Origin of the sequence: Gottfriedia sp. NPDC057948 (assembly GCF_042887255.1) — a bacterium.
GTDB lineage: Bacteria > Bacillota > Bacilli > Bacillales > Bacillaceae_G > Gottfriedia.
The window spans coordinates 596,741-654,411 of record NZ_JBHVPN010000001.1 but is presented as its reverse complement, the minus strand read 5'-3'; the positions used below and the strand labels follow the sequence as shown (position 1 = coordinate 654,411).

Genomic DNA, 57,671 nt, shown 5'->3' with positions numbered 1-57,671 from the left:
ATAGGTTTTGTGTATATTCTTCAGGGAATTGGCGATCGCTGAACATTTTTTGCATACGCTCATTTTCGATTTTTTGGTGAAGACCGTAACCTAATAATTTCCCTTTACGACTTAAAATAAAAACATTTGATTCAATAACTTCTTCTAATGTATCTGCCATTTCTTTAAAGTTTACTGGCTTCCCTGCAGATTGTTGTAATAACTTATTAATCTTTCTTGTTTTTTCTAATAATTGCATCTTTCTAAATGCCTCCTATTTAATTGTACGTTTCCTTTGAACTTCTAGCAATCTCATGGCTGAATTCAAAAATGTTCTTTAGCTAAATCATAAAATGAATTGACTTATATCTTTATCTTTTGCAATATTTGCGAGCTTTTCATTTACATATTGTGGTGTAATCATAATTGTTCCCATTTGAATTTCAGAAGCTTCAAAGGATAGATCTTCAAGAAGCTTTTCCATAATAGTATGCAATCTTCTTGCGCCTATGTTGTCTGTTGTCTGATTAACTTCAAATGCTATTTCTGCTATTCTACGTATAGCATCGTCAGAAAATTCGATTTGTATACCTTCTGTAGACAATAAAGCTTTATATTGTTTAATAATTGAAAAATCAGGCTCAACTAAAATACCCACAAAATCTTCAACAGATAATTTCCCTAATTCTACACGAATTGGGAAGCGACCTTGTAATTCAGGTATTAAATCTGATGGTTTGGAAATATGAAATGCACCAGCTGCAATAAATAGAATATGATCCGTTTTAACCGGTCCATATTTTGTCACAACCGTACTTCCTTCAACGATTGGTAAGATATCTCTTTGTACGCCCTCTCTCGAAACATCTTGAGTAGAGTTTTGCTTACTTGCAATCTTATCAATCTCATCAATGAAAATAATCCCTAGTTGCTCAGCTCTATAGACTGCTTCTTGAGTTACTTCATCCATATCGATTAATTTCTGAGCTTCTTCATTCGTTAAAATCTTTCGAGCTTCTTTAACAGGAAGCTTTCTTTTTTTAGTTTTCTTTGGAAATAGACTACCTATTGACTCTTGGAAGTTCATTCCCATTTGTTCCATTCCAGTTCCTTGCATAAAATCTAGCATCGGAGCTTGTTGTTGCTCTACTTCAATAGACACAAGATCTTCTTCTAGTTTTCCAGATAAAAGTTGAAATTCTATATTTCTTCTTTTAGATGTTAATTCTGTATCATTCTCTTCTTGCTCAGCATTCGAGTTTTGTGAATCTTGATTAAAAAGCATCTCAAGTGGATTTTTGAATGAAGCTTGTTTTTTCATACTTGGTGCTAGAAGTTTTACTAATCTTTGATTCGCATTTTTTTCAGCTTGATCTTTCACCTTATTCATACGCTCTTCTTTTACAATTCGAATAGAAGTTTGGACTAAATCGCGAACCATTGATTCTACATCTCTTCCAACGTAACCAACTTCTGTAAATTTAGTAGCTTCAACTTTAATGAATGGCGCACCAACTAGTTTTGCCATCCTTCTAGCAATTTCAGTTTTACCAACACCTGTTGGTCCAATCATTAAAATATTTTTTGGTGAAATTTCATCACGGAATGACTCTTCAAGTAAACTTCTACGATATCGATTTCTGAGTGCAATTGCTACTGCTTTTTTCGCTTGTTGCTGTCCAACAATATATTGATCAAGTTTTTCAACAATTTGACGAGGCGTGAAAGAAGTACTCATAATACACTCTCCTATTCTAATTCTTCTAAAATTATATTTCCGTTCGTATACACACAAATATCACTTGCAGTTTTTAAACTAGCATATGCAATTTGTTTTGCTGAAAGATTTTCCCCTGCGTTTTCCTTTAATGCACGGCCTGCTGCAAGAGCGTAATTCCCTCCAGAACCGATTGCAAGAATTCCATCGTCAGGCTCAATTACTTCACCAGTACCAGAAATTAATAATAATGAATTATGATCCATTACGATTAGCAATGCTTCAAGTTTATGTAATACTCGATCTGTTCTCCATTTTTTTGCTAATTCAACAGCTGCTCGTTGAATATTACCATTATATTCAACTAACTTGCCCTCAAAAAGTTCGAATAAAGTAAATGCATCTGCAACAGATCCTGCAAAACCAGCTAAAACTTTTCCATTAAAAAGCTTTCTAACTTTTCTGGCAGTATGCTTCATTACTACTGCATTTCCAAAAGTTACTTGGCCATCACCAGCCATGGCACTTTTACCATCGTGTCTGATTGCGAAAATCGTTGTAGCATGAAAATTGGACATGTGAATCCTCCTTAGAAACGTCGATTAATTTCTAAAATTGAGCGAATTTATGCTCTAGGATGATGTAAATTGTATACTTTTTGTAATCTTTCCTTCGTTACATGTGTATAGATTTGAGTAGATGATAAATTCTCATGTCCAAGTAATTCTTGAACACTACGAATATCAGCACCGTTATCAAGCATATGCGTAGCAAAGGTGTGCCTTAACATATGTGGATAGATTTTATTAGTCAACGAAGTATCTTTGATCATTTTTTCTAATATACCACGGACACCTCTTGCCGTTAGTTTTGTACCACGGTGATTCAAAAAAAGATCGTCATTCATTTGCTTGTTAGCTACTATCAGTCTATTTCGGCCATCTTCTATATATGTATGAAGAGCTTTTTCTGCATAACTGCCAAAGGGAATATACCGCTGTTTATTCCCTTTGCCAGTTACTAAAATAGTCCCAATTTGAAAATCTATGTCTTTTAATTTCAAATTACAGCATTCGCTTACTCGGATTCCGGTAGCATATAGCAATTCTAAAAGAGCTTGATTTCTTTGTCCAAGTTCCGTATCTAGATCGCTAATCTTAAATAGTTTTTCAAGTTCTTCCTTGTATAAAAATCTTGGTATCATAGTTTCTTTTTTAGGAAGTGACGCTAATACAAAAGGATTCTCTTTTGCTTCATTTTCTCTCATAAGAAAACGATAGAAACTTCTTAAACAAGAAATATGCTTCGAGACTGTACGTCTTGATAGCTGTTTGTCATGCAAAGTTGTTAAATAGAGACGAACATCAGAATAAGTAACTGAAGAAAATGAAATAATGGATTGTTGCTCCATAAAAACTAGAAATTGTTCAACAATTTTTTTATAACTATTTAATGTGTATTGTGAAGAGTTTTTCTCTAATTGTAAATACTGAATGAATAATTGACACAATATTTTAATATTCAAGGTAATTTCTCCTCACAAGCCACTACATACTAACATATTAAGTAGCTATTTGCAATTTATTTTCTTAACATTCTACAAAATTCATAATTGATTCTAATGCACGGTTTGCATATGCTTCATATCGTTCTTGTTTTCTTTTAATTTTGACATCAAGCTTAGGGAATAGACCGAAATTAGCATTCATAGGTTGGAAGTGTTTTGCACTTGTTGTCGTTATATAATTAGCCATACTTCCAATTGCAGTTTCTGCTGGGAATACGACTAAATCTTTCTCCATTACGTATCTAGCTGCATTTATTCCTGCTACTAAACCAGATGCTGCAGATTCTACATAACCTTCCACTCCAGTCATTTGACCTGCAAAGAATAAATCTTCACGACCTTTAAAACGATATGTTGCCTCTAATAGATTCGGTGAATTTATAAACGTATTACGATGCATTACTCCATATCGTACAATTTCAGCATTCTCTAGGCCAGGTATTAATTGTAAAACTTCTTTTTGAGGCCCCCATTTTAAATGCGTTTGGAATCCTACTATATTATATAAAGTTCCAGCACTGTCATCCTGACGTAGTTGGACAACCGCATACGGCGTCTTACCAGTCTTTGGATCCTCTAATCCAACTGGTTTCATAGGTCCAAATAATAATGTTTGTTTTCCACGTTTAGCCATTACTTCAACTGGCATACAGCCTTCAAAGAAAATCTCTTTTTCAAACTCTTTTAAAGGAACCGTTTCTGCTGTAGTTAATGCTTCATAAAAACGATCAAATTCCTCTTCTGTCATTGGGCAGTTTAAGTAAGCTGCTTCACCTTTATCATATCTTGATTTTAAATATACTTTATTTAAGTCAATACTTTCTTTTTCTACTATCGGAGCCGCTGCATCATAAAAATAGAAATAATCTTCACCCGTTAATTCTTTTAATTGCTGTGATAATTCAGGTGATGTTAAAGGTCCTGTTGCGATAACTGTTGGTCCTTCAGGTATTTTAGTCATTTCTTCGTTATGCACAGTTACATTTGGATGATTTTTTACATACTCAGTTACACGGCTAGCAAATTCATGTCGGTCTACAGCTAACGCTCCACCTGCTGGTACAGCACACTCATCAGCAGATCGAATAATAACTGAATCTAATCTTCTCATTTCCTCTTTTAATACACCTACAGCGTTCGTTAGTGTATTCGCTCTTAGTGAATTACTACAAACTAATTCAGCAAACTTATCAGTATGATGAGCAGGTGTTTGTCTAACCGGTCTCATCTCATATAAATGTACTTTAATTCCTCTTTTTGCAATTTGATAAGCAGCCTCGCTTCCTGCTAAACCTGCTCCAATTACATTAATAAATTGTTCTTTCATTGTTAACTCCTTCTACGCTGATTCAATCAAAATTACGTAATAATATTTTATAATTTTTTTCTTAAAGATTTCTTAATTAAAAGTTGATATGAAAAGTAAAAGTGAGCAAATTAATTGCTCACACTTTTATTTGGACAAAGTCTCAAGAAATATGAATTTCAGACTGATTTTTGCTGGCACTTTACAGGTGAGTATATTAATTGCTCACACTTGTTGATCCTCTTTGTAGTCACATGATACACATTGAACTTGAATACCTTTTTTCATTTTCTTTTCAACTAATAAGTTTTCACATTTCGGACAAGGTCTAGCAATTGGCTTATCCCATGATAAGAATTCACATTCTGGATAATTCGTGCATCCATAAAATATTCGATTCTTTTTCGATTTACGTTCAATTATATTCCCATCTTTACATGTAGGACATTTGACACCAATATCCTTTACAATTGCTTTTGTATTTCTGCAATCTGGAAAGTTCGAGCACGCCATGAACTTACCGTATCTGCCCATTTTAAATACCATCGGGCTTCCACATAAATCACAGTCTTCACCAGCAGGTTCATCTCTAATTTCAACTTTTTGCATTTCTTTCTCAGCTATTTCTAAGTGTTTCTCAAAACCTCTATAAAATTGATCGATGATTTGAATCCAGTTCACATTGCCGTCTTCAATTTTATCAAGGTCACCTTCCATTTGAACCGTAAACTCAATATTAATTACTTCTGGGAAAAACTCAACGACTAAATCAAATACTATTTGACCTAGTTCAGTAGGTACAAATCGTTTATTATCTAATGAAACATATCCACGTTTCTGAATCGTTTCTAAAGTTGGTACATATGTTGATGGTCGACCTATTCCTAACTCTTCAAGCGTTTTTACTAATCTAGCTTCCGTGTAACGTGGAGGTGGTTGCGTAAAATGTTGTTCAGGTAATATATCTTCTAATTTTACTTTTTCACCTTCAGCTAACGGAGGAAGGATACGGTCTTTTTCTTCTGTGCCATCATCATTACTTTCTATATACACCTTCATAAAACCAGGGAATTTAACTACTGATCCATTAGCTCTAAATATTACGTCATTATTAATTAAGTCAACTTTAACCGTATCGAGTACTGCTGATGCCATCTGACTAGCAACAAATCGTTCCCATATTAATTTATAAAGACGATATTGATCACGGCTAACATGTGCTTTAATTGTATCAGGTGAAAGTAAAGTTGACGTTGGTCTAATTGCTTCGTGTGCATCTTGTACTTTATCTGATTTTTTTTCACTTTTTTTATTTGTAGCAATAAAATCTGCACCATAAGTTTCAATTATATAAGATTTTGCTTCCTCAGCCGCAACATCGGATATTCTAGTCGAATCAGTTCTCATATATGTGATTAATCCGACCTGTCCTCCACTACCTAGGGAAATACCTTCATATAATTGCTGTGCAATCATCATCGTTTTCTTTGCACGCATATTTAATTTTCTAGCTGCTTCCTGCTGTAGTAAGGAAGTAGTAAAAGCAGTTGCTGGATTACGTTTACGTTCTTTTCTTGTAACACTTTGAACTTCAAAGTGATCACCTTTAATTTGTGATAAAACATTTTTTACGTCAGTTTCAGAATTCAATTCTAATTTTTTACCATTAACTCCGTAAAAAGAAGTATCAAATGTTTCTTTCTTTGTTAAAGCTTTACTTTTAATTGTCCAATATTCTTCAGGTTGGAAGATTTCAATCTCTTTATCTCGTTCGATGATCAGTCTAAGAGCGACAGATTGAACTCGACCAGCACTTAAGCCCTTTTTCACTTTCTTCCATAGTAATGGGCTTATGTTATACCCTACTAAACGATCTAGTACACGTCTTGCTTGCTGAGCGTCTACTAAATTCATATTAATTGGTCTAGGTTTTTTAAAAGACTCTTTAATAGCATCTTTTGTAATTTCATTAAACACTACACGACAATCCGATGATGTATCGATATTGAGTGTATTCGCAATATGCCATGCTATTGCTTCACCTTCACGATCTGGATCGGCTGCTAGATAGATTTTTTTTGCTTTTTTCGCAGCAGATCTTAAATCCTTTAAAACTGGACCTTTTCCACGGATTGTTATGTACTTCGGGTTGTAATCGTTTTCTATTTCAATCCCCATCTGACTTTTAGGTAGATCTCGAACATGTCCCATTGATGCGATTACTTTGAATTTTTTACCTAAGTACTTTTCTATTGTTTTAGCCTTTGAAGGGGACTCCACTATAACTAAATTTTCTGCCATCTTTTAAGCCTCCCGAGAGTTTCCTATTCATTACTCTCTGTATTCCTTATTTCATTCTTTTATTCTTATGTATTCTCAAATAGATTCATAATAAGAAGAGTTCAATTTATATTTTTGATTTTCCTTCATACAATTTCAAATTGTATAGTTTATTCTATACATTAGTCAAATTTTATTTAGATATAAAATAACACAAGTCGCATTAGTATTGTCAATATTTTGTAATATAAACATATTTTTTTATTTTTTAGTATATTCCTAAAATTCCTCTAAAATATCATTTGTACATGTAATTAATTTCGCTCCATCCTGAATTAATCGATGATTTCCTTTATATTCTTCCATTATAATCGGACCTGGCACTGCAAATACCTCTCTATTATATTGAATTGCAAAATTTGCAGTAATCATCGTCCCGCTCTTCTCCTTAGCCTCTAGAACGATTAAACCTTTAGATAAACCAGCTATAATTCTATTTCTTCTAGGAAAGTATCTTTTTTCTGGTCTAATATAATATGGATATTCGCTTATAACTAAATGATTTAATGATATTTCATTAAATAAATTACGGTTTTCTTTCGGATAAATATAGTCTAACCCACATCCGACAACTGCAATCGTTGTTCCGTTGTGAAAAATAGCTGAATTATGTGCGATTGAATCACATCCAGATGCCATCCCACTAACAATAACACAATTTTCTTTAATTAGACCTAATATTAATGAATCACAAATAATTTTTGCAAATGCAGTTGGTTTTCTAGCTCCAATTATACTCAACATAAATTGTTTATTAAGGATATTTTGATTACCTTTTAAATATAAAACAAACGGAGGGTCACATATTTCTCTTAACAATTCTGGATATACATCATCATATATTGTAATAATTTTAATATTTTTTTTATAGCTTTCCTTTAAAATATCAAAAATGGACGTTGAATGAAGTTGATCATATAATTTTTCAGCGGCTTTCGAAGTCATTTGAAATGTAGTTTTAAATGTAGAAGGTGAATATCGATAGAGGTTTTCTAAATTTGGATCAAAGAGAAGAATCTTCTTGATTGCTTGATAGTTTTCAAATAAAAAATGATGCAAATGAATAAGTCGAATTTTTTCCATACATTCTCCTTTCTTATAAGAAAGTAGCCTCCTAGCGGAGGCTACTTATTTTATCATTCTTAAACTAAAGCTTCATGTGTCTTACATTGTTCATATAAGCCACGCTCTTTTAATGCACCAATTAAAGTTTCGCCCATTACTGCTGGAGTAAGTGCAACTTTAATGCCACAGCTTTCCATTGTAGCCATTTTCTCTTTAGCAGTACCTTTACCGCCTGCGATGATTGCACCAGCATGTCCCATACGTTTACCTTCTGGAGCTGTTTGACCGCCAATGAAACCTACTACTGGTTTCGCCATATTAGCTTGTACCCACTCAGCAGCTTCTTCTTCTGCAGTTCCACCGATTTCACCAATCATAATAACTGCATAAGTTTCAGGATCTTCATTGAATGCTTTTAATACATCGATGAAGTTTGTTCCATTTACAGGGTCTCCACCAATACCTACAGCTGTAGATTGACCAATACCAGCTTGAGTTAATTGATGTACAGCCTCATAAGTTAATGTACCAGAACGTGATACGATTCCAACATGACCTTTTTTATGAATGTAACCAGGCATGATACCAATTTTACACTCATCTGGAGTGATTACACCAGGGCAGTTAGGACCAACTAATCTAGTCTTTTTGCCTTCCATGTACTTTTTAACTTTTACCATATCAAGTACTGGAATACCTTCTGTAATACAAATCGCGATATCTAATTCTGCATCAACTGCTTCCATGATTGCATCAGCAGCAAATGCTGGTGGTACATAGATTACAGATGCATTAGCACCAGTAGTTTCAACTGCATCTTTAACTGTATTGAATACAGGTACGCCAGCAATGTCAGTTCCACCTTTACCAGGAGTTACACCACCAACGATTTTAGTACCATACTCTAGCATTTGAGTTGTATGGAATAAGCCTTGTGAACCAGTAATACCTTGTACAATGACTTTTGTATCTTTATTAATGAAAACGCTCATTTTTATCCTCCCTTTCTTAGCCTACAAGTGCAACGATTTTTTCAGCGCCATCAGCCATTGAATCTGCTGCAACAATGTTTAAGCCTGACTCATTAAGAATCTTCTTACCTAATTCAACATTCGTTCCTTCTAAACGAACTACTAATGGTAAGTGTAAACCAACTTGTTTAGTTGCTTCGATTACACCTTCAGCAATAACATCACACTTCATGATGCCACCGAAGATATTAACGAAAATCCCTTTAACATTTTGGTCAGAAAGGATGATTTTAAACGCTTCTGTAACTTTCTCAGCTGTAGCACCGCCCCCTACATCAAGGAAGTTAGCCGGATCTCCACCGTAGTGTTTAATGATATCCATTGTAGCCATTGCTAGACCAGCACCATTAACCATACATCCGATATTTCCGTATAAAGAAATATAGTTTAAGTCATACTTAGAAGCTTCGATTTCTTTTGGATCTTCTTCTTCTAAATCACGGTAAGCTAAAATGTCTGCATGACGATATAAAGCATTTGAGTCAAAGTTTAACTTTGCATCTAATGCCATTACTTCTCCATCACCTGTAACTACTAATGGGTTAATTTCAGCGATTGAGCAATCTTTTTCGATAAACGCAGAATATAAGCCCATCATGAACTTTACAGCTTTGTTTACTAAGTTGCTTGGAATGTTGATATTGAACGCAATACGACGAGCTTGGAAGCCTTGTAGACCTACTGCTGGATCAATATACTCTTTAAAGATTTTTTCAGGTGTTTTTTCAGCTACTTCTTCAATTTCAGTTCCACCTTCTTCAGAAGCCATTAATACAACTTGTGAAGATCCGCGGTCTAAAACTAAACCAACATAATATTCTTTTTTAATATCGCAGCCTTCTTCGATAAGTAAGCGCTTAACTTCCTTACCTTCTGGTCCAGTTTGATGAGTAACTAATACTTTACCTAGAATTTCACTAGCATATGTATTTACTTCATCTAAATTTTTCGCTACTTTTACGCCTCCCGCTTTACCGCGGCCACCAGCGTGAATTTGAGCTTTTACTACGCATACAGCTGTACCTAATTCTTTCGCTGCTTCTACTGCTTCTTCAACTGTAAATGCAACTTTACCATTTGGTACTTTTACGCCATAGCTTCGTAGGATTTCTTTCCCTTGATACTCATGGATATTCATGATCCATCCTCCCCTTTTAGAACAAGACAAATTAAAACACATTCCTATTGTATCTCTTACAGAATATACTGTAAATACTTTAGTAGAAAAGAATTTAATATTCTATGTTTTTATATAGAAAACCCTTTCATATACAATAGTTAATGTAGTTTATCATATTACAATATTATTTTTCCAATAATATATCCTTGTCTTTTTAAAAATAGATTAACGACAGTTAATATCATTTTTGATTTTAGGTTTACATCATTTCGATTCATTTATCTATTTTATACAAACTTAAAATGTTATGTAATTTTAAACGTCGTTAATCTACTCTATTTTAGACCACTTCAGTAAATTGATGTAATCTAATTATCAATTATTTTTACAATCAAACTTTTTCTTTGATTGGTGCAAAGGATCTTCTATGTTCATTAATAATTCCATGCTCGTCGATCGCTTTTAAATGTTCCTTTGTTCCATATCCCATATGCTTTTCAAATCCATAATTTGGATGCTTTAAACTAAGTTCGCACATTAAAGAATCTCTGGTTTCTTTTGCAAGTACAGATGCAGCTGCTATACTGATACTTGTTGCATCGCCTTTAATGATTGATGTTTGAGAAATATCTAGCGGAAGTTTCATTGCATCAATTAATAAATGTTCAGGTGAATGAGTCAGTTGTTCGATCGCACGTCTCATCGCTAATTTAGTCGCTTCATAAATATTGATTTCATCTATTTCTGTTGAACTGGCCATACCAACCCCATAAGAAATTGCTTCTTCCTTAATCCGCTCAACGAAATACTGTCGTTTTTCTTTAGATAATTTTTTGGAATCATCTAATCCAATTAGCTCAGTATTTTCCGCTAAAATTACTGCCGCTGCTACAACAGGACCAGCTAATGGACCTCGACCAACTTCATCTACTCCTGCAATTAACTTTATATTTTGGCTATAAAGATTTTGTTCATATTCCATCATTTTAAGGAATTTCTCCCTAGCTAAATCTCTTTTTTCTTGTTCTTTATACCATTTAGCTACTAGCTTTTGCACACCAATTCTTTGATCACTTTCAAATTCTTTTAAGAGTTCATTTGTTGGGTCAGTTAATTCACTTAGTATATTTTTTATTTCATCTATTTTCAGAGACATACTTTAGAACTCCTTTTATACATACGTTTAAGTTTTGACATTAAAATTTCATTAAAAAAGAAGAAAGTACGCTTATTCTTGCGCACTTTCTTCTAATATTTCATCAGTTACCTCAAGCATTGATGGATTTTCGAAAGTTAATCTTCCTAATTTCCCAGCTCTTAGCTCACGTAAAAATAAATCAGATGTTTTATCATAATCTATAATTCCGCCTGACATAAGTAATCCACGTTTCTTACCAATATGATCAAAAATATCAACGACTTCTTCAGAAAATAAAACTTCCTCATTCATGTCATATCTTTCTTTTAATACATTTGGATAAAACTCTCTTAAATATTTAATCGCATAAATCATTACTTCTTGTAGGTTAATGATACTATCTTTTATTGCTCCTGTAGTTGCTAAACGAAGACCTACAAGTTGATCTTCAAATTTAGGCCACAATATACCCGGTGTATCAAGTAGTTCAATTTCTTTCCCTACTTTTATCCATTGCTGTGCTTGCGTTACGCCAGGACGGTCACCAGTTTTAGCAATATTTTTTCGTGCGAGCTTATTGATTAAAGTCGATTTTCCAACATTCGGGATTCCAACAATTAACGCTCGAATTGCGCGAGGTTTGATCCCCTTTGACCTCATTTTATCAAATTTCTCTTTTACAAGTATTTCACAGGAAGAAATAATCGCTTTTAACCCTTGTCCAGATGCTGCATCAATAGCAATTGCCATTACGCCTTGTTTTTCATAATGCGCTAACCATTGCTGAGTAATTCTTGGATCTGCTAAATCTGCTTTATTTAATAAAAGCAATCTTGGTTTATTTGAAATTATTTCATCGATCATTGGATTTCTAGAAGCAGCAGGTACCCTTGCATCCGCTAATTCAATTACAACATCAATTAATGATAGTTTTTCAGTAACTTGTCTTCTAGCTTTTGCCATATGGCCAGGAAACCATTGTATCGTCATGTTGCCACCTTCTTATACATTGAATAATCAAGATTAATTTGGCTTTTATTTCGCCATTTCAACCTCAGATAACGGCCAAAAAACAAAACTTGCTCGGCCTAAAATTTCTTTTTGACTAACTGTTCCGATAATACGACTATCTTTACTTAATCGACGATTATCACCTAAAACGAATACTTGTCCTTTAGGTACAGTTTTTCTACCAGTAATCTCTTCTAACTTAAAGTCTTCAGTTAGAGGACCATCTGTCGTTTCTTTTTTATATTCGTTCAAATATGGTTCTTTATACGGTTTACCGTTAACATATAGGACATCATTTTTATATTCTACCGTGTCACCAGGTAATCCAATAACTCGTTTAATATAATCTTTTTCCTTTGTAGCATGGAAGACTACAATATCAAAACGTCTAGGTTCATGTAGTTTGTATACGATCTTATTTACAATCATTCTACTTTGATCCTGTAGTGTTGGCATCATTGAGATCCCATCAACTAAAACCGGTGTAAAAAGGAATGTTCGAATACCAAGTGCAAGTACAAGCGCAATAAAAATTGTTTTAACTAATTCCCAAATTCCACCACTATTGCTTTCTTTCAACCTAATCCCTCCATTTTATAACCATACGTTTTGCAGTTTTAACCAGTTAAGTTAATAACTTTATTTATGTATTCTATTTTACTTTTTATTATATCCATAATCTACAAATATTGGAAAAAAAGGAGCTTGTTTAATACAAGCTCCTTTCAAAAGACTATCGAAGTTCTTTAATTCTTGCTTTTTTACCAGTAAGTGCACGTAGGTAGTAAAGTTTAGCACGACGTACTTTACCGCGACGAACAACGTCTAATTTAGCAATTTTTGGAGTGTGAATTGGGAACGTACGTTCAACACCAACTCCGTAAGAAATTTTACGAACTGTGAAAGTTTCGCTAATTCCGCCACCACGACGTTTAATAACTACACCTTCGAATAATTGGATACGCTCACGAGTACCCTCAACAACTTTAACGTGAACTCGTACAGTATCACCAGGACGGAATGCTGGTAAGTCAGTTCTTAGTTGTTCTTTTGTAATTTCGTTGATTAAATTTTGCATAATGTATGCTCTCCTTTTCCAACCGATGCTCTTACAAGATTTAGTGACTCGCAGCGGAACACCGAGAATAAAGGCTTAAGTATTTACTCAAGCCACAAGTTATATTAACATATTCTATTAGTGGACGCAACTAGTTTTCTTGTTTTAATTCTTCTTTTACTTGATCCATCCATTTTGACTCTTTTTCAGAAAGAGAGTAGTTTTCGAGTAAATCTGGACGGCGTGTTATCGTACGTTTAAAAGATTGTTTTGTACGCCATTCTTCGATTTTCGCATGATTTCCTGATAATAAAACGTCTGGTACTTTATGCCCTCTAAATTCGGCAGGTCTCGTGTAATGAGGATGCTCTAACAATCCTGTACTAAATGAATCTTCAATTTTTGAAGTAGTATTACCAAGTACCCCAGGTAATAAACGAACAACGCTATCAGCAATGACCATAGCGCCAAGTTCTCCACCTGTTAATACATAATCTCCAATTGAGATTTCATCTGTCACTACATGTTCTCGAATTCGTTCATCATATCCTTCATAATGTCCACAAATTAAGATTAAGTGTTCCTCTTTTGCAAGCTCTTCAGCTTTACGTTGATTAAATCGCTCTCCTTGAGGGCATAGAAGGACTACTCTCGGCTTATTTTCACTTTTTGATACTAATTCATCAACAGCATCAAAAATCGGCTGTGGAGCTAGTACCATACCAGCGCCACCACCATATGGATAGTCATCAACATTTGAATGTTTATTCGTAGAGAAATCTCTAAAATTTACACAGCGAAACTTAACAGCCTCTTTTTCTTGTGCTTTTTTTAAAATAGAAGAATTTAAAACTCCTTCAAACATTTCTGGAAAAAGGGTTAAAAAGTCTAATTTCATCATAATAGACCTTCCATTAATTCGATTTTAACTTTTTTATTGGCAACATCTATTTCTTTTACAATTTGCTCGATATAAGGAATAAGGGCATCTTTTTGACCTTTTCTTTGAATAACCCAAACATCATTTGCACCTGGAGATAATATTTCTTTTATTTTTCCGATTTCTTCTCCATCAATTGTCTCAACAACACAACCAATGATTTCATGGTAATAGTACTCATTTTTATCTAGTTCGTGTAATTGATCTTCAGTAATCTTTAAAATCCCATTTTTAAGTGGTTCTACAGAGTTTAAAGACTCATACCCTTCAAATGTAAGTAAATCAAAATTTTTATGTACACGGTGACTTGTTACGATTAATTCAATTGGTGTCGATTCGTTTTCTTTAAAGAAATATAGTGTATTGCCTTTTACATAACGTTTTTCTGGAAAATCAGTTCTTGAAATAACACGAACCTCTCCTCGAACTCCATGTGTATTTACAATTTTTCCGACATTTAAATATTTTTCCATTCTTTTACCTCTATATTAAAATTTCTATGTTTATTATTAGTTTGACCATTTAGATTGTATATATGTCTACTAAGAGACTTCAATGGTTAAACAGGTTGCCTAATACCAAGTATAGCATATCTTAAAGTCACTAAAGCATCAAAAGCTACCTATTGCCCAAAGGACTTACATCTATTCAATAGGGACTATCACACCTCTTTTTCGGGCTATCCCGTAAATCTCTGTAATGTTGAAAACGGCCCTTAGCTATAGCCAAGGACCGTTTTGCATTACTGAATATCTAAGTGAATACGTTTTGCGTTTTCATTACTTGCTGCATATACAACCGTACGAATCGCTTTTGCAATTTTACCATGTTTGCCAATCACTCTACCAGCATCTTCAGGATTTACCTGTAAATGAAAGAATAGATTGTTCTCATCTTCTTTAACTTGAAGTGAAATATCCTCTGGATGATCTACAAGACTTGAAACAATTGCATTTATGAGTGTATTCATCTTTTTTTCCATAATTACTTGCCGTTGCGAGCGTTGTGGAATTTCTCTAAGATACCAGCTTTAGAGAATAAGTTACGAACTGTATCAGATGGTTTAGCACCTGTTCCTAACCATTTTAATGCTGCTTCTTCGTTAATTTTGATTTCAGCTGGTTGAGCAACTGGATTGTAAGTTCCAATTTCCTCGATGAAACGTCCATCACGAGGAGAACGAGCGTCTGCTACTACTACACGGTAAAAAGGAGATTTTTTAGCTCCCATACGTTTTAAACGAATTTTAACTGCCATTTTTAAAGCACCTCCGAAAATATTTACAACGATTTATATATTATCAAAAACCAATACTGTTTGTAAAGTAAAATTTCTTAACAGCATAATTTTTTATTAAATGATGTTTAAATGTTGGAAAATTATACAAATAGGTTAGAATAAGCCCGGAAATTTAAAACCTTTCTTCTTCCCTTTTTGCATGCCACCCATCATTTTCATCATTTTTTTCATTTCTTCAAACTGTTTTAATAAACGGTTTATTTCTTGTACAGGGCGACCAGAACCTCTAGCTATACGCTTTCTGCGACTTGAGTTAATAATATCTGGTGTAAGCTTTTCCTGCTTTGTCATCGATTGAATAATTGCCTCTACATGAGCGATTTGTTTATCGTCAATTTGCAGATCATTCAATCCTTTAATTTTGTTTGCACCTGGCATCATTTTTAAAATATCACCAAGTGGTCCCATTTTTTTAACTTGAGAAAGTTGGTCTAAGAAATCATCTAAAGTAAAAGATGCATTTCTTAATTTTTGTTCCATTTCTTTTGCTTTTTCTTGGTCTACGTTTTCTTGTGCTTTTTCAATTAAAGTAAGCACATCACCCATTCCTAGAATACGTGATGCCATTCGTTCTGGATGGAACGGCTCAATTGCATCTAGTTTTTCACCAAGTCCAACAAATTTAATTGGAGTATTTGTAACAGCACGAATTGATAATGCTGCACCACCACGAGTATCGCCATCAAGCTTCGTCAATACGACTCCAGTTAAACCTAATTGATCATTAAAGCTTTGTGCCACATTGACTGCATCTTGTCCAGTCATTGCATCAACAACTAGGAAGATTTCTTCAGGTTTTGAAAGTTCTTTAATTTGTGCAAGTTCTTCCATTAACCCTTCGTCAATATGTAAACGACCAGCAGTATCAATTAGGACATAGTCATGATGTTCATCCTTAGCGTGTTGAATCGCTTGTTTCGCAATTTCAACCGGACTTACTTGATCTCCTAATGCAAATACTGGCAAATCTAATTGTTTACCTAATGTTTGAAGCTGTTTAATAGCGGCAGGACGGTAAATATCTGCTGCAACTAAAAGAGGCTTACGATTGTACTTTTTTCGAAGTAAATTTGCTAATTTACCAGTCGTTGTTGTTTTACCAGCACCTTGTAAACCAACCATCATAATAACAGTCGGCGGGCGATTAGAAACAGCAATTTTACTTTGTTCTCCACCCATTAATGCCGTTAGTTCTTCTTGAACTACCTTTACAACATGTTGCCCCGGCGTTAAGCTTTGTAATACTTCTTGTCCTACAGCTCGTTCAGAAACACGTTTCACAAAATCTTTAACAACTTTAAAATTAACATCCGCCTCTAGTAAAGCAAGACGAACTTCTCTCATCATTTCTTTGACATCAGATTCAGATACTTTACCTTTGCCTCGAACCTTTTGTAATGTCTTTTGAAGTCGGTCGGCTAATCCTTCAAATGCCATAAAACCGTCCTCCTTATTATTCTAATTTCTCTAACTCATCGATTACTCGAAGAAACTCGTCATCTACAACTTTACCTGTTTTAGTATAAGTTTTCAAATGATTTAAAAGTTCATTTCGTTGTTGAAATTTTTTTAGAAGTAATAATTTCTCTTCATATTCTTCTAACATAGCTTCAGTACGTTTTATATTATCATAAACCGCCTGTCGACTTATGTTAAACTCTTCCGCAATCTCACCTAAAGAATAGTCATCCAAATAATATAATGACATATAGTTTTGTTGTTTAGGAGTTAAAAGAGAATGATAAAAATCATATAGATAATTGATTCTCATCGTCTTATCTAACATTGTATGATTTGCCAAAACTATCACTCCTTTGTTAAGTGAATTGCCTTTACATATGTTAGTTTACCTAATACACAAATATCTGTCAAGTTTTTTACTTGACGATTAATTAAAATCAAAACAAACAACAAAATTAAATTGAACTTTTATCCTAATAGTCTTAACTATAGCAAAGTCGAAACTCATGTTATTTGTTAATTAAATTTCCACTGTGGAGTGCAAGCTTTTTAAGGACCCTCCATGCGTTCATTCCATGGTCTTACTAATCTCGCTATTGCACAATTTAAAAAAAGTGGATATGTCTTTCAATATAAAACATATCCACGTCATTTCTTCATTTTTAAATTATGCTTCTTTATTCATTAAATCCCCAAATAGGCCATATACAAATTGTTCTGCTTGGAATGGTTGTAGGTCGTCCATTTGTTCTCCAAGGCCGACGAATTTAACAGGTACTTTTAGTTCGTTTCGGATCGCTAAAACAATACCACCTTTCGCCGTTCCATCTAGTTTCGTTAAGACGATACCAGAAACATTTGTAGCTTCGGAGAATGTTTTTGCTTGAACAAGACCATTTTGGCCAGTTGTAGCATCAATTACTAGTAATACTTCGTGTGGTGCACCAGGTACTTCTCTAGCAATGACATTACGTACTTTTTCAAGTTCTTTCATTAAGTTTACTTTATTTTGTAGGCGGCCAGCTGTGTCACAAAGTAAAACATCTACTTTACGAGCTTTTGCAGCTTGAACTGCATCATACATTACTGCAGCAGGATCTGATCCTTCACCTTGTTTAATTGTCTCTACACCAACACGATTTCCCCAAACTTCTAATTGTTCAATAGCTCCAGCCCTAAATGTGTCACCAGCAGCAAGTAGTACTTTTTTGCCTTCAGTTTTTAGTTTATGAGCGATTTTACCAATTGAAGTTGTTTTTCCTACTCCGTTAACTCCAACAAATAAAACAACTGTTAAACCATCAGGATTTAAATTTAACTCAAATGAATCATCAGTTAAATCAGCACCTTTATACAATTCAACTAATTTTTCAGAAATTACCTCTTGTACACCTTTTGGATCTTGAATATTTTTTCGTTTAACTTCAAATTTCAAGTCCTCTACTAATTCCATTACTGTGTTAACACCAACATCAGCCATAATTAGAATTTCTTCAAGTTCCTCAAAAAAATCTTCATCTACTTTACGATATCTAGCAAATAAATCGTTTAACCCTTCTGTTAGATTATTTCTAGATTTCTCTAATCCAGTTTTAAACTTTTGAGTAACTGACTCCGTTTGCTTCGAGATTGTTTCTTTTAATTTCTTAAAAAAGCTCATAATTTCAATCCTTTCTAATTACCATTCGATAATAATGCTTCACCTTCATCCAAACGAACTGATACTAGCGTAGAAACGCCATATTCTTGCATTGTAACACCGTATAATACATCACATTCTTCCATCGTACCTTTACGGTGTGTAATAACTATAAATTGGGTTTGTTCACTAAAATATTTTAAGAATTTTGCAAATCGAGCTACATTGGCCTCATCTAGTGCAGCTTCAACCTCATCAAGTACACAGAAAGGTACTGGACGTACTTGTAAAATTGCAAAAAGTAGTGCGATTGCCGTAAGCGCTCGTTCGCCTCCTGATAATAAACCTAAGTTTTGAAGCTTTTTACCTGGTGGCTGAGCAACAATATCAACACCTGTTAACAATAAATTTTCCGCATCCGTTAGGACTAAATCAGCTCTTCCTCCACCAAACAACTGAGTAAAGACGACTTGAAATTTTTCACGAATTGCACTAAAACTTGTTTCGAACCGTTTTGTCATTTCTTCATCCATCTCACCAATTACATTGTAAAGTGTGATTTTCGCTTCATTTAAATCAGTTCTTTGTTCTTGAAGAAAATCATGACGTTCAGATACACGTTCATACTCATCGATTGCACCAATATTAACAGTTCCTAATTCCTCAATTGAACGCTTTAATAGTTTAACTCGTTTCCTTGCATCATCAACTGTCATTTCTAGTGTATATTTCATTTTTGCCGCTTCATAAGTAGTCATATACTTTACATTTAGTTGTTCAAGACGATTTTCAAGCTCTACATCAAGTCGATTACTATTTACTTCTTGCTGTTTTAGTAAATCAGAAAGTGACTTATATTGACGTTGCTTTTCACGTAATGATTGAACATAATCTTCTAGCTCTGTTTGGAAAGCAATTCGTTGCTCTCGACGTTTCGAAATAATTTCCGTCGTCTTTGAAAATTCAATTCGAGTATCCGAAATTATTTTCTCGAGCTCTTCCTTACCATTTTCATTCGTCATAAGTTCACTTGATAAGAAAATTATTTTTTCCTTCGTTTCTTCAAGAATTTGCTTTTGTTTTATAGAATTTTCTTCAAACTGGCGAATTCTTTCGTTACTATAACTTAACTTTTGCTCTTCTTGTGCTAGGGAAATTTTCAGACTGGTTAACTTCGATTGTAATTCATCTTTAATTTCCTTTTGATTTAGTTTACGTTCAGTCAATTCATTGATTTTCTGTTCTTTTGAAATAATCTCATTTTTCACATTAGCATCTAACGATGATAATTCCTCTAGACGGTCTTTAACATTTAATAAATCACTTGCTGAACTTCCCATTTCTAAATCATAGATTGCTAAAGCATCGTTTATATTTTTTTCTTCAAATTCGATACTTTTTAGTTGCTCCATAATTGAAACAATTATTTGTTTAACCTTTTGAATATCATCATTTAACGTTTGAGCTTTAGTAGAACTTTCTAGGTTTGTCGCTTTAAGGATTTGAACCTCACTCTCAAGCGAGTTCGTTTTTTCTTGCATATCCTTTAGCTTCACGGTGATTTCTTCTAATTCTCGCTGTCTTCCTATAAGTGAAGAATTAGTTGTTCTAACGGCCCCACCAGTCATCGCTCCACCAGGATTAACTACATCACCTTCAAGCGTGACAAAGCGATAGCGATGTCCAACGAGTTTAGCCAGTTCATTAGCACCTTTTAAATCTTGTGCGATTAAAACAGATCCAAGTAAGTTTTGAATCACTTGCTCATACTCGCTTGAATAACTAACAAGTGATGATGCAACCCCAATAAAGGAAGGATTTCTTTTTAATCCTTCAATAACATTAGCTGGTACAAAACGGGCTTTAACAATATTCATTGGTAAAAATGTGGCACGGCCTAGTCGTTGTTGCTTTAAAAATTGAATTGCTCTTCTAGCATGTTCGTCATTTTCAACAACAATTTGTTGTGTAGCTGCACCTAGTGCAATTTCAATCGCAATTTCGTATTGTTTGTTTGTTGTAATTAGTTCAGCAATCGCACCTTTAATACCTTCTAATCTTGTGCCCCTTGCTTTCAAAATTTCTTTAACACCTTGATTAAAACCAGCAAAATCTTCTTGAAGTTCTTCAAGTGTTTCTTTTCTTGATTTTGTTTGTTGAATAAACTGATAAGCTTTATTTAGTAATTCTTCTTTTTCCTTTAGAATTGTTGAAGTTTCATCATGCTGCTTATTCAGGGCTTCAAACTTTTCATTTAACTCTTTATATGTTAAATCATATTGTTCTTTCTCATTTAGCAATTCAGTTTTTTTATTCTGTAATTGCTCTCTTTGACGAATGTATTTTTCATTTTCTAAATCTAATCGACTCGATTTTACTGAATATTGTTGGCTTTGCTTTTCAAGCATTGTTTTTTCATTTTTAATCGATGCTTGATTATTTAAAAGCTCAATATAGTCAGATTTTATTAATTCGATTTGTTCTTCAATATCACCCTCATAAGATGTAATCTCATTTTGGATCTGGGCAATATTTGTTTTCGTTTTGTTTACATTTTGACGAGAAAGTTTTTCTTGTTCTTTTTCTGCTTCGATTAATTTAGTCGTCTCGTTTATTTGTACCGTAACTTCGTCAACTTGTTTTCTTAATTGTTCAGATTGAGTTGAAGTATTTCTTTTTCGCTCCTTCATTAGCTCTTTCTGACCTTCATATTTTTCCAAGTTCTTCGTAACGGATAATAAAACTTGCTGCAATTGATCAATTGATTCGTCTAATGCATTTAATTTCTCTTGTATTTCGTGTTGTTTTGATTCTTCAGTCGAAATCTCAGTCGATAACGCAATCTCTAAATCAGAGTTTTGGGCAATTTCTAGTTTAAGCTCCTCCCATTTCTTGTGAAGCGATTCAATTTCGTATACTAAGAGAGCTGCCTCAACCTTTTCTAGCTCATCTCTATGTTCTATGTATTCCTTTGCAATTGAAGCTTGCATTCTTAATGGTTCGATTTGGGAACTTAATTCAAATAAAATATCATCAACTCGATTTAAGTTTTCTTGCGTTTCGAATAATTTTGCTTCAGCCTTTTTCTTTCGGTTTTTATACTTTAATACCCCAGCTGCTTCTTCAAAAATTCCTCTTCGTTCTTCTGGCTTACTACTTAATATTTCTTCAACCTTTCCTTGAGAAATAATAGAGAATGCTTCTCTTCCAAGTCCAGAATCCATAAATAAATCTACAATATCTTTTAATCGACAAGATTGTTTATTAATATAAAAATCACTATCTCCAGAACGGTAAACCCGTCTTGTTACACTTACTTCACTATACTCTAGTGGTAATTGTTGATCTTCATTATCTAGAGTCAGCGTCACTTCTGCATAATTTAAAGGCTTTCTTCCATCACTACCAGCAAAAATGATATCCTCCATCTTCGCTCCTCGTAATGATTTGACTGACTGTTCGCCTAGTACCCATCTAATGGCATCTGTAATATTACTTTTACCACTTCCATTTGGCCCTACAACTGCTGTAACACCTTTTACAAAATCTATCGTAACTCGCTGAGCGAATGATTTAAATCCAATTATATCTAGTCGTTTGAGGAACAACTGAATTCCCCCTTTTTGATTTAATTATATACACAAAAACTCCCCCATAAAAGGGGGAGCAGACTGCCCGCCAAACGCTCGTTTTCTTCGTTACTTCACCTGTCTAACGGTGCTCTTAACCGTCTAGGGGAACTTAAGCTCCTCACCAGGCTTCAACCCTCGAATGTCAAGCGCTTGCAATCAGTCTAAAAATCAAGTTTGATCGTTTAATTGACAAGTTTCTACTAGATTTTATAGTTAATCTATTTACTTGACTCTTTTAATTTTAATAATGCTTCTTTAGCTGCTTGTTGTTCTGCTTCTTTTTTAGATCTACCACTACCGATTCCTAATGTTTCACCATTTAATAATACTTTTGAAACAAATTCTCGGTTATGAGCTGGTCCTTTTTCTTGCAGTATTTTATATTCAATTGAACCTGTGGAATCTCTTTGTACAAACTCTTGTAATTGACTTTTAAAATCCATCACATGCGAAAAAGCACCATCGTTTATTTTTGGGAATATATGAAGAGATAAGAAGTTAATTACTGTTTGTAATCCTTGGTCCAAATATAATGATCCAATGAATGCTTCAAAAACATCAGCAAGTAGTGCTGGACGTGTTCGACCACCTGTCAATTCTTCTCCGCGACCAAGTAATATATATCGACCAAAATCTAATTCATTCGCAAATTTCACAAGTGATGGTTCACAAACGATTGCGGCACGTAATTTTGTTAACTCGCCTTCACTCATAGTAATATATTTTTGAAATAAATATTGTGAAACGGTAAGCTCTAAAACAGCATCCCCTAAATATTCTAATCTCTCATTATCTTCATATGGTTTTTTACGATGCTCATTCACATAGGATGAATGTGTAAACGCTTGAATTAGCAAGCTCTCATTATTAAACATAATATTTATTTGTTTTTGGAATTTTACAAAGTTTTCTTTTTCAACATCAGAAAGTTTATATTCTCTTACTCTTCTTGAATGCGGCATATTTACCTCCAACTAAAAAGCAGTTTGATGATATGCTGCTAAACCTACTAGTCAAGAAAATGATGAGAAGTCCCGTATAAAATACGGGACTTTTCTCATTACATGTTGCTCTCTATGTAGTTCACAACATCACCAACTGTGACGATTTTTTCAGCATCTTCGTCAGAAATTTCTAATTCAAACTCATCTTCTAATTGCATTACTAATTCAACTACGTCTAATGAGTCTGCATCTAAATCTTCTTTGAAACGGCTAGTAACTTGGATCTCAGATTCTTCTACACCTAAACGGTCAACAATAATCTTTGATACGCGCTCTAATACATCTTGCATTATTATTCACCTCCCCCCAAAGTTGTCTACTTATGCATTATACATAAAAATGTGGCAAACGCCAAACTAATTCATTACAAGTCCACCATCAACATTGATTGTTTGTCCAGTAATGTATCTACTTGCATCCATTGCTAAGAATACTACTGCATTTGCAATATCTTCTGGCTGACCAAAAGATTGCAATGGAATATTCGATAACATTTGTGTTCTGATTTGCTCATTTAATTCATTTGTCATATCAGTTTCAATAAAACCAGGAGCAATTGCATTAACTGTAATATTTCTAGAAGCTAATTCCTTTGCTGCTGTTTTTGTTAAACCTAATACGCCAGCTTTTGCAGCTACATAGTTCATTTGCCCTGGATTACCAATTTGTCCAACAACTGAACTAATATTAATGATACGGCCATTACGTTGACGAGTCATAAACTTCGCTGCTGCTTTGATACAATTGAATACACCTTTTAAGTTTGTATCAATTACATCATCCCAATCAGCATCTTTCATACGCAATAAAAGACCATCTCTTGTAATACCTGCGTTGTTTACTAGTATATCAATACTACCAAATTCATCAACAGTATTTTTTACTAATGCAGCAACTTCTTCACCATTTGATACATTTGCTTTATATGCAATCGCTTTAACTCCTAGTGCTGTAATTTCTTCTACAACTTTAAGAGCAGCTGATTCATTCCCAGAATAATTAACAACTACATTCGCACCATTTTTTGCTAAAGTTAATGCGATTGCTCGTCCGATTCCACGAGATCCACCTGTAACTAATGCAACTTTACCATTTAGCATGATTTTATTTCCTCCCATTCATTTAAAAATTGGTTTAATGTTTCAACATCGTAAACATTCACTAATTTTGATGATGGAGAGATTGCTTTTACTAATCCAGTTAAAACTTTTCCAGGACCAATTTCAACGAATGTATCAACACCAAGATCAACTAATTCTTGAATAGATTGATTCCATTTTACCGGAGAATATAATTGATTAACTAATAATTCCTTAATTTCATTTGCATCAGTCACTACTTTAGCAGTAACATTTGAAATTAAAGGCGTTACACAATCATTTACATTTATTTTACCAAGCTCATTTTGGAATTCTTCGCTTGCAGGTTTCATTAAAGATGAGTGGAATGGACCACTTACTTTTAAAGGTAATACACGTTTAGCTCCAGCTTCTTTTAGTAAACCAGAAGCAATTTGTACGCCTTCTGCATCTCCAGTAATAACTACTTGTGTAGGAGAATTATAATTTGCAATTCCTACAGAATGGCCATTTTTATTCACTTCAGAAATAACTTCTTCAATTTTTTCTGGAGCTAGAAATAATACAGCTGCCATAGCACCTTGTCCTACTGGTACAGCTTGCTCCATTAATTGACCACGTTTATGTACTAATCTAACACCGTCTTCAAATGAAATGCTATTTGCAGCTACAAGCGCTGTAAACTCACCTAAGCTATGACCAGCGACAAAGTCTGGTTTAATTCCAGCTGATTTAATCTTCTCAAGCATAGCAATTGAAGTTGTTAAGATTGCTGGCTGTGCATGATATGTTGCTGTTAACTCTTCATCAGTTCCATTGAAAATAATGTCAGAAAGACTAAAACCAATTTGTTCGTTAGCAGTTTCAAAAATAGACCCACATTCATTATAGCTCTCAGCTACTTCTTTACCCATTCCAACTTTTTGTGATCCTTGTCCAGGAAAAATAAACGCCACTTTACCCATTGGAGTGACCCCCTTATGCATTTGATTCGATTTTCTCCATGTGATCACTTACTAGTTTTACAACATTATGTTCAACCATCGTTTGCGTTTGCTTAATTGCACTAAATATCCCCATAGCATCAGAACTTCCATGAGCCTTAATAACAGGTGATTTTAAGCCAAATAAAGCTGCTCCACCATACTCAGAGTAATCCATTTTCTTTTTTACACCTTTTAAGTTTGGCTTTAATACAGCTGCTGCAAGCTTTGATGTGAAATTAGTAAGCATCGCATCTTTAATTAATGAAAACATTGCAAGTGCAGTACCTTCAATCGCTTTTAAAGCTACATTTCCAGTATACCCGTCTGTAACTACTACATCTGCTACTGAGTTCATTAAGTCTCTAGCTTCAACATTTCCTATAAAATTCAAATTACTTTCTTTTAGTAATTGGAAAGTTTGTTTAGCAAGTTCATTACCTTTTTTATCTTCCGTACCGACATTTAGTAATCCTACAGTCGGATTATGTATCCCTCTTACTTTTTGGGCATATACAGATCCCATTATCGCATATTGAAGTAAATGATTTGCTTTTGCATCAACATTAGCTCCAACATCGAGGAAAACGAAGCCTTTTCCATCTAAAGTAGGCATTGTAGGTGAAAGTGCAGGTCGTTCTACACCTTCCATTCGGCCAACAACTAATAGTCCAGCTGTCATTAATGCGCCAGTATTTCCAGCAGAAATACATGCATCAGCATTACCTTCTTTTACTTGGTTTGCCATTAAGACCATAGAAGCATTCTTCTTTCTTCTAACTGCTCTAACTGGCTCTTCCGTTCCTTCAATTACTTCATCTGTATGGATAATCGTTATATTTTTATCATTCGTTAAGAATGGTTTAATTTTTGATTCATCACCTATTAAAGTAATCTGTATATCATTCAATTTTTCAACTGCAAGCATCGCACCTTCGACGATGGCTTTTGGGGCATGATCTCCACCCATTGCATCGATAGCTAATTTCATCTTGTTCACTTCCTATTCTTCAATACTTCGGTGGTACATTTCGAATAAGCCATGGAATACATGTTCTTTTTCAACATAGCCATTGATATCAACTGTAGTACGCCTCGGATCTCCTTTTTGCGGTAAAACCTTTGCCTTCGCAATTACTCGGTCATTTGTTTTTACTGGTTTAATAAAAACAAAATTGGATTTAGCTGTAAGAGCTAAATCATCATGAATAACTGCAACTGCTAAAGAATTAGCCTGGGCAAATAAGTGATGACCTCGGGCAATTCCATTTCTACTAAAAGTATGCTCTTCCTTAACGTCAAATATAGAAATGGCACTTTCGTTTAAATGAATATCAATAACTTCACCGATTATTTCATCTACTGGTAGTGATTTTACATCTTCTAATTGCTGAGTGGCAACATTTTTGATGCGCTCCCTTAACTCAGGAATTGATAATTCAAGACGATCAAGACGAATAGTTTGTATGCTCACAGATAATTGATTAGCTAAATCTTCATCTGTAATAAACGGATTTTCTTTTATAATTTTTTTTAACAATTCATGACGATCTTTTTTATTTCTTCTCATATTACATACCTCAACTACTAATTTGTGACCAGGTATTAAATACAGTTTATATTAAAAATACACGTATTACAATAGTTTTTTGACAAACTTTTAATACCTAGTACTAATCTAATTTTTCTGAATTAAATATTCCCGTTCGGTCTAAGTACATTCTTAATTCCTGATATTCATTAGCTTTCCAAAATACATCTGAATTAACAAGTAATGTTGCATCATTTCGCGCAACTTCTAATGCACGATAGTCATGTACCATATCAGCCATTTTAAATTCGGGCACACCACTTTGTTGTTTTCCAAAGAAATCTCCTGGTCCTCTAAGTTCTAAATCCTTTTCACTTAACTCAAAACCATCGTTTGTTTCTGTCATGATTGTTAGCCTTTCTTTTCCTACTTCACTTTTTGGATCGCCAACTAAAATACAATACGATTGTTCGGAACCTCGTCCAACTCGTCCTCTTAGCTGATGTAATTGTGAAAGTCCAAAGCGATCTGCATCATAAATAACCATCACAGTTGCATTCGGTACATTTACACCTACTTCTACAACTGTCGTTGAAACTAATATTTGAACATCATTAGCTGCAAATGCCTTCATCACTTCATCTTTCTCTGTTGATGAGAGCTTTCCATGCATCAATCCAACATTCGCCATATTTTGATAATGAAAAGTTAGAACACTATGTAAATCTAATGCATTCTGAAGGTCTAATTTCTCTGACTCCTCAATAAGTGGACAAATTAGATATGCTTGTCGTCCATTTTTGATTTCTTTACTGATAAAATCTAAAACACGATCAAACATTTCTTGTTTTACCCAATACGTTTCTATTTTTTTACGACCAGCTGGATATTCATCAATGATTGATACATCCATTTCACCAAAAGCTGTTATTGCTAAAGTTCTTGGGATTGGAGTTGCTGTCATAAATAAAACATCTGGGAAATAGCCTTTTTCTCTTAAAACTCTTCGTTGACCAACACCAAATCGATGTTGTTCATCCGTTATTACAATGCCTAATTTATTAAATTGAACCTCATCTTGAATTAAAGCATGGGTACCGACTAAAATATGTACCTCACCGTTTTTAAGTCGTTCTAGGATTTCACGACGCTTTTTACCTTTTACAGAACTTGTAAGCAGTTCAACATTCACTTCAGTATGTTGTAACATTTTTGCTAATGATTCAAAATGTTGCTCAGCTAAAATTTCTGTAGGCACCATTAATGCACCTTGATAACCATTAAGTGTACATGCATACAATGCAATAGTAGCGACAACGGTTTTTCCCGACCCAACGTCACCTTGTAATAAGCGATTCATTCGATAAGGACTTTCTAAATCTGTGAAAATTTCTTGTACAACTCTATTTTGAGCCGATGTCAGAGGAAATGGTAAGGATTGGATTAGTTGTTGAATTTTTTCATTGTTTAAAGTTTTTGGGATACCTTTTGATTGATTACGCTGAATTTTTCGAAGTGCTTGCATTTTTAGTTGAAAAAGAAAAAACTCTTCATAAACAAAGCTTCTTCTAGCTTGTTTTAAACTATTCGCATCGATTGGGTGGTGAAGTAATCTCATTGTTTCTGAACGATTTAAAAGTTTATATTTTTGAATTAGTTCGTATGGCACTAAGTCATTTATTAAATGTCCATATTTTTTAAAAGACTGCTCAACAAACTTACGCATTGTTTTTACAGACATTTTCCCCTTAATTGAATAGACAGGCTCAATTTCGTGACTATTTGTACGAGAACCAAATACAAGGTCTGATAAGGAAATGGTTTGTTTATGTTGATCCCATTTACCAGAAACAGTTACATGCTCATTTAAATTTATCTTTGTTTTAAAATACGGTCGATTAAAACAAATAACAGTAATTAAGTATCGATCAACTAAAAGTCGAAATGTTAGTCGTGATTTATTTTTGCCAAAATATTGAAGAAGAGGAGCGCTATGAACAATCCCCTCGACAGTCACGCGCTCTTCATGCTTCACTTCTGATAAATCCTTATTTCGAAAATCCTCATATCGATACGGTAAATATTCGATTAAGTCATTTATAGTAAAAATACCCATATCATTTAATTGTGTTTCAGTTTCCTCGCCGACACCACTTAATACAGATACTTTTTGTTCAAGTTCAATACTCACTATTTTTTTAGCGAAACACCAAATATTTTTGCTTCCAATTCACGTCCTGTTGGCGTTGCCGCTAGTCCTCCTTCTGCAGTTTCTCTTAGCGCAGATGGCATTGTTTGTCCAATTCGATACATAGCATCAATTACTTCGTCACATGGAATTCGACTTGTAATACCTGCTAATGCCATATCTGCTGCTACCATTGCGTTTGCAGCACCCATTGCATTTCGCTTAACGCATGGTACTTCTACTAAACCTGCAACCGGGTCACATACTAAACCAAGCATATTTTTTAATGTAATAGCAAATGCTTCAGCACTTTGACTTGGAGTACCACCAGCCATTTCAACGATCGCAGCTGCTGCCATACCACTTGCAGAGCCTACTTCCGCTTGACAGCCACCTGCAGCACCTGAAATTGACGCATTATTAGCTACAACAAAACCGAAAGCACCTGATGCAAATAGGAATTCAATCATTTGCATTCGAGTAGGATTTAATTTCTCTTTTACAGCAAAAAGAGTTCCAGGAACTACCCCAGCAGAACCAGCTGTAGGAGTTGCACAAATCGTACCCATTGCAGCATTTACTTCATTTGTAGCAACCGCTTTACTAACAGCATCTAAAAGTAGGTGACCTGAAAGAAAATTACCTTTTGCGATGTAATTTTGTAGTAATACAGCGTCTCCTCCAGTTAAACCTGTTGGCGAGTGAACACCTGCAAGACCTCTTTCAACTGCCTTTTCCATAACAACAAGATTTTGCTCCATTTTACCGATAATCTCTTCACGACTTCTTCCTGTAAACAACATCTCTTGTTGAATCATTATTTCTGATATTTTAACATTTTTTGATTCAGCTAATTCAACTAATTCAGCAACATTTTTAAACATTTGAGTTCCCCCTCTCCTTAATCAACCATTTTAGTAACGCGAATGATATGTGGTAAAGATTCAATTTCTTTAATTACTTTATTATCTAAATCTTGGTCTACCTCAATTGCCATCAAAGCAATTTGTCCGACTTCTTTACGTGAAACTTCCATATGGCCAATATTTACCGCATATTTCATTAGGACATTTGTTACACCAGCAATAGAACCAAAACGATCATTATGAACAACAAGGATTGCAGGATAATTACCGGAAAGTTTAAGTTCAAATCCATTCAATTCAATAATTTCAATTTTTCCTCCACCGATTGAAATTCCCACTAATTCAAATGGTTGGTCATCATCGAGAATAGAAATTTTTACTGTATTTGGATGCTCCGTTACTGCATCTTCTTCAACGAAATCAATTGACATCCCTTTTTCTTGTGCAATATTTAATGATTCTGGAATACGCTCATCAAATGTATCAAAATCTAATAATCCACCAATAAGCGCAACATCTGTACCATGTCCACGATATGTTTTAGCAAATGAACCATATAATGAAATCAAAATCTTTTTTGGTTCTTTTCCATAAAGATTTCTTGCTACACGACCAATTTTAGCCGCTCCCGCGGTATGTGAACTAGAAGGGCCAATCATAATTGGACCAATTATGTCAAAAACACTTTTATATTTCATCACGTTTCCCCCAATACGTTATTGTAAAAGCGTATTTTATTTAGTTTTTGTTTTGTAAGAACAAATCATTTATATAAAAAGTTGGTATTATGGACAACAATGTCCACTTTATAGTGTAATACGAAATTCTACAGAGTTCTACGTTATTTTACATTAGTCTTTAAATAAATTACAAAAAAAAAGAAGAAGTGGATCACACTTCCTCTTTTATCTTGTTATATTTTATCTTATTCAATCGAAAAAATATATGAATATAAAGGTTGATTTCCGTTATGAACTTCCACTTCTAAGTGATCAAAGCTCTCTTCGGCAAATTCAACTAATTTTGAAATTTCTTCATCTGAAACATCTTGACCATATAAGATGGTTAAGATTTCAGAATCTTCATCAATCATATCTTGTAATAATTTTTTTGCAGCCTCTAATTGATTTGCATCTGTTGTAACAATTTTACTTTCAAGGATTCCCATGAAATGATCTTTTGTTATTTCTACACCATCAATTTCAGTATCTCGAACCGCATAAGTTATTTGACCTGTTTTAACTGTCTTCAATGCATCTTGCATTCCTGATTTATTTTCATCTAATGATGTCGTAGGATTAAATGATAATAAAGCTGACATACCTTGAGGTACAGTTTTAGACTTTACCACTGCTACATTACAATCTGCAACAGATGCAGCTTGCTCGGCAGCCATCACGATATTTCCGTTGTTAGGAAGTACAATAACATTTTCTGCGTTGCATTGTTCAATCGCTTTTACGATGTCTTCTGTACTAGGATTCATTGTTTGACCGCCTTCAATTACAACAGTTGCCCCAATACTTTCAAATAATGCCTTAATCCCTGATCCCATAGCTACCGTAACGATACCAAATTCTTGTTTTTCAGTAGATTGTGTAGACTCATTTTTAGAAGGAGATTCATTTGAAACCTCTTCATGTAGTAAGTTAGTATGTTGTTCGCGCATATTTTCAGCTTTTAGTTTTAAAAAGCTTCCAAATCGTTGACCTAAATTAAATACTTCCCCAGGGTACTCAGCGTGAATATGAACTTTTACAATTTCATCATCAGCAACTACTAATAAAGAATCACCCCATGCACTTAGCTCTTTACGGAAAGTGTCTATGTCAAAAGGATGCTTATTTAATTTATCTTTTTCAAATCGCACCATAAATTCAGTACAGTATCCATAAACAATGTCTTCAGTATTTAACATACTTTGTACATTTCGATGTTCTGCTTCAACAAGTTCCTCTAGTGAAAGAGCCGCTTCAGCACCTTCTAGGGAAATTTCTTCACCTTTTAATGATGCTAAGAAACCTTCATACACAAGTACTAAGCCTTGACCTCCGCTATCGACTACACCTACTTGTTTTAACACTGGCAGTAAGTCTGGGGTACGGTTTAAAGATGCATTTGCTTCAATAATTGTTTCCTCAAGAAAAGGAATAAATTCTTCATGTGTTTTTGCTATGACAATTGCTTTTTTTGCTGTTTCTCTTGCAACTGTTAAGATTGTTCCTTCAATAGGCTTCATAACAGCTTTATAAGCAGTTTCTACCCCTGCTTCTAATGCTAAAGCAAAATCAGTTGTTGAAATTGTATCCTTTGTTTCAATTGATTTAGAAAAACCTCTAAATAATTGAGAAAGGATTACACCAGAATTTCCACGCGCCCCCATTAATAAGCCCTTTGCAAAACTTTGACCAACTTTCCCTACATGACTATTTGGTTTTTCTTTTACTTCCTTTGACCCAGAAGTAATCGAAAGATTCATATTTGTTCCAGTATCACCATCTGGTACTGGGAATACATTTAATGAATCTACAAATTTTACATTTTTCGTTAAGTTATTTGCACCTTGAATCACCATATCTGCAAATAATTTACCGTCAATACGTTTTATCGACACAAATTCTCCTCCTTAATGCGTCTTTACAGGTTAGCTACTTTCACACCTTGAACAAAAATATTAACAGAGTCAACTGACAAGCCTAATGTTTGATCAAGAGTATACTTCACTTTATTTTGTACGTTATTAGCAACTTCAGAAATCTTCGTACCATAGCTTACAATTATGTACATATCGATATTAACGTCCTCACCTACTTGACGAACAATAACACCTTTTGTAAAGTTATCTTTTTTTAGGATTTCTGTAAGACCATCCTTAATTTGTTTCTTAGAAGCCATTCCAACAATACCGTAACAATCAATGGCAGCTCCACCAGCAATTGTAGCGATCACATCTGTACCAATCTCGATTGTTCCATATTGAGTTTTCATTTCTAATGACATAATTTGGTCCCCCTTATTGGATAATCCAAGTATAGTTAGTTATACTACTTACTTATTATTGTATACCTTTTTCCAAAATAATTCTATTGACTCACTACTATTTATTAGCATTTCAATAATATTCATGGTTAATTATAGAAAATACAATTTTTAATGAATTTCTTTTAAATAAGTCTAAGGTCCCTCTTTAATATTTAGTATATCATACATTTCGATGTCAAGGTTTTTTTCTTGAACAACTTACCAATAACTGTTGCATTAAGCAGAGCGGTATGATAAATTATAGTAGTGTTTGAATGAAAATAATCATTGAAATGTTATTCCGTTTTTTGTTAGGAGGGAAATAGATGGCTCGTGTTTGTGTAATCACAGGTAGAAAGTCTCGTTCTGGTAACAGTCGCTCTCACGCTATGAATGCTTCAAAACGTACTTGGGGTGCTAACCTTCAAAAAGTTCGTATTTTAGTAAACGGTAAACCAAAGCGTGTTTACGTTTCAGCGAGAGCATTAAAATCAGGTAAAATTGAGCGCGTTTAATTTATTAACGTACTAAAAAGCATAGCGATCCGCTATGCTTTTTTACTTTTTTTATGATTCCTGTTGCCTCTAACCAAAAAACCCTACTTTAACTAAAGCTAAGCGTCTTTTTTAAATGTACTCAGCATGGCACGAACAAGTCCGCCAAGAAATCTAGGTAATTTAATCGTATAAAATCTCATGCTTTCCCTCCTACAAGCTTTCTAGCATTTTTAAGGAAAAGATTAATCCTATTACATTCTACTTGCGATGAGCGAAAACTATGACATGAAATTGTTAATCTTTGCTCCTTACTACTAATGCTATGCCTTCGCTAAATGAAATAGACCCTTCACTCTCTACCAGTTCATTGCTTACACATAGTGATGAACCAATCTCCAATAAATGATTAGTTAGTGGGTATTTAAAGCCCTTTAAAGTTAAATTTTCTACTTTAGCACCTAATGAAAAAAAGGATACGTATTTAAAATGCTCCAGTTTAGGAATAAAATGGGTACCTTCCTGAATGACATATATTTCGTTATATTCATCAACGATTTTTATTGGAACACCAGAATTCATAAATTTTATTAATAATGACATACTGCCAAATTCATGATCTAAACGTTTCCCGGTTACACAATGGATAAAAATCTTTTCTGGTTTTTGTTTAATTGCCCATTGAACAGCAAGTTCTAAATCTGTTTCATCTTTTTCAGGAGGGTAAATAAAAACATTTGGTACTAGCCTTTTTATCTTTTCTAAATTTTCATCGCTTAATGAATCAAAATCACCGAATATTGCCTCTGGAATTAATCCTTCTTCAATTAAGTAATGAGCTCCATTATCTACGCCAATCAGTAACAGTTTTTCGTCTTTCTGAGTAATTTCAGTAATTGTATTCGATTTCGGTCCTGCACCTACAATATGTATTATCAACTTTTTTTCCACCTTTAAAAAAAATGCAATCGAATGTCGATTGCATTTTTTGTTTCATAATTAGATTTTCCATGCAATTTTAGCTATTACATTATCCTCTAATTTTCGCTATAGCTTCTTTTCTGTCTTCCTTATTATAAACTGCTGAACCGGCTACTAATACGGTAGCACCTGCTTCTACACAAATTTTAGCTGTATGCTCGTCAACGCCACCGTCTATTTCGATTTCAACTGATAAATTGCGTTCTTTAATCAAATTAGCAACTTGTTTAATTTTAGGAACAACTGATTGAATAAATTTCTGTCCTCCAAAGCCTGGATTTACGGTCATTAAAAGGACCATGTCGACATCATCAATAATCTGTTCAATTGTTGAAACTGGCGTCGCTGGATTAAGAACTACACCTGCTTTAATACCAAATGATTTAATTGTTTGAATCGTGCGGTGCAAATGTGTACAAGCTTCAACATGAACCGTAATAATGTCCGCTCCAGCTTTTACAAATTGTTCTATGTATTGATCAGGTTTTTCAATCATTAAATGTACATCTAGTGGAAGCTTCGTCACTGGTCTAATTGCTTCTACAATTAGTGGTCCAATTGTAATATTTGGTACAAAATGACCATCCATTACATCGACGTGAATATAATCTGCTCCTCCACGTTCTACATCTAAAATTTCTTCTCCAAGTTTAGCAAAATTCGCTGAAAGGATTGATGGTGCAATTTTAACCATGATTAATACCTCGGCTTTCTATCTCTTATTTCTTCTATGAATGATACATAATGATCATATCGTTTAGGAGAAATTTCCCCACTTTCAACCGCAGCTTTTACGGCACATTTTGGTTCTTTTAAGTGGGTACAACCTCTAAATTTACATTCTTGACTTTTTTCTCGCATTTCTACAAAACAATACGATAAATCTTCGGAATCGATTCCCATAAATTCCAATGAACTAAAACCAGGAGTATCTGCCACTAGCCCTTGTCCAATTTTTATTAATTCAACATGTCTAGTTGTATGTTTTCCTCGACCTAAATGAGAGGAAATGATTCCCGTTTTTAAATCTAGCTCTGGATTAATCGCATTTAGTAAAGTTGACTTACCAACGCCGGATTGTCCTGCAAACACAGATATTTTATTTGACATATGTGGAAGTACTTTTTCTAATCCTTCCTCAGTTTTTGAAGAAGTTAAACATACTTCATATCCAATTTGGCGATAATAAGAAACGTATTCGTACACTAGTTTTAATTGTGCTTCTGAACACAAATCAATCTTTGTAATGACAATTAAAGGTTTAATTTCATTAAACTCTATTAAAACAAGAAATCGATCTAATAATATTGGAGAAAAATCGGGTTCTACTGCTGAAAAAACTAAAATTGCTTGATCAACATTTGAAATTGGAGGTCGAACAAGTTCATTCTTTCGCTCCTTAATTTCAAGTAGATAACCTTCTCCACTTTTTTCGATATGATATTCTACCTCATCTCCAACTAAAGGTGTTATTTTCCTATTACGAAAATTACCTCTACCACGACAAGCAACTACTGTCTCATCTGTTTCGACATAATAGAATCCACTCAACGCTTTTATGATTTTGCCTTCTGGCATATACTCACTCCTACAGCTCTTTAATTCGATGGATAAGGTACATCTCTCTCTGCAATAACTTGACCATCTTTAACAATTTTATAGGTAGCAGTTTGTCCAGGATCAATTGTCACTTCTACTGGTATAGTAGTTGTTTCGGTGATCGATTTTGAAATTGCAGGTTTTTCACCATTATTATTTTTATCCCTAATATATACCTCTATTAGCTGAGGTGAACTAGGATTTGTTGGGGTATATGGTACTTGTATATTGATTGTTACTTTTTTTGTCTTTTCTTTTTGTTTTCCAGACGAAATAACAACATTTAATGTATCCCCTTCTTTTACTGCAACGTTAGCAGATGGAGATTGTGAAATAACATGATTTTCAGCAACTGTTCCAGAATCTTCCTTCGTTACGTTAAGCTTTAGGTTATTGTCACCTGCATAGGTTTCAACATCTTTTCTAGACCATCCTTTTAGGTCACGAAGAGTCATCGTAGATGCCCCTTTACTAATCCATACATTTAAATCCGTTTCTGACGGAACAACTTCAGCCCCAACGTTCGGAGATTGGTCGATTATTTCACCTTCTGATTCATCATTTTCGATAAAATGCGTCGTAACAGAGCGATAATCGTCTTGTAATCGAGATTTTATCGTGTTGTATTTGAAGCCTTTTAAGTCTTCCATCTCGTTACTTTTTTTACCTTTTGATTTATAGATCGTTATCGATGAATTTTCTTTAACAGTTTCCCCAATATTAGGAGAAGTTTTAACTACTTTCCCTACATCAACTTCATCATCAAAGATTTCTTTAGGATCGCTTATCTTTAACCCTTTTGATGCAAGCAATGTAACCGCACTTTCGTATGTCATATCCTTAACATCTGGAATTTCTACGTCTTCAGGTAAAAATAATGCAGGAATCAATGTTATTGCTAATAAACCACCAATTAAAAGTGCAATAAATGTACCTATAATAAACTTTGCAAAAGAATTTTTCTTCTTCCGTTTTAATTTATCAGGTTCTTTTTTGACAGCATCTTTTTTGACAGGTTCTTTTTTGATTGGTTCTTTTTCTTTAGTTGATTTTTTCTTTGATGGTACGACAACAGTATCATCATTAGTTAATACAGGAATATCCTTTATGATCGGAATTACCTTCGTTTCATCATCATTTGTAGGGATCACAAAAGGTTTTTCATTCAAACGGTCACTATCCAAAGCAGTTTGTAAATCTAGCTTCATCTCATCTGCTGTATCATATCGATAAAAGATATCTTTGGCAGTAGCTTTTAAAACGATATTTTCAACGCTTTGTGGTATTTCTGGATTAAATTTTGTTGGTGGTGGAACTTCACTTTGTAAATGTTTTAACGCGATTGCAACTGCACTCTCACCCGAAAATGGTAGTTTTCCTGTTAAAAGCTCAAACATTACAATTCCTAAAGAATAAATATCTGACTTTTTATTCGCAACGCCACCTCTTGCTTGTTCAGGTGAAAGATAGTGAACAGAACCGAGTACTGAATTTGTTTGTGTAATTGTTGCAGCTGTAGAAGCTGTTGCAATTCCAAAATCAGTAATTTTTACATTTCCTTCTTTATTGATTAAAACATTTTGCGGTTTTACATCTCTATGAACGATCTGAAAATGATGCGCATGAGCTAATGCTGAGGCTAATTGCTCCATAATCCTCAATACTTCTTTTGGCTTTATAGGTGTATGATTCTGAATATACTCCTTTAATGTCTCACCTTCAACGTATTCCATGACGATATACTGTAATCCATCTTCTTCCCCAACGTCATATGAGCTTACGATATTTGGATGAGAAAGCGAAGTAACTGAATATGCTTCACGTTGAAATCTTCTTAAGAAGTCAGGGTCATTTGAAAAATCAGCTTTTAACATTTTCACAGCTACATCTCGATCTAATATCATATCACGGGCTAAATAAACGTTTGCCATACCGCCAACACCAATTAATTTTAAAATCTTATATCGGTCGTTTAGGCGTCTACCAATCATCACGCTCATCATCACCCTTTCTCTATATTTCTAGGCTCAAACTTAATAATGGCAAGCGTGATGTTATCTTCTCCACCAAGATCATTTGCGATTGAGATCAACTGGTTACCAAGAATATCGATTGGTAGATTTTCATTTAATTTTTCATTAAAAAGTTCATTTGATATTTTATTCGATAAACCATCTGAACATAAAATGATTAAATCATCTTCTTCCCAAGTTAAAGTTTTAATATCAACATCAACTGTTTCCTCGGTACCAAGTGCTCGCGTTATAACATTTTTACGAGGATGAATTTCTGCATCCTCCATAGAAATTTGCCCAAATTTAACGAGTTCAGCGACAAAAGTATGATCTTCTGTTATTTGCTTGAACCCTTCATCATTTCTCAAATAACTTCTACTATCACCTATATGAGCAATCGTAAAAAATAAAGGAGTACAAATAATCGCTTCAAGGGTTGTCCCCATACCCTTGCACTCTTCATTTTGCTCTGAATGAACTAATAAGTTTGTATTTAATTGCGCTACAATATTTTTTAGCCATGATTCAGCTTCTATCGGTGTTTCAAAATTACTTGTATTTTTCCACTCTGCTTCAAGGAAATTGATCGCCATCATACTTGCAACCTCACCCGCTAAATGGCCACCCATACCGTCAGCAACTACAGCTAATACGATTCCTGAATCGTTCGTAAATATACCTACGCTATCTTCATTATGCTCTCGAACTTTCCCCGTATCAGTTTGAAAAAAAGTTTGCATTGTTTCACCTCGTCTCCTCTTTACGCTCCTTTGCACGCAACTGTCCACAAGCTGCATCTATATCATGACCTTGTTCACGACGAATTGTAACATTAACTCCATTATTTTTAAGAACTTTTTCAAATGCAAAAATTTGTTCCTTAGGTGTTCTTACGTAATCTCTTTCAGGTACATAGTTAACTGGAATTAAATTAACATGACATTTAACTCCTTTAAGTAACTTAGAAAGTTCTTCAGCATGCTCAACTTGGTCATTTTCACCACCGAATAAACCATATTCAAACGTTACACGTCTACCTGTTTTTTCAACATAGTAACGAACAGCGTCCATTAAATCCGGTAATTTGTATGCACGATTAATTGGCATTAATTTAGAACGTAACTCACTGTTAGGAGCATGTAGTGAAATCGCAAAATTAATTTGAAGTCCCTCATCAGCAAAGTTATAGATTTTTGGAATAATTCCACTTGTTGATACTGTAATATGTCTTGCACCAATGTTAAGACCTTTTTCAGAATTAACAATTCTTAAGAAATCCATTAAACCATTATAGTTATCAAATGGTTCGCCTATACCCATAACTACGATTGAGCTAACTCTTTCTTCAACTTCATCAATAGCACGTTGTACTTCTAATACTTGTGCAACGATTTCACCTGCTTCAAGATTTCGTTTTAAACCGCCAAGAGTTGATGCACAAAAAGTACATCCAATTCGACAACCTACTTGTGTCGTTACACATACAGAATTGCCATAATTATGTCTCATTAAAACAGTTTCAATCGAATATCCATCATGTAATTCAAATAAAAATTTCATCGTACCGTCTGAAGAGGTTTGTTTAACTAATGTTTTTAATGTCGTTATTGTAAAATTCTCTTCAAGTAACATACGTAGCTCTTTTGGAATATTTTGCATTTCTTCGAAGCTTTCAACTCGTTGTACGTATAGCCAATTATAAATTTGCTTTGCACGGAAAGCCTGCTGCTTTTGTGCCTTTAACCAATCCTCTATATCACTCACTTTTAACGAGTAAATTGAGGGTTTATGCGTTTTTTCTATTTTGACTGAATTTGTAGTATTTTCTAATTTCAACGTTACACCTTCTTCCTTAATCTTGCAATAAAAAATCCATCCGTTCCAAAATAATGTGGTAGTAGCTGTACATACCCTTTTTGAACCGATTTATTTTCATTTAATTTTTCCGGAACATGATCAATTAATGAATGATCTAATTCATAATCGTGATGCTCATCTAAAAAAGCTTCGACCACATCAATATTTTCTTCATGTCCAACTGTACAGGTGCTATATACTAAAGTTCCACCTGGCTTAACCAACTTTGAAGCTTCGTCTAAAATAGACTTCTGAACTCTTTGTAAATTCATTACATCAGTAGGGCTCTTTTTTAATAAAATATCTGGTTTACGTCGAATAACCCCTAAACCAGAACATGGAGCATCTACTAATACTTTGTCAAATAATCTTCCTTCAAACTCTTCAGGTGCTTTTCTTGCATCTAGAGCTTTCGTTTCTATATTATCTAACCCTAAACGATTAGCTTGTTCTTTTATTAACTTTACTTTATGCTTGTGTAAATCCAATGAAGTGACTGACCCAGTACCGCCTAACAACTCAGCAATATGTGTTGATTTACCTCCAGGTGCTGCACATGTGTCTAATATATCTTCACCCTTTTCAACTCCAAGTGCTTGTGCAACTAACATCGAGCTTTCATCTTGAATTGAAAGGAAACCTTCTTTAAATGCATTCGTATGAGCAACATTTCCTTTTTGGATTTCTATTGCAAATGGAGACAGTTTTCCTTCCTTAACCTGTACCCCTTCATCTTCAAGCATTTTAAGAACTTCTTCTCTAGTTGCTTTCATTGTATTGACTCTTGCAGTTTGAAACGGTGGAAGTATGTTCTCTTCACAAATTCTTCTTGTTTCTTCTTCTCCGAATTCTTTTATCCATTGTTCAATTAACCATTTTGGATGATTCGTTTCAATTGAAAGCTTTTCGATTGGGTCCTTTATTTCATTGATTGATCGTAAACCATTTCTTTGGATATTTCTTAAAACCCCATTTACTAAAGAAGCAATTCCTTTATGTCCTCGCTTTTTAGCAATATTAACAGCCTCATTTAAAACTGCATGAGGAGGTATACGATCTAAAAAATGCAGTTGATATAATGAAAGTTTTATTAAAATATAAACCCATTCTTCTAATTTCTTCTGATTTTTAATGAATGGTTCTAAATAAAAATCTAATAATTGATCTCTTTGGATTGTTCCATAGATTATTTCTGTTAATAGTCCCGAATCAGCCGAAGATAAATCATTCTTTTGAATATAGTTATTTACTAACAAATTACTATACGATTGATTTTTATAAACTGAAAGAAGAGCCTCCAAGGCAATCTCTCGTACATTTTTACTCATGTTATTCTCCTAACTTCATTCCACGTTCAATAAAAGAACCTGCACCATTAATATATTGCTTTGCTTCCATACGCTTTTTACCAGCAGGCTGTAAATCAGTAATTTTGATAGCAGTATGATTACCTGTTGCTACTAATATGCCATCGTTTAAAACATCAATTATTTCACCTGGTGTAGAATTTTGATTCGTATTTACTTTTTCACCCCACCAAACTTTTAAAACTTCTCCGTTTAATGTAGTATAAGCTACTGGCCAAGGGTGTAAACCTCTTACATGATTATAAATCTCTTCACCAGTTTTTGACCAATTTATTTGTTCTTCCTCACGCTTAATATTTTTCGCAAAGCTAACTTTACTTTCATCTTGCTTCACTGCAGTCATTTCACCTTTTAATAATGGTGGGATTGTTTCTGAAAGTAAATTCGCACCAGCAATACTTAATTTATCGTGAAGCGTTCCAACGTGATCTTTTTCTTCAATCGGAACAACGACTTTGGCTAACATATCACCTGCATCTAACTTTTCAACCATATACATAATTGTTACACCAGTTTCACTCTTGCCTTGAATGATCGAATAGTGAATTGGAGCTCCACCTCGTAATTCTGGTAACAATGAAGCATGTACATTTATACAACCAAATTTAGGAGCTTCAAGAATATCTGTCGGAAGAATTTGTCCAAAAGCTGCAGTTACGATTAAGTCTGGCTTCAAAGCCAATACTTTTTCTGTTTCTTCTGGAAGTCTAATTTTTTCAGGTTGTAAAACTGGGATATTATGTTTTAAAGCTTCTACTTTAACAGGTGGTGGAGTTAGCACTCTTTTTCGACCAACAGGGCGATCTGGCTGAGTTACTACACCTACTACATCATATCCTTCTTCAATTAATCTTCTTAAAACAGGAACAGAAAAATCTGGCGTCCCCATAAAAACAATCTTTGTCATTTTTTTGCCTACCCTTCTAATTCACTTTCTTCATAGTATTTCGAGACTTTAGAAGTGAATAAAACTCCATTTAAATGATCAATTTCATGTAAAAGTGCACGAGCTAAAAATCCACGAGCTTCTATAATAAAATATTTTCCACGTTTATTTTGTGCCTTGATTTTTGCATAGCTAGGTCTTGTTACATCACCATATAAGTTAGGGAAACTTAAACAACCTTCAACATCATTTTGCTCGCCCTTTGTTTCCATTACGATTGGATTAATTAAATCTATTCTTCCATTCTCATCTTCAACATCAACAACAGCTACTTGTTGCAGAATTCCAACTTGTGGAGCTGCTAATCCAACACCATCTGCAGCCAGCATTGTCTCATACATATTATTTAAAAGTTTTACTAAATTTTTATCAAATGTCGTCACTTTTTCACAAGGTGTTTCAAGAACTTCATTTGGATATTCTACTATTTTTAATAAAGCCAATTTCACAACTCCTATCTTGATTGTACGATAAATTTATTTTCTAAAAACGACCTTCGACTTATGTTTGTTGGGGCTGACTAGTAGCCTCCACTTTTTAGACTGTCTTAGCTCCAGGCATTAGCCCTTCGAGGTGTCGGGGCTAACCAGTCGCCTCCACTTTTCGTTCTGTCTAGGCTCCAGGCGTTAGCCCCTCGAGGTGTCGGGGCTGACCAGTCGCCTCCACTTTTCGTTCTGTCTAGTTCCGGCTCCTAGCCCCTCGAGGTGTTGGGGCTGACCAGTCGCCTCCACTTTTCGTTCTGTCTAGCTCCAGGCGTTAGCCCCTCGAGGTCATAAGCCAAAGCCCAATAAAGGTTAAAGACCAACCTTTCTCGGTCTTTGTCTTATACTTGTCGGGGCTGAACAAACGCCTTCCGCTTTTCGTTACATAAACATAGTAGGTTGAAAGTCGATTGTTAATTGTAGTTTGCCTTTGTCTGTTTCGTCTTGGTAGTATTGTTGGATTCGGTTTAGCACGTCATAGAGTGCAGGTTCAGATTTGTATTTTATCACACATTGATATCGAAAATGGTCTTTTATTTTTGCGATTGGTGATGCTACTGGTCCGAGTACGATTGATCCTTCTGATAAGTACTCTCTTAAATAGCCTGCAATTTGTTCGCTTACTTTTACTGTTTTTATCAAATCATTATGTGCTATTGAAATTAAAACTAAATAATAAAAAGGTGGATATCGAAATGAGCGTCTTATTTTCATTTCTTCTTCATAAAACGCTACAAAGTCCTGTGTTTTAGCTAATTCAATACTATAATGCTCTGGTGAATATGTTTGTATAACTACTTCACCAGGTTTTTCATGACGTCCAGCTCTTCCGCTTACTTGTGTCAATAAGCTAAATGTTCGCTCACTTGCTCTGAAATCAGGTAAATGAAGTGAACTATCTGCAGCTAATACACCAACCAATGTAACATTTGGAAAATCAAGTCCTTTTGCAATCATCTGTGTACCAAGTAATATATCTGCCTCACCGTTACCAAATTGATTAAGCATTTTTTCGTGGGCACCTTTACGACTAGTCGTATCATTATCCATCCTGATGACTCGTGCTTCTGGGTACGTTTTTGTAATAGCTTCCTCTACCTTTTGCGTTCCAGTTCCAAAAAATCGAATATGTTCACTTTGGCAAGATGGACATTGTTTTGGCATATACGTTTCATATCCGCAATAATGACATTTTAGATGATTGTTATGTTTATGATAAGTTAAGGAAACCTCGCAATGGGGGCACTGAATTGTGTAACCACAATCCCTACACATTACAAACGAAGAATAGCCTCGACGGTTTAAAAATAAGATGATTTGTTCCTTCTTCTCTAATCGATCCAATATTTTTTCATGTAAAGCTGTAGAAAACATCGTACGATTACCGATTCTTAACTGCTCTCTCATATCGACTATTTCCACTTCAGGTAATGGGCCTTGATTAACCCTTTTAGACATTGTATTTAACTCATAAACACCTTTACCAGCTCTAGCAAATGATTCTAGTGTAGGAGTTGCACTTCCTAAAACGATCGGACAATGATGATATTCTCCTCTCCAAATTGCAATATCTCTTGCATGATATCTTGGATGTTCATCTTGTTTATAAGTTGTCTCATGTTCTTCATCAATGATAATCATGCCAATGTTTTCAAATGGTGCAAAGATAGCTGAGCGGGCACCCACTACTACCTTAACTTCTTTTCTCTGAATCTTTCTCCATTCATCATATTTCTCACCAATAGATAGACCGCTATGTAGTACTGCAACATCATTTCCAAATCTACTTTTAAAACGACCTACAATCTGTGGGGTAAGTGAAATTTCTGGTACTAATACGATTGCTTCTTTCCCTTCAGTTAGGACCTCTTGAATGGCTTGCAAATAAACTTCTGTCTTTCCACTACCTGTTACCCCATGTAAAAGATGAATCTTATTCTTTCTTTCATGAAATGAAGAAACGATTTGCTCAAATGCAATCTGTTGTTCTTCTATTAGTGGTAAAGGCTTAGAACGTTCAATTTCCCTACCTTCATAAGGATCACGATAAACTTCAACTGTTTTAATTGAAATTACCTCATTTTTCTCTAATGTCTTAATAGGTGAATCAGTGATGCCAAGACATTCTTTTAACTCCTTGACACTTGTTTGACCATTCATACGTAAGTATTCAATAATGTCTTTTTGTTGTGGAGATTTGATGATAGGTAATTCTTGGTCTAATACCTTTAATAGTGACACTACACGTTCTGTTTTTTTATTTGCTTTATTTTTCACTTCATATTCAATTTCAAGCAATCCTTCTTTAATTGCTCGTTGAACTAATGAAATTTTACTAACTAGACTTTCTATTTCAGTCCATTCTCTTCTTTTTACGATCGAAAATAGATTTGCTAATTCAGGAACTAATTGATCTAATGCTTCTTCAGATGTTACTTGAACATGTTTTTTATATACAGCTTTAATAGCTGTCGGAAGCATTGCTTGATATGCAGAAATGAAAAAACAAAGTGTTTTTTGAGATAGATAAGAACCTAAAAGAAGAAGTTCTTCTGTTAAAACTGGCATGACATCAAGAACTTCTTCAATTTCTTTAACCTTCTCTACATTCGTTGTTTCTTTTATAGACAATACGAATCCTTGTACTTTCCTAGGCCCAAATGGAACAATTACTCGCATTCCAGGTTGTATTGCATCCTGCCATCTAGTTGGTACTTTATAATCAAAAGGACGGTCTGTTTGTCTGACTGATACATCAACTAAAACTGATGCGTATGTCATCTTTCTACCTCATTTAATAAGTGATGAACTTCAAGTAGTAATTCTTCTGCTACTTCTTTTTTACTCATTTTAGGAAGTGGCTTAACTTCACCATTACGCTTAAAAATGGTGACAATATTCGTATCAGATCCAAAACCAGCCCCTGCTTTTGTTACATCATTAGCAACAATCATATCAGCATTTTTCTTTAAAAGTTTACTTTTTGCATACTCATCTACTTGATCAGTTTCTGCAGCAAACCCTACTAAAATTTGATGTGTTTTATGTTGACCTAAAGTTAGAAGAATATCTTTCGTACGTTTAAAAGCAATTGAAAGATCACCATCAGCTTTTTTAACTTTTTGATCATAAGTAATTGAAGGAGTATAATCCGCAACTGCTGCTGTTTTTATTACAACATCCGCTTCATTATAATAAGACCAAATCGCTTCAAACATTTCCTCAGCCGATTCGGTTTGGATAAATTTACACCCTTCAGGTGGAGTTAAATTTGTTGGTCCAGAAACGAGAATTACTTCTGCTCCTAAAGAAACTGCAACTTCTGCAATACTATAGCCCATCTTTCCCGTTGAATGATTGGAAACAAAGCGAACCGGATCAATTTTTTCAACTGTTGGGCCAGCGGAAATAATAATTTTTTTACCTTTTAATAAACCAACTTCTCTTTGGAAATGATCATTCACGAATTGAACGATTTCTTCTGGCTCTGCTAATCTACCTTTTCCTACATAGCCACATGCTAAATATCCTTCATTTGGCTCAATAAATCGATGACCAATCTCTTTCAATGTGTTCATATTCTTTTGAACAATTGGATGGTTATACATATTAACATTCATAGCTGGTGCGATCCAAACTGGTTTTGTTGCAGCCAGTAATGTTGCCTGAATCATTTCATCTCCAAGACCATTTGCTAATTTTCCAATTGTATTAGCAGTTGCTGGAGCAACAATGATTAAATCAGGCCAATCACCTAAATCGATATGTGCAATTTTTGAACTATCTTTTTCATCAAAAGTATCTATATAAACATCATTTCTTGATAAAGCTTGAAACGTTAAAGGTGTCACAAATTTTGTAGCGGATAAGCTCATCATTACTTTAACGTCATATCCTGCTTGTACTAGTTTACTTGTAAGTGCTGCTGCTTTATAGACTGCAATTCCACCTGTAACACATAGGAGAATCTTTTTTTGTTCCACTCACCTTCACCCTTTCAAATTTTATTCTTTCTATGTTATATGTCAAAAAATAGGTCTTTTGGACGTTCTATGTCTAAGATACCACAAATATGATTGAATAAATGTTATAGGCTTTTCTAAAAAAAGCTCACCAATAAAGCTGATCTTCAAAGTCATATGCCTAGGTGTACTTATCCTTTTTTAAAGTCAGTGCTTTTCGTCGATTAAACTACTTGGCTATTTTATCACAAAAATAAGACTGCCCCCATTTCTAATCACCACGAAACTTTTAGGAGAGGTGTTAAACACCACGTTGTCCTTTTTAGTCATATGGAAAATTAGCAAATGTTTTGGGACAGCCTCATCACACAGTTAAATATTAATCTTCTTTAACTTCTTCAAGTTTTCTATAAGATAATAAGCCAGCATTAATTTCTTCTAATGCTTTTCCTACAAATTTATCTGACACTGGTTTTTCAACACGAGTATCTTTACTTACTTGCATTTCGCGAGCACGCTTTGAAGCAACTGTTACAAGCGTATATTTTGAGTCTAATTTTGTTAATAAACGGTCAATCGAAGGATATAACATAGTTTATTCGGCCTCCATCATTCTTTTATAATAATTTGCAACTCGTTCACGTTTTAAATGTTCACTTAAAATAATTGCTTTAATACGGTCACAAGCTAAATCAACTTGATCATTTTCAACTACATAATCGTAAGCATCCATCATTTCAATTTCTTCTTTTGCTGCATTCATACGATTCATAATCACATCTTCAGTTTCTGTACCTCTTGTTACAATTCTATTTTGTAATTCTCTCATACTCGGAGGGGCTAAGAAAATAAAAATTCCTTCAGGAAAAGCTTTTTTTACTTGTAAGGCACCTTGAACTTCAATTTCTAGGAAAATGTCTTTTCCTTCGCTTAATGTTTTTTCAACATAATCAATTGGCGTTCCATAGTAATTACCTACAAACTCTGCCCACTCAAGAAACTTATCTTCATTTATTTTCTGTTTGAAATCTTCTTTTGATGTAAAGAAATAATCTACTCCATGTACTTCACCTTCACGAGGATTTCTTGTCGTCATCGAAATACTATATTGCAGATCTAAGTCCTTATTATCAAAAATAGCTTTACGCACCGTACCCTTACCTACTCCTGATGGACCAGAAAGTACGATTAATAAGCCTCTTTCATGCCTCATTTATGACCCTACCCTTCTAATTCTAGACAGTTTAATTTATTAAAGGTCAATCTATTGTTACTTCTTTTCGTGTTAAGAGTCAATTAATAAAAAATTAATTCGTCTTCTACTTCACATTGTTACCGGACCTTTGCAACTATAAACAAATCTTTTACATTATTCAATATTTTGAACTTGCTCTCTAATTTTTTCAAGATTATTTTTAATTTCAACAACTTGTTTAGAAATATCTAATGAGTTTGCTTTGGAACCAATCGTATTCACTTCTCGATTCATTTCTTGAACGATAAAATCTAATTTTCGCCCAATTGATTCTTTTATTTGTAATGTTTCATTAAATAATTCTAAATGACTAGTTAGTCGAACTAATTCTTCAGATATATCACATCGATCCGCAAAGAGCATAATTTCTGTTAATAATCTTTGCTCATCAACCGCTGTTAATTCAACTTCCGCTAATTTCGATTGGAGTTTTTCACGATATGATTTCAAAACAAGAGGAGAATGAACAGTAATCTGTTTTTTACATTCCTCAATTGCTGTTAATCTTTCTATTAAATCTTTTTTAAGTTGTCCACCTTCTTTGCACTTAACATCAAAAAATTGCTGACATGCATTTTCAGTAGTCGTTAATAATAATTCTTCAAAATTATCATTGATTTGTTCTACTTCACTTACTGTAGTAACTTCAGGTAGCTTTAATAAATCGATTGGATTATATATAGATTTATTTTGATCTTTACCAGAAAGATGTTCAATCGCATTTTTATATTGTTGAATTAAGCCTTCATCTATTTGTAATGAACGTTGTAATAAGCCCTCAATTGTAACAAAAACCTCTACTCGACCTCGACTAGTATACTCAGCTACAATTTTCTTAATTGCATCTTCATATGCTAATAATTGCCTCGGCATTCGAACGATTGTCTCTAAGTATCGATGATTCACTGCTTTCATTTCAATATGTATTTTGTACTGTTCATTTGACAAAATGGCTTTACCATATCCTGTCATACTTACGACCATTGTTCCACTTCCAATACACTAATTTTCTCTCTAATTTATTTCCCAAATTTCATTCAATATGTAAAAGAGAAAAGGTAATAGAGCATACCTCTACTACCTTAAGAAATTATAACATATTTTAAAATGGTTATCCATTTTGTTCGTAAATTATTTTTTCTTAGTAAATAATGCCCCTGCAAGCATAAAAGTTGGAATTGATGATAGCCCTCCAATTAAGAACCAATCTCTAGGCACGATCGGAATCGTTTTGAAAATAGGTTGTAATGGTGGGTAGTAAATAACAACAAGCATTAATAGCATTGAAACGATAACAGCACCAATTAAATATAAATTTCCAAATACATTTCGATGGAAAATGGAACGTTCACTTCTACAATCAAATACATGAATTAATTGAGCTAAAACTAAAGTAGAGAATGCTACTGTTTGTGCGTATTCTAGTTGATTCGGATGTTGATTATACGAAATAATGAAGGCTAATAGTGTGACAAATCCTATTAAAAACCCTCTTGAAATAATTTTCCATCCTAAACCTCTGGCAAAAATCCCTTCTGATAATGAACGAGGACTTCTTTTCATTACATCATCTTCAGCTGAATCAACACCTAATGCCATTGCAGGTAAACCATCAGTTACTAGATTTACCCATAGAATTTGTACTGGAACTAGTGGTAAAGGTAGCGCTAATAACATCGCAAACAACATAACTAAAATTTCCCCTACATTTGAAGCTAATAAATAACGAATAAATTTACGAATATTACTATAAATATTGCGTCCTTCTTTAATTGCAGACTTAATCGTAGCAAAATTATCATCTAGTAAAACTAATGCTGAAGCTTCCTTTGCTACATCTGTACCAGTAATACCCATTGAAATTCCAATATCGGCTGCTTTAATGGCTGGTGCATCATTTACGCCATCACCAGTCATTGCTACAATATGTCCATTCGCTTGAAGAGCTTTAACAATTTTCAATTTATGTTCAGGTGAAACTCGGGCAAACACAGCAGCATCTTCAACAAATTCCTGAATCTGTTCTATAGAAAGTGCATCTAATTCTTTTCCTTCTACTACTCTACCGTTATCTCTTAAGATTCCTAGTTTTCTAGCAATACTAGAAGCTGTTAACTTATGATCCCCAGTAATCATAACCGTCCTAATACCAGCTTCTTTACATTCTTGAACAGCTTGTGCAACTTCTGCTCTTGGTGGATCAATCATCCCTTGTAAACCAATAAAAGTTAAATTGCTTTCGAGATCCCTTTCATCAATGATTGAATTTGGATTTAATGGTTTAAAAGCAATCGCAATTGTACGAAGTGCATTATTTGCATAAGTTTCAATTGTACTTTCCACTGAGTTTTGTCTAAACGTATTTAATTGTTCTTCTCTTTCATGCCATAAAATTGCATTACATTTTGAAAGTAAGACGTCTGGTGCACCCTTTGTAATCACAAATTGCTCACCTGATCGATTTTTCACAACGACAGACATCATTTTCCGTGTACTATCAAAAGGAAGCTCATGTATTCTAGTAAAATTCGAATTTACATATTCACGGTCAATCCCAGCTTTATAACCTGCAACAACAATTGCACCTTCAGTAGGATCACCATCTAGTACGATTTCTTTTTTCTTTCGAATTAATTGTGCATCACTACAAATAGATCCGAAAACAAGAGTTTGAAATAATTGTTTATTTAAAGTTGGATTAATCGTTCTCTCTTTATTCGTAAATTCTCCATCGATTGCATATCCGTTCCCAGATACTTCATAACTAGATCCGCCCGACCAAATATTTGTAACAGTCATTTTATTTTCTGTCATAGTCCCTGTTTTATCTGAACAAATGACTGAAGCACAACCTAATGTTTCAACCGCTTGAAGCTTTCGAACGATTGCTTTCTTTTTAATCATCCGTTGCACACCAAGTGATAAAGCAACCGTTACAATTGCTGGCAAACCTTCTGGAATCGCAGCAACTGCAAGTGACACACCCGCTAAAAACATATGATATAATTCATTTCCTTGATAAACACCGATAAATACAACTAAAGCTGTTAAAAACAATGCTAAAATAATCAATATCTTCCCTAATTGTTCTAATCGTCTTTGTAAAGGTGTAACAATGGTTTCTGTATTTTGAAGTAAATTTGCAATTTGCCCCATTGCTGTTTTCATTCCTGTCGATACGACAACACCTTTACCATTTCCTCGCGTAACAAGTGTTCCCATAAACCCCATATTATCTTGATCACCAATACCAATATCATCGGTCTGAATTGATTCAAATCTTTTTTGAACCGGAACTGATTCACCTGTTAGCGCTGATTCTTCTATGTATAAACTTGATGCCTCGATTATGCGAATATCAGCACCAATCCGATCGCCACTTGAAAACTTAATAATATCCCCAACAACTAAATCTTTTGAAGGGAGCTTAACAAATTGCCCATCACGCAAAACATTTACTTGTGGAGCAGCCAATTCTTTCAAAGCTTCTAATGATCTCTCTGCCTTAGCTTCTTGAAAATAACCTAAAATCCCGTTAATTAATACAATTGCCATAATCGCAACAGCATCTACTACTTCCTTTAAAAAGATTGATATAATCGTTGCGCCTAATAGTACAAATACCATAAAATCATTAAACTGATTCAAAAATAAAACGAGTTTGGAAGTTTTCACTGATTCCTTTAATTCATTTGCCCCAAAAGTTGCTCGCCTTTTCTTTACCTCCTCATCAGTTAAACCGGAGGAAACATTTGTATTCGTTACTTGCACGACTTCTTCCGCTCTCATCCGATAAAAATTCATACCCGCGTTCACCCCTAATTAAACATTAGGTAAGTTGTCCCCCTTACCTCTCATAAAAGCATATTCAGACTCGTCCAAATAAATGATATAATGATGAAAATAAATCTAGCTTTTAACCAACTAGAACTGTGACAAGACCAATCAAGATATTGTATGATTGAATTCCATAAGAAATTTCTTGACTGTTTAATTAATGGATATGAGCCAGTTTAAGAATTATGTTGATTTGAGAAATATATTGAATGTAATTAGAAATTAATTGGAGCTTTAAGATCGAAATTAGAGGGACAACCTAAAAATACGGTTGTATGGTCTTTTAAAGTTTATTATTAAATTTAAAAGTTCAAGACCCCACAGGAACGAGGAAGCTCAGGGAATTTCGCTCCATGGAAAGCGAGTACTCTAAAAGTGGAAATCAACGTTCTATTTTCCAAAGATATTGGTTCACATTTCATAACCTCATCATTTTATTGATAATGATTAAAAGTTATAATTTTTTTAAAAATAGTGTTTTAAAGAGTAGGACGTGATACATATGTCTTTTGACGGACTTTTTACAGGAGCTATGACAAACGAAGTAGCTTCTAAACTAACAACTGGTAGAATATCAAAAATTGTACAACCAAGTAACTATGAAGTACTACTTACTGTGAGAGCAAATGGTGCCAATCATAAACTAATAATAAGCGCTCACCCTAGTTACGCAAGATTCCATTTTACAAACCAAAACTACGATACCCCATCTGAACCATCTATGTTTACAATGCTTTTAAGAAAACATTTAAATGGTGGAATCATTGAAAGCATTACGCAGTTAGAACACGAACGAATCGTTAACATTAAAGTTCGTAGTAGAAATGAAATTGGTGATGAACAATACCGAACATTGATCATTGAATTAATGGGTAGACATAGTAATATCCTTTTAATTGATGAAGAAAGACAAATAATAATAGATAGTATAAAGCATGTACCAATGGCTGTTAATCGTCATCGAATAGTACAGCCCGGTGCTACTTATATTTCTCCTCCTAACCAAGAAAAACTTGATCCATTTCAGGTCACTTCTAAAGGGGAGTTTAATCAAATTATTACTCAAAGTGATCAATCACCATCCGAAGCAATTGTTCAACATTTCTCCGGAATCTCTCCATTACTCGCAAATGAAATTGTCTATAATGGAAATGAAGATGTGTATAATTCGTTTAAAAAAATCATGAATGAAATACAATTAAAAAAGTTTACTCCTTCACTTTTCCGCTTAGAATCAAGAGAAATGTTTTATTTCATAAATTTATCTCACCTACAAGCCGAACAAACTGTTTTCGACAGCTTAAGTGAGTTGTTAGATGTATATTACTTTGGTAAAGCTGAACGTGACCGTGTAAAACAACAAAGCGGCGATTTAGAAAAACTGTTACAAAATGAACTGACCAAAAATAAGAAAAAAATTAAAAAGTTACACAAAAGTCTTGAAGATACTGAAAAAGCAGATAAAATTCAGTTACAAGGAGAATTGCTTACTGCAAATATGTATGCACTACAAAAAGGTATGAAAGAAATTGAAGTAATTAATTACTATGACGAAAATGGTGCCACAATGGTCATTCCTTTATCGCCATTAAAAACACCTTCTGAAAATGCACAAGCTTATTTCACCAAATATACTAAGCTTAAAAATTCAGTCGCACATATTAAAGAACAAATTAAATTAACGAAAGAAGAAAATGATTATTTAGAGACAGTTATTCAGCAAATTGAGTCTGCTTCACCACGTGATTTAGAAGAAATTAGAGAAGAGCTTGTGGAGACGGGTTATATAAGAAAGAAAAAATCGAAAAAAGCCCAAAAGTCTAATAAACAAAAAGTTACATTAGATGAATATATCTCTACTACTGGTGAACAATTATTAGTCGGTAAAAATAATAAACAAAATGATTATTTAACAAATAAACTTGCGAGTAGAGACGAGCTTTGGTTTCATACAAAAGATATCCCGGGCTCTCATGTTGTCATTCGTGCTAAGGATCCTAGTGAAACTGCGATAAAAGAAGCAGCTATTATCGCTGCATATTTTAGTAAAGCACGTCAATCAAGCGCGGTGCCTGTTGATTACACAGAAATTCGCCATGTTAAAAAACCAAATGGTTCCAAACCAGGTTTTGTAATATACGAACAAAACAATACAGTTTATGTAACACCGGATGAAGAACTTGTTTTAAAATTGAAGAAATAAAAAAAATGGTGCCTATATAGGGCACCATTTTTACTTATATACCTTAGAATATAGTAAATACAAGTATAGTTCTATTAAGCAACATAATAAAAAGATTAGCTAAATCTAGCCTATCTGGGTATGTAGACAAATTCCTAAAAACTTGATTTTCAGACTGATTGCAAGCGCTTGTCTTTCGGGGCGCGAAGCCTGGTGAGGAGCGGAGTTACCTTAGACGGTAATGAGCACCGCAGACAGGCGAAGCAACGAAGAAAGCGAGCGTTCGTCAACAGTCTGAAATAAGCTAAAATTTAGCTTATCTCTTATCTTTCATTTTGCAAGTAGCTTAACGCCTCTTTTGTCTTCTCAATATATTCTATGTCATTATTCGAACACATAAATTTGACATTTGTTTGACCGATTTCATTTAATTGGCCATTTTCTCCAAGAAGCTGGATTAATCTTTTTACAGTACCATTACTTCCATCAACAATTTGAACATCTTCAGGTAAAATCTTTTTTAAGATGTTTTTATAAAATGGATAATGAGTACAGCCTAAAACAATTGTTCCATATTGCTCAATATTAAATAATGAAAGTTTACTTTTAAAATAATCAATCATAAAATTTTCATCAAAATTTAATTCCTCACAATAATGAACAAGCTCTGGTAAAGGCAATGAGTCTACAATACTTAGGTCGTCCACCCTAGAAATAAGCTCATTATACTTTGTTTGCTTTAACGTAAGTGGAGTCGCAAAAACTAATACTCTTTTACCAGTTGTTCTGTTCATTTCAACAGCTGGTTTTACAGCCGGTTCCATACCGATAATCGGAAAATCATACATTTCTCTCAATTCATTTACTGCAATACTAGTAGCCGTATTACATGCAATTACAAGTGCTTTTACATCTTCTTTAATAATCATTTCAACAGACTTTTTTACAAATGCACTTACTTCTTCCTTCGACTTTGTACCATAAGGAACGTGAAGTGTATCAGCAAAATATAAAAAATCTTCATTTGGTAATTTTTTCAGTGCCTCATTTAAGACAGTTAACCCACCAATTCCTGAGTCAAAAAAAGCTATTCTCATTTCAATTCACCTAATAATTTTAATTTAATGAAGTCATTTGTGAAAGTGTCTACAAATCATAACATTATTCAACAGGGACAAACTTTTACAAATATATAATACTAAATTAACCTAATTATGGATGAATGTAAACTTTTCAGAAAATAGTTAACTCTGCGGTCGATTATTTTTAAAAATGAAAAGCTTCTCATTTCGTGTTTCCGACTTATAGAACATTTAATTTACTAGTTGCTTGTAGTACTCCTGTCACCTATTCTTAAAATAATGTAAAGATACACTCTTTTATCTATTTATAAACCTATTCTTATTTAATACTGTTGCTGCTACTGCTATAAGGAAAACGGCGGTCTTAGGGTTACCGCCTTTTTTCTATCTAGTGATATGGAATAGTAAAAATATCTTGATCAATCAAAAATATACTTCAATCCGACAAAATTTATTTTATAATGAAGTACATAGTTCATAGATCAGAAACAAGGTGGTTAGTTAAATGAAAGAAGAATTACTTAAAATTTTTGATGAATCTGGTAATCATATAGGAGAAGCCTCTCGAAGTGAAGTACATAAAAAGGGATTATGGCACGAAACATTTCATTGCTGGTTACTCAGTTTAGTAGAAGACAAAGCCTCCATCTATTTTCAAATCCGTAGTCATCTAAAAAAGGATTATCCGAATTTATTTGATATTACTGCTGCTGGTCATTTACTATCTACTGAAACAGTTCAAGATGGATTAAGAGAAGTAAAAGAAGAACTTGGCATAGAAGTAAAAATGGAAGATGTCATCCCTCTTGGCATCATTAAAAATTCGATCATATTAGAAACGATTAATGATCATGAATTGAGCCATGTTTTTTTACTTAAAAGCAATAAACCTTTTACCGATTTCAACTTACAAAAAGAAGAAGTTTCAGGCATAGTGAAAGCTGATTTCAATCAATTTTATCAATTCGCACATGGTTTAAGAGATACCGTAGAAGTTGATGGTTTTCAAATTACTGAAACAGATGAAAAAATTCCAATTCAAAAATCAGTAGATAAAAATCAGTTTGTATCTCACGAAAGTAATTATCTTTTAGATGTTGTTGAATTAATAAAAAATAACATACAGAATGAATTTTAATTTTAAGAGCCCTTTATTTGTATGGGCTCTTAACTATTTCTAAAATTCCATTTTTTCACTGATGGATTTTTGTCTCTAATTCAAGTTAGATAAATATAATAAAAAACCCTAAATTATTAGGGTTTTTAACAGAGTGTTGAAATATAAAATCTTCAATAGGGGAAACGGAATTTAAGTGAACATTTTATAATGATAAAATTAGCATTTTTAGATCTTTAAATGTTAATATGTTTGAGCAATTTCATTATTTCAATAACACTAGAAATGATTTTTTTTAGAAGTTAAAAATATTATGAGCTTTTTTTAGAAAACAAATTCGATTGTTTAGTTTAATATATGTTCAATTTTAATTGATCTACAATCTGATTAATATACCACAGTTAGATTACTCTAAGTAAAGGCTATTTGATTAGAGTTTATCGCAGACATTTTTTTGATGAATAAGTTGATTGGAATGGAGGGATGCTCGACTCCTATGGGATTAGCGGGAAGGCTGAGACCCCGCAGGCTTGCCGAGGAGGCTTAGGTCTCGCCCCATGGAAAGCGAGCATCCTGTAATGGAAATCAACATCACTCTACTCCTTTACGAAAATTTGATAAATAATTGACAAGGTTGTTTTTCAACAGCATGAAAAAACCCTAAATTACTAGGGTTTTTATGTTTATCCAATATCTCTACTAAAGGAATTAGATAGCTTTTTATACTCCATTTTATGCTCATAAAAACGGTGCGCATTTATTCTTTGGACACCGGATTGTAGTGTTACTAATTGACATCCATTTATACTACCAAACTCAGAAATAAAATCTAGTAATTTCTTACCGTATCCATTTGAGCGTTTACTTTCATCCGTCACTAAATCGTAAACAAATACATGTTTACCGTTATAGAAATTTGTTAAAATACTAATTCCAGCGACTGCAACTGTCACTCCTTGAACTTCTAACCCAAATAATTGATAGCCTTGTTTTTGCATTTCTTCGTACAAATTAAAGAATGATTCTTCATTTAAATGTGTACGAAGTTGTTTTAAAACTTCAAAGCCTTTTCTTAACTCTTCTTTTGTTTCGTAAAGTTTTACTGAAATATTAGTCATTCTAACACTCCTTTTTAATCTTTTTACGATACACTAATTACATTTTCACCAGTTTCAGCTTCTCTTTTAAATAATCTTGAATAAACGCCATCTTTTTCTAATAAGGAATGATGCGTACCTTCTTCGACTACTTTCCCATTTTCTAGTACAACGATTCGGTCCGCTGTTAATACGGTAGATAATCGATGTGAAATTACGATGACAGATTGCTTTGATTTTCGCTGTTGAATCGCTTCATTAATTTGTAATTCTGTAATCGGATCTAAAGCCGAACTTGCTTCATCTAAAATAAGGATAGGAGAGTTTTTAACTAAAGCTCTTGCTAATGATAATCTTTGTTTTTGACCACCAGATAATAGTGCCCCTCGTTCACCAATTGATGATTCTAGACCTTCTGGTAATG

54 protein-coding genes (2 of these 54 running past the window's edge) are annotated in these 57,671 nt (G+C 33.9%); 3 read left to right on the top strand and 51 right to left on the bottom strand.

Features of this window, described 5'->3' with window-relative positions:
- The 32 genes from codY to ACFVRR_RS02895 form a co-directional block, all read right to left on the bottom strand.
- A protein-coding gene (gene codY, locus ACFVRR_RS03050) for a GTP-sensing pleiotropic transcriptional regulator CodY (protein ID WP_056470865.1) crosses the window boundary here: on the bottom strand, positions 1–238 show its 5' end (the start). The gene continues 542 nt to the left of window position 1, outside the view; the window shows 238 of its 780 coding nt (coding positions 1–238); it begins with the start codon at positions 236–238; its stop codon lies beyond the left edge, outside the window.
- A gap of 87 nt (positions 239–325) precedes the next feature.
- Positions 326–1,717, bottom strand: a complete 1,392-nt coding sequence (gene hslU, locus ACFVRR_RS03045) for an ATP-dependent protease ATPase subunit HslU (protein WP_387324507.1) — start codon at positions 1,715–1,717, stop codon at positions 326–328.
- An 11-nt stretch (positions 1,718–1,728) separates the two neighbouring features.
- On the bottom strand, positions 1,729–2,274 hold the full coding sequence (hslV, locus tag ACFVRR_RS03040) for an ATP-dependent protease subunit HslV (RefSeq protein ID WP_056470870.1): 546 nt from the start codon (positions 2,272–2,274) through the stop codon (positions 1,729–1,731).
- 47 nt (positions 2,275–2,321) lie between these two features.
- A complete protein-coding gene (xerC, locus tag ACFVRR_RS03035; protein WP_069034515.1) occupies positions 2,322–3,221 on the bottom strand; it encodes a tyrosine recombinase XerC in 900 nt (299 codons plus the stop codon).
- 64 nt (positions 3,222–3,285) lie between these two features.
- Complete coding sequence (gene trmFO / locus ACFVRR_RS03030) at positions 3,286–4,590, bottom strand: FADH(2)-oxidizing methylenetetrahydrofolate--tRNA-(uracil(54)-C(5))-methyltransferase TrmFO (protein ID WP_387324504.1); 1,305 nt, start codon at positions 4,588–4,590, stop codon at positions 3,286–3,288.
- Positions 4,591–4,794: 204 nt separating this feature from the next.
- Positions 4,795–6,870 carry a type I DNA topoisomerase gene (topA, locus tag ACFVRR_RS03025; protein WP_387324501.1) on the bottom strand — a complete coding sequence of 692 codons (2,076 nt, stop codon included), beginning with the start codon at positions 6,868–6,870 and terminating at the stop codon, positions 4,795–4,797.
- Between the two features lie 258 nt (positions 6,871–7,128).
- A complete protein-coding gene (gene dprA / locus ACFVRR_RS03020) occupies positions 7,129–7,992 on the bottom strand; it encodes a DNA-processing protein DprA (protein ID WP_387324498.1) in 864 nt (287 codons plus the stop codon).
- Positions 7,993–8,051: 59 nt separating this feature from the next.
- Entirely contained in the window at positions 8,052–8,966 is a 915-nt protein-coding gene (gene sucD / locus ACFVRR_RS03015; protein WP_097975492.1) for a succinate--CoA ligase subunit alpha, read from the bottom strand.
- Positions 8,967–8,982: 16 nt separating this feature from the next.
- Positions 8,983–10,143 (bottom strand): ADP-forming succinate--CoA ligase subunit beta, encoded by a 1,161-nt coding sequence (gene sucC / locus ACFVRR_RS03010; RefSeq protein ID WP_387324494.1) that lies wholly within the window; start codon positions 10,141–10,143, stop codon positions 8,983–8,985.
- 373 nt (positions 10,144–10,516) lie between these two features.
- Entirely contained in the window at positions 10,517–11,281 is a 765-nt protein-coding gene (locus ACFVRR_RS03005; protein WP_387324492.1) for a ribonuclease HII, read from the bottom strand.
- Positions 11,282–11,353: 72 nt separating this feature from the next.
- Complete coding sequence (gene ylqF / locus ACFVRR_RS03000; RefSeq protein WP_097975497.1) at positions 11,354–12,253, bottom strand: ribosome biogenesis GTPase YlqF; 900 nt, start codon at positions 12,251–12,253, stop codon at positions 11,354–11,356.
- A 45-nt stretch (positions 12,254–12,298) separates the two neighbouring features.
- Entirely contained in the window at positions 12,299–12,853 is a 555-nt protein-coding gene (gene lepB / locus ACFVRR_RS02995) for a signal peptidase I (protein ID WP_025569027.1), read from the bottom strand.
- Between the two features lie 154 nt (positions 12,854–13,007).
- Positions 13,008–13,352, bottom strand: coding sequence for a 50S ribosomal protein L19 (gene rplS, locus ACFVRR_RS02990; RefSeq protein ID WP_025569026.1), 345 nt, complete (start codon positions 13,350–13,352; stop codon positions 13,008–13,010).
- A gap of 130 nt (positions 13,353–13,482) precedes the next feature.
- Entirely contained in the window at positions 13,483–14,229 is a 747-nt protein-coding gene (trmD, locus tag ACFVRR_RS02985) for a tRNA (guanosine(37)-N1)-methyltransferase TrmD (protein ID WP_387324953.1), read from the bottom strand.
- Positions 14,229–14,744, bottom strand: a complete 516-nt coding sequence (gene rimM, locus ACFVRR_RS02980) for a ribosome maturation factor RimM (RefSeq protein ID WP_387324489.1) — start codon at positions 14,742–14,744, stop codon at positions 14,229–14,231. Before rimM ends, trmD begins: the two co-directional genes overlap by 1 nt.
- A 269-nt stretch (positions 14,745–15,013) precedes the next feature.
- Entirely contained in the window at positions 15,014–15,241 is a 228-nt protein-coding gene (locus ACFVRR_RS02975; RefSeq protein ID WP_248266375.1) for a KH domain-containing protein, read from the bottom strand.
- A gap of 14 nt (positions 15,242–15,255) precedes the next feature.
- The gene (gene rpsP / locus ACFVRR_RS02970; protein WP_025569022.1) at positions 15,256–15,528 is read right to left on the bottom strand and encodes a 30S ribosomal protein S16; all 273 of its coding nucleotides are present in this window, start codon (positions 15,526–15,528) and stop codon (positions 15,256–15,258) included.
- A 135-nt stretch (positions 15,529–15,663) separates the two neighbouring features.
- On the bottom strand, positions 15,664–17,007 hold the full coding sequence (ffh, locus tag ACFVRR_RS02965; RefSeq protein ID WP_387324484.1) for a signal recognition particle protein: 1,344 nt from the start codon (positions 17,005–17,007) through the stop codon (positions 15,664–15,666).
- 16 nt (positions 17,008–17,023) lie between these two features.
- A complete protein-coding gene (locus tag ACFVRR_RS02960) occupies positions 17,024–17,356 on the bottom strand; it encodes a putative DNA-binding protein (protein WP_097976157.1) in 333 nt (110 codons plus the stop codon).
- Positions 17,357–17,698: 342 nt separating this feature from the next.
- Positions 17,699–18,691, bottom strand: a complete 993-nt coding sequence (gene ftsY, locus ACFVRR_RS02955; protein ID WP_097975500.1) for a signal recognition particle-docking protein FtsY — start codon at positions 18,689–18,691, stop codon at positions 17,699–17,701.
- A gap of 14 nt (positions 18,692–18,705) precedes the next feature.
- Positions 18,706–22,278 carry a chromosome segregation protein SMC gene (gene smc / locus ACFVRR_RS02950; RefSeq protein WP_387324481.1) on the bottom strand — a complete coding sequence of 1,191 codons (3,573 nt, stop codon included), beginning with the start codon at positions 22,276–22,278 and terminating at the stop codon, positions 18,706–18,708.
- Between the two features lie 242 nt (positions 22,279–22,520).
- Positions 22,521–23,264, bottom strand: a complete 744-nt coding sequence (rnc, locus tag ACFVRR_RS02945) for a ribonuclease III (protein ID WP_387324479.1) — start codon at positions 23,262–23,264, stop codon at positions 22,521–22,523.
- Positions 23,265–23,362: 98 nt separating this feature from the next.
- The gene (gene acpP / locus ACFVRR_RS02940; RefSeq protein ID WP_088012963.1) at positions 23,363–23,596 is read right to left on the bottom strand and encodes an acyl carrier protein; all 234 of its coding nucleotides are present in this window, start codon (positions 23,594–23,596) and stop codon (positions 23,363–23,365) included.
- A gap of 66 nt (positions 23,597–23,662) precedes the next feature.
- A complete protein-coding gene (fabG, locus tag ACFVRR_RS02935; RefSeq protein ID WP_387324476.1) occupies positions 23,663–24,406 on the bottom strand; it encodes a 3-oxoacyl-[acyl-carrier-protein] reductase in 744 nt (247 codons plus the stop codon).
- Positions 24,400–25,350, bottom strand: coding sequence for an ACP S-malonyltransferase (gene fabD, locus ACFVRR_RS02930; RefSeq protein WP_387324474.1), 951 nt, complete (start codon positions 25,348–25,350; stop codon positions 24,400–24,402). Before fabD ends, fabG begins: the two co-directional genes overlap by 7 nt.
- 13 nt (positions 25,351–25,363) lie before the next feature.
- On the bottom strand, positions 25,364–26,359 hold the full coding sequence (gene plsX / locus ACFVRR_RS02925; RefSeq protein ID WP_387324471.1) for a phosphate acyltransferase PlsX: 996 nt from the start codon (positions 26,357–26,359) through the stop codon (positions 25,364–25,366).
- Between the two features lie 12 nt (positions 26,360–26,371).
- The gene (gene fapR, locus ACFVRR_RS02920; protein WP_097975511.1) at positions 26,372–26,938 is read right to left on the bottom strand and encodes a transcription factor FapR; all 567 of its coding nucleotides are present in this window, start codon (positions 26,936–26,938) and stop codon (positions 26,372–26,374) included.
- 103 nt (positions 26,939–27,041) lie between these two features.
- The gene (gene recG / locus ACFVRR_RS02915; RefSeq protein ID WP_387324468.1) at positions 27,042–29,090 is read right to left on the bottom strand and encodes an ATP-dependent DNA helicase RecG; all 2,049 of its coding nucleotides are present in this window, start codon (positions 29,088–29,090) and stop codon (positions 27,042–27,044) included.
- Positions 29,090–29,971: an L-serine ammonia-lyase, iron-sulfur-dependent, subunit alpha gene (gene sdaAA, locus ACFVRR_RS02910; protein ID WP_025568942.1), complete on the bottom strand. Its 882-nt coding sequence runs from the start codon at positions 29,969–29,971 to the stop codon at positions 29,090–29,092. Before sdaAA ends, recG begins: the two co-directional genes overlap by 1 nt.
- 17 nt (positions 29,972–29,988) lie before the next feature.
- Positions 29,989–30,651 (bottom strand): L-serine ammonia-lyase, iron-sulfur-dependent subunit beta, encoded by a 663-nt coding sequence (gene sdaAB / locus ACFVRR_RS02905; protein ID WP_097975515.1) that lies wholly within the window; start codon positions 30,649–30,651, stop codon positions 29,989–29,991.
- A 227-nt stretch (positions 30,652–30,878) separates the two neighbouring features.
- On the bottom strand, positions 30,879–32,567 hold the full coding sequence (locus tag ACFVRR_RS02900; protein WP_387324465.1) for a DAK2 domain-containing protein: 1,689 nt from the start codon (positions 32,565–32,567) through the stop codon (positions 30,879–30,881).
- A gap of 23 nt (positions 32,568–32,590) precedes the next feature.
- The gene (locus tag ACFVRR_RS02895; RefSeq protein ID WP_088012978.1) at positions 32,591–32,953 is read right to left on the bottom strand and encodes an Asp23/Gls24 family envelope stress response protein; all 363 of its coding nucleotides are present in this window, start codon (positions 32,951–32,953) and stop codon (positions 32,591–32,593) included.
- Between the two features lie 347 nt (positions 32,954–33,300).
- Between ACFVRR_RS02895 and rpmB the strand changes: the two genes are divergently transcribed.
- Positions 33,301–33,489, top strand: a complete 189-nt coding sequence (gene rpmB, locus ACFVRR_RS02890; protein ID WP_025568947.1) for a 50S ribosomal protein L28 — start codon at positions 33,301–33,303, stop codon at positions 33,487–33,489.
- A gap of 98 nt (positions 33,490–33,587) precedes the next feature.
- Here rpmB and spoVM read toward each other — a convergent pair whose 3' ends face one another.
- The 16 genes from spoVM to ACFVRR_RS02810 all read right to left on the bottom strand — a co-directional run bounded on the left by spoVM (position 33,588) and on the right by ACFVRR_RS02810 (position 51,736).
- Positions 33,588–33,671, bottom strand: coding sequence for a stage V sporulation protein SpoVM (gene spoVM / locus ACFVRR_RS02885; RefSeq protein ID WP_049813551.1), 84 nt, complete (start codon positions 33,669–33,671; stop codon positions 33,588–33,590).
- A gap of 94 nt (positions 33,672–33,765) precedes the next feature.
- Positions 33,766–34,407, bottom strand: a complete 642-nt coding sequence (locus ACFVRR_RS02880; RefSeq protein ID WP_387324462.1) for a thiamine diphosphokinase — start codon at positions 34,405–34,407, stop codon at positions 33,766–33,768.
- Positions 34,408–34,498: 91 nt separating this feature from the next.
- On the bottom strand, positions 34,499–35,143 hold the full coding sequence (gene rpe / locus ACFVRR_RS02875; RefSeq protein ID WP_335447549.1) for a ribulose-phosphate 3-epimerase: 645 nt from the start codon (positions 35,141–35,143) through the stop codon (positions 34,499–34,501).
- Positions 35,144–35,145: 2 nt separating this feature from the next.
- Positions 35,146–36,027: a ribosome small subunit-dependent GTPase A gene (gene rsgA / locus ACFVRR_RS02870; RefSeq protein WP_387324459.1), complete on the bottom strand. Its 882-nt coding sequence runs from the start codon at positions 36,025–36,027 to the stop codon at positions 35,146–35,148.
- Between the two features lie 20 nt (positions 36,028–36,047).
- Positions 36,048–38,042 carry a Stk1 family PASTA domain-containing Ser/Thr kinase gene (gene pknB, locus ACFVRR_RS02865; RefSeq protein ID WP_387324948.1) on the bottom strand — a complete coding sequence of 665 codons (1,995 nt, stop codon included), beginning with the start codon at positions 38,040–38,042 and terminating at the stop codon, positions 36,048–36,050.
- 8 nt (positions 38,043–38,050) lie between these two features.
- Complete coding sequence (locus ACFVRR_RS02860; protein ID WP_387324457.1) at positions 38,051–38,803, bottom strand: Stp1/IreP family PP2C-type Ser/Thr phosphatase; 753 nt, start codon at positions 38,801–38,803, stop codon at positions 38,051–38,053.
- A 4-nt stretch (positions 38,804–38,807) separates the two neighbouring features.
- Positions 38,808–39,866 (bottom strand): dual-specificity RNA methyltransferase RlmN, encoded by a 1,059-nt coding sequence (gene rlmN / locus ACFVRR_RS02855; RefSeq protein WP_097976160.1) that lies wholly within the window; start codon positions 39,864–39,866, stop codon positions 38,808–38,810.
- A gap of 35 nt (positions 39,867–39,901) precedes the next feature.
- Positions 39,902–41,248: a 16S rRNA (cytosine(967)-C(5))-methyltransferase RsmB gene (rsmB, locus tag ACFVRR_RS02850; protein WP_387324455.1), complete on the bottom strand. Its 1,347-nt coding sequence runs from the start codon at positions 41,246–41,248 to the stop codon at positions 39,902–39,904.
- Position 41,249: 1 nt separating this feature from the next.
- Positions 41,250–42,194, bottom strand: coding sequence for a methionyl-tRNA formyltransferase (gene fmt / locus ACFVRR_RS02845; protein ID WP_335478770.1), 945 nt, complete (start codon positions 42,192–42,194; stop codon positions 41,250–41,252).
- 8 nt (positions 42,195–42,202) lie between these two features.
- Positions 42,203–42,676 carry a peptide deformylase gene (def, locus tag ACFVRR_RS02840; protein ID WP_387324451.1) on the bottom strand — a complete coding sequence of 158 codons (474 nt, stop codon included), beginning with the start codon at positions 42,674–42,676 and terminating at the stop codon, positions 42,203–42,205.
- Between the two features lie 420 nt (positions 42,677–43,096).
- A complete protein-coding gene (priA, locus tag ACFVRR_RS02835) occupies positions 43,097–45,496 on the bottom strand; it encodes a primosomal protein N' (RefSeq protein ID WP_387324448.1) in 2,400 nt (799 codons plus the stop codon).
- A complete protein-coding gene (gene coaBC / locus ACFVRR_RS02830; protein WP_387324445.1) occupies positions 45,493–46,698 on the bottom strand; it encodes a bifunctional phosphopantothenoylcysteine decarboxylase/phosphopantothenate--cysteine ligase CoaBC in 1,206 nt (401 codons plus the stop codon). The genes priA and coaBC overlap by 4 nt, the downstream gene beginning before the upstream one ends.
- Before the next feature lie 358 nt (positions 46,699–47,056).
- Complete coding sequence (gene rpoZ / locus ACFVRR_RS02825; RefSeq protein ID WP_129689168.1) at positions 47,057–47,269, bottom strand: DNA-directed RNA polymerase subunit omega; 213 nt, start codon at positions 47,267–47,269, stop codon at positions 47,057–47,059.
- A 3-nt stretch (positions 47,270–47,272) separates the two neighbouring features.
- Entirely contained in the window at positions 47,273–47,890 is a 618-nt protein-coding gene (gene gmk, locus ACFVRR_RS02820; RefSeq protein ID WP_069034530.1) for a guanylate kinase, read from the bottom strand.
- A 156-nt stretch (positions 47,891–48,046) separates the two neighbouring features.
- Complete coding sequence (locus tag ACFVRR_RS02815; RefSeq protein WP_387324441.1) at positions 48,047–48,916, bottom strand: YicC/YloC family endoribonuclease; 870 nt, start codon at positions 48,914–48,916, stop codon at positions 48,047–48,049.
- Between the two features lie 147 nt (positions 48,917–49,063).
- A complete protein-coding gene (locus tag ACFVRR_RS02810) occupies positions 49,064–51,736 on the bottom strand; it encodes a calcium-translocating P-type ATPase, SERCA-type (RefSeq protein WP_387324438.1) in 2,673 nt (890 codons plus the stop codon).
- 535 nt (positions 51,737–52,271) lie between these two features.
- On the opposite strand from ACFVRR_RS02810, the gene ACFVRR_RS02805 reads away from it, so the two are divergent.
- Positions 52,272–53,972, top strand: coding sequence for an Rqc2 family fibronectin-binding protein (locus tag ACFVRR_RS02805; protein WP_387324436.1), 1,701 nt, complete (start codon positions 52,272–52,274; stop codon positions 53,970–53,972).
- Positions 53,973–54,274: 302 nt separating this feature from the next.
- Here ACFVRR_RS02805 and murI read toward each other — a convergent pair whose 3' ends face one another.
- Entirely contained in the window at positions 54,275–55,048 is a 774-nt protein-coding gene (gene murI / locus ACFVRR_RS02800) for a glutamate racemase (RefSeq protein WP_387324433.1), read from the bottom strand.
- 490 nt (positions 55,049–55,538) lie between these two features.
- Between murI and ACFVRR_RS02795 the strand changes: the two genes are divergently transcribed.
- A complete protein-coding gene (locus ACFVRR_RS02795; protein ID WP_387324430.1) occupies positions 55,539–56,171 on the top strand; it encodes an NUDIX hydrolase in 633 nt (210 codons plus the stop codon).
- A gap of 662 nt (positions 56,172–56,833) precedes the next feature.
- Here the strand turns inward: ACFVRR_RS02795 and ACFVRR_RS02790 are convergent.
- Positions 56,834–57,268, bottom strand: a complete 435-nt coding sequence (locus ACFVRR_RS02790; protein ID WP_387324428.1) for a GNAT family N-acetyltransferase — start codon at positions 57,266–57,268, stop codon at positions 56,834–56,836.
- 23 nt (positions 57,269–57,291) lie between these two features.
- On the bottom strand, positions 57,292–57,671 hold the 3' end of the coding sequence (locus ACFVRR_RS02785; protein ID WP_387324425.1) for an ABC transporter ATP-binding protein. The gene runs 1,396 nt beyond the window's last position; only the last 380 of its 1,776 coding nucleotides appear in the window; the start codon falls outside the window, past its right edge; the stop codon is at positions 57,292–57,294.

Coding starts and splice junctions, on each gene's coding strand:
- rnc (WP_387324479.1), bottom strand. CDS start 23,264: ATGCCGCATTCAAGAAGAGTAAGAGAATATAAACTTTCTGATGTTGAA.
- ACFVRR_RS02805 (WP_387324436.1), top strand. CDS start 52,272: ATGTCTTTTGACGGACTTTTTACAGGAGCTATGACAAACGAAGTAGCT.
- sdaAB (WP_097975515.1), bottom strand. CDS start 30,651: ATGAAATATAAAAGTGTTTTTGACATAATTGGTCCAATTATGATTGGC.
- rplS (WP_025569026.1), bottom strand. CDS start 13,352: ATGCAAAATTTAATCAACGAAATTACAAAAGAACAACTAAGAACTGAC.
- ffh (WP_387324484.1), bottom strand. CDS start 17,007: ATGGCATTTGAAGGATTAGCCGACCGACTTCAAAAGACATTACAAAAG.
- trmFO (WP_387324504.1), bottom strand. CDS start 4,590: ATGAAAGAACAATTTATTAATGTAATTGGAGCAGGTTTAGCAGGAAGC.
- ftsY (WP_097975500.1), bottom strand. CDS start 18,691: ATGAGCTTTTTTAAGAAATTAAAAGAAACAATCTCGAAGCAAACGGAG.
- sdaAA (WP_025568942.1), bottom strand. CDS start 29,971: ATGTTTAAAAATGTTGCTGAATTAGTTGAATTAGCTGAATCAAAAAAT.
- dprA (WP_387324498.1), bottom strand. CDS start 7,992: ATGGAAAAAATTCGACTTATTCATTTGCATCATTTTTTATTTGAAAAC.
- fapR (WP_097975511.1), bottom strand. CDS start 26,938: ATGAGAAGAAATAAAAAAGATCGTCATGAATTGTTAAAAAAAATTATA.
- rimM (WP_387324489.1), bottom strand. CDS start 14,744: ATGGAAAAATATTTAAATGTCGGAAAAATTGTAAATACACATGGAGTT.
- rpsP (WP_025569022.1), bottom strand. CDS start 15,528: ATGGCAGTTAAAATTCGTTTAAAACGTATGGGAGCTAAAAAATCTCCT.
- fabD (WP_387324474.1), bottom strand. CDS start 25,350: ATGGGTAAAGTGGCGTTTATTTTTCCTGGACAAGGATCACAAAAAGTT.
- ylqF (WP_097975497.1), bottom strand. CDS start 12,253: ATGACGATACAATGGTTTCCTGGCCATATGGCAAAAGCTAGAAGACAA.
- rpmB (WP_025568947.1), top strand. CDS start 33,301: ATGGCTCGTGTTTGTGTAATCACAGGTAGAAAGTCTCGTTCTGGTAAC.
- ACFVRR_RS02975 (WP_248266375.1), bottom strand. CDS start 15,241: ATGAATACACTCATAAATGCAATTGTTTCAAGTCTTGTAGATCATCCA.
- ACFVRR_RS02790 (WP_387324428.1), bottom strand. CDS start 57,268: ATGACTAATATTTCAGTAAAACTTTACGAAACAAAAGAAGAGTTAAGA.
- ACFVRR_RS02815 (WP_387324441.1), bottom strand. CDS start 48,916: ATGGTCGTAAGTATGACAGGATATGGTAAAGCCATTTTGTCAAATGAA.
- priA (WP_387324448.1), bottom strand. CDS start 45,496: ATGACATACGCATCAGTTTTAGTTGATGTATCAGTCAGACAAACAGAC.
- rsmB (WP_387324455.1), bottom strand. CDS start 41,248: ATGAGTAAAAATGTACGAGAGATTGCCTTGGAGGCTCTTCTTTCAGTT.
- gmk (WP_069034530.1), bottom strand. CDS start 47,890: ATGAGGCATGAAAGAGGCTTATTAATCGTACTTTCTGGTCCATCAGGA.
- topA (WP_387324501.1), bottom strand. CDS start 6,870: ATGGCAGAAAATTTAGTTATAGTGGAGTCCCCTTCAAAGGCTAAAACA.
- ACFVRR_RS02795 (WP_387324430.1), top strand. CDS start 55,539: ATGAAAGAAGAATTACTTAAAATTTTTGATGAATCTGGTAATCATATA.
- ACFVRR_RS02860 (WP_387324457.1), bottom strand. CDS start 38,803: ATGCAAACTTTTTTTCAAACTGATACGGGGAAAGTTCGAGAGCATAAT.
- ACFVRR_RS02960 (WP_097976157.1), bottom strand. CDS start 17,356: ATGTTAGATAAGACGATGAGAATCAATTATCTATATGATTTTTATCAT.
- hslV (WP_056470870.1), bottom strand. CDS start 2,274: ATGTCCAATTTTCATGCTACAACGATTTTCGCAATCAGACACGATGGT.
- sucC (WP_387324494.1), bottom strand. CDS start 10,143: ATGAATATCCATGAGTATCAAGGGAAAGAAATCCTACGAAGCTATGGC.
- sucD (WP_097975492.1), bottom strand. CDS start 8,966: ATGAGCGTTTTCATTAATAAAGATACAAAAGTCATTGTACAAGGTATT.
- fmt (WP_335478770.1), bottom strand. CDS start 42,194: ATGACAAAGATTGTTTTTATGGGGACGCCAGATTTTTCTGTTCCTGTT.
- ACFVRR_RS02895 (WP_088012978.1), bottom strand. CDS start 32,953: ATGTCATTAGAAATGAAAACTCAATATGGAACAATCGAGATTGGTACA.
- murI (WP_387324433.1), bottom strand. CDS start 55,048: ATGAGAATAGCTTTTTTTGACTCAGGAATTGGTGGGTTAACTGTCTTA.
- rpoZ (WP_129689168.1), bottom strand. CDS start 47,269: ATGTTATATCCTTCGATTGACCGTTTATTAACAAAATTAGACTCAAAA.
- plsX (WP_387324471.1), bottom strand. CDS start 26,359: ATGAAATTAGCTATCGATGCAATGGGTGGAGATCATGCCCCAAAAGCC.
- rsgA (WP_387324459.1), bottom strand. CDS start 36,027: ATGCCAGAAGGCAAAATCATAAAAGCGTTGAGTGGATTCTATTATGTC.
- acpP (WP_088012963.1), bottom strand. CDS start 23,596: ATGCAAGATGTATTAGAGCGCGTATCAAAGATTATTGTTGACCGTTTA.
- spoVM (WP_049813551.1), bottom strand. CDS start 33,671: ATGAGATTTTATACGATTAAATTACCTAGATTTCTTGGCGGACTTGTT.
- fabG (WP_387324476.1), bottom strand. CDS start 24,406: ATGCTAAATGGTAAAGTTGCATTAGTTACAGGTGGATCTCGTGGAATC.
- rpe (WP_335447549.1), bottom strand. CDS start 35,143: ATGGTTAAAATTGCACCATCAATCCTTTCAGCGAATTTTGCTAAACTT.
- trmD (WP_387324953.1), bottom strand. CDS start 14,229: ATGAAATTAGACTTTTTAACCCTTTTTCCAGAAATGTTTGAAGGAGTT.
- ACFVRR_RS02810 (WP_387324438.1), bottom strand. CDS start 51,736: ATGAATTTTTATCGGATGAGAGCGGAAGAAGTCGTGCAAGTAACGAAT.
- hslU (WP_387324507.1), bottom strand. CDS start 1,717: ATGAGTACTTCTTTCACGCCTCGTCAAATTGTTGAAAAACTTGATCAA.
- ACFVRR_RS03005 (WP_387324492.1), bottom strand. CDS start 11,281: ATGTCTCTGAAAATAGATGAAATAAAAAATATACTAAGTGAATTAACT.